Here is a 55,506-nt window from a genome sequence, read left to right as displayed (position 1 = left end):
AGGCTGGCAGCAAAAGCTGACCCAACAATTTGGGCGAGAAGGACGGCAAGGTCAGCGGCGGCAGGCTTTGCGGCACCTCGCCCACAATCTTGACGCCCTTATCGGCCAGTCCCAGTCCCCAGACCGCGAACGTTGTGACCACCACGACAGCAACCGGGCCTGTTTTCACAAGCACGCCGGTCAGACCCGCACCAAGACCCAAACGCTGTAACAGAGGTTTCAGCCCCTTTCTGACCCAAAACAGGAATCCCGTGGCCAGAATGCCAATCACTGCGGTGATCCAGTTTGTCTCCGGCAAATGCTCTGCAAGAGAGATCACGAGTTCCAGAAGGTTGTGGCCTTGCGCCTCGATCCCAAGAATATGCTTGAGCTGGCTTGCCGCGATGATCAGGCCAGAGGCGGTGATGAAGCCCGCGATGACCGGGTGCGACAGAAAATTCGCGACAAAACCCAGCCGGAATATGCCCATGGCCAGCAGCATGGCCCCCGACAGACCCGCAAGGGACAGCGCGGCGACGGCATATCCCATGGTGCCCTGTTCAACGATATTGCTCAGCGCCGCTGCGGTCATCAGGGACACGACAGCCACCGGCCCCACAGCCAGCGCCCGGCTTGTGCCAAACACCGTATAAAGGATGATTGGCGCGATCGAGGCATAGAGACCAGCCTCGGCAGGAAGGCCCGCCAGCAGCGCATAGGCCAAAGACTGCGGGATCAACATGATCGTCACGATCACGGCGGCCACAAGGTCGTTTGAAAGGGCAGAACGGTTGTATTCCCGCCCCCATGAAAGGATAGGCACGAGGCGGGTGATTGATTTGGTCATGTTAGGATCTCAGAGAGGTTGGACGTGCCCACGACACCTTCGCGGACACGTCAAATTTGATTAGCTGACGGTGACTTTTTCGGGTTTCACCATCCATTCACGGCCCTTGAGCATGCCCTTCCAGTAAACCGGTGGAAGCATCTTTTCTTTCAGGAACCACGCCGCCCGAGTGGGTTTCGTACCGTCAATGATCGCCGTGGGGAAGCTGGGCAGCAGCGTGCCGCCATAGCCGAATTCGGCCAGAACGATCTTGCCGCGCTCCACGGTCAGCGGACAGGACCCGTAGCCGTTGTACTGCGCAACCGGCGACCCGCCCCGCATATCAGCGACGACATTCTCGGCCACGACGGGTGCCTGAATACGTGCGGCCGCCGTTGTCTTTGCGTTCGGCGCATTCATCACATCCCCCAGTGACCAGATATTGTCGTAGGTCTTGTGGCGCAGCGTTGCCTGATCCACCTCCACCCAACCCGCAGCATCCGCCAAGGGCGACACGCGGATAAAGTTGGGTGCCGTTTGCGGCGGACAGACATGCATCATGTCAAAGTCCATCTCGACCCGCTCAACTGGCGTGTCCGGTTTCGAGACATCGAACCATGCTTTCCTGGCCGGGCCGTCCACCGCGACGAGGTTGTGAAAGAAGTTCAGCTTTGCATCGTACTTTTTGACGTATTCCATCAGGGCTGGCACGTAGTCCTTCACCCCGAACAGGGCACCGCCCGCGTTGTTGAACTGAATATCAATGTTCTTCAGCACGCCCCGCCGGTGCCACGCATCGCCTGACAGATACATCGCTTTTTGCGGCGCGCCTGCGCATTTGATCGGCATCGGTGGCTGGGTAAAGATGGCCCGGCCTCCTTTCATGCCGCTGACCAGTTCCCATGTGTAGGGCGCCAGATCGTAGCGATAGTTTGATGTCACACCGTTCTGGCCAAGGGTTTCGACCAGTCCTTCGACTTTGTGCCAATCCAGCTTGAGACCGGGGCAAACGATGAGCCGCTTGTATTTCACAACACGGCAGCCATCGAGGATCACGGCGTTGTTCTTGGGCTCGAATGCCGCAACCGCGGATTTGACCCAGTGGACACCTTTGGGGATCAGCGATCCCATGGTGCGCGATGTTTCCTGCGGCTCAAAAATGCCGCCGCCCCCCATTGTCCAGCCGGGCTGGTAGTAATGCACGTCAGCCGGATCGATGATCGCAACCTCAAGTCCGGGTTTGCGCGCCTTAAGGCTTGCTGCGACGGCAATGCCGCCTGCCCCTGCGCCCACAATCACAACTTCAAAGCTGGCATCGCCGGTGTCTGTCGGGGTCTTGCCACCGTTCACGATCCGGCGAACGACACCGCCCATGTCATACCCTGCCGCCTTGGTCGCGGCGAGGATATCCGCCGTGCTGCGCTGCCCCGCCTGAGACAGTGACCAAAGCGTGGCCGACCGCGTTCCGGTCCGGCAATAGGCAAGCACCGGCCCCGGCAGTTCCGTCAGTGCCGCGTCAAACGCTCCCGCATCCTCGTCCAAGACTTTCCCGGAAACGATAGGAAGGTAGCTGGTCTCGATGCCAGCTTTCTGGGCTACCTTCGAAATCTCTTCAAAGGTCGGCTGATCTACACCTTCACCATCGGGGCGGTTACAGATGATCGCACGAAAACCCGCATCTTTGATTGCCTTCAGATCGGCAGGCAAAATCTGTTCGCTGACGGAAAGACCGCCTGTGAGCCTTTTGATTTCCATTTCGTTTCCTAAGTCAGATGCCGTTGACAGGTACTTTGAGTACTGGATTTCCATCCGCATCGGTCGGCACTTCCCCTGCCCGCATATTCACCTGCAAAGAAGGAATGATCAGCTTTGGCACGGCAAGTTGCGCATCCCTTTCAGTGCGGAATTTGATGAACTCTTCACGAGTCTTGCCGCCACCGACATGAATGTTGTTCGCTTTCTGCTCGGCCACCGTGGTTTCCCACTGGATGGCGCGACCACCGGGGCCATAGTCGTGGCACATGAAAAGACGCATCTCATCGGGCAGCGACAGAACCTTCTGGATGCTGTCATAGAGTTCCCCCGCGTCCCCGCCGGGGAAGTCCGCCCGCGCGGAACCGCCATCGGGCATAAAGAGAGTATCTCCGGCAAAGGCGGCGTCCCCGATAACATGCACCATGCAAGCCGGAGTGTGACCGGGCGTATACATGGCGAAGGCCTGCATGTTGCCGATCATGTAGGTGTCGCCATCCTTGAACAGCGCGTCGAACTGCGATCCATCGCGCTGGAACTCAGTGCCTTCGTTAAAGATTTTGCCGAAGGTTTCCTGCACGACCATGATCTTTTCGCCGACGCCGATCTTGCCGCCAAGTTCCTTTTGCAGATAGGGCGCCGCGCTCAGGTGATCTGCGTGAACGTGGGTCTCAATGATCCAGTCCAGCGTCAGGCCGCGCTCTTTGATCTCGGCAATCAGCGCATCGGCGTGATCATAGGTGATCCGCCCCGCCGCATAATCAATATCCATGACACTATCGATGATCGCGCAGTGATTGCTGTCTGGATCCTTAACGATGTAGGTGATTGTGTTGGTTGCCTCATCAAAGTGGGCAGACACTTCGGGCTTGATGGACATATCCACGGGATAGTTCATGTGCTTTTCTCCTCGAATACAGAATTCTTGTTCGTTTATTGCGCCTTCCATTGCTCAGAAGGCTTGCCGTCATGACGGACTTGGTGTTCGCGCAAGGCCCTGTGTGAATGTGCAGCGCGGCGATGATGCCAGGATGCGCCACCGCCGTTCTGATCCCTCAGAGCTGTCTGATCATGCGTTGCTACATCTTACATGTCCGGATGCCGAAGATTCGGTAAAGCGGGCAGAACCGCATCGCGGACGTGGCCAGCATAACGATCCCGACGATGATGGACAGGGCGGTTGCCAGACCGGAGTTGAACAAGGCCATCCCGCTGAAAAAGGGGGCGGCCAGCAGCACAATACCCAGCAAAAACCGGAACACACGATCAGCAGTACCAAGATTCGCAGTCATGTCGTTATCTCCTCAAAAGCTGTATTTCCAATAGCGGTTTGTTCAACAGGCTTTGGTGACATTATCACCAATAGGCGAGAATTTCATTCTCCGACGTCAAAACCACGTCGCCGGGATGATCACATTGCAGCCTCCCGCGGGATTTCGAGCGGCACGATGCGCCCTGACCCTTGTTCGACGCGATATACGCGACCGTCAGATCATCGAGCACCGCCATGAAAGCAGCGGTCGCCTCCCCCATCTTTCTCGACAGGACACAGACGCCAATCAAAGGGCAGGTATTTTGTCGGGCTCAAAGCATTCAACCACATCCAACGGACCTGCCGTGATGCGGATGACCTCGCCAACGACGATCTCTTCCGCCGCTCTCGCAGGCCGAAACCCACCTCCACGCCCCCGGACGGTCTCAAGGTAGCCGGCTTTGCCCAACTGATGCACGATCTTCATGATGTGCGGCCGGGACAGATTGTGAATGCGCGCGACATCGTCGATCCGCACAAGGTCGGGCGCCTTGAGCGCAGCAAGCTGCAAAGACCGCATCGCATAGTTTGAGTAACTGGTCAGTCTCATGGCGCATCCTGTTATCGCATCAAAACACATATTTAGGACATTTCTTTTGTAAATGCCGCGCTTAAGACCGGCTTGGTAAAAGTGATATTTCAAATATTGGCGATCATAATAAGCCCGAGAACCGGAGACACCGCGCCAGACTTCACCGCAGAAACAACAACCGGGCCGATCAACTTTCATCACTGGATCGGAGACAGCAGGGCGTTCTTTTTCAGCCACCCGGCAGATTACACGCGGGTTTGCACAACCGAAATGAGCCGCACGGTACAGATTGCTAAGGAATTCGCGACAAGAAACATCAAACCAATTGTCCTGCCCACGAACACAATGGCCGAACACGTCAATTGGATCGAAGACGTAAACGGCTCGCAAGGCACGGATTCGCGATATCCCATCGTCGCGGATGCGGACCTCAAGATCGCAAAACTCTACGAGATGATCGACTCAATCGAGCGCGAAACCACAACGGTCCGTTCGGTCTTTATCATCGATCAGGACAAGAAATCCGTCTCACCATGACCTATCCGACGTGCGTCGGGAACACCTTTGGCGAACCCTGCGCGGCGGACATGGCAGAGCGTGGGATGCAGGCGGTGCACGCGGCAATGATGCGCCGGGCTGGCAACTGAGCACATTTATGCGTCCGCCGTTTCGGAATTAGCGCACCGCCCCTCCCTACCACTTCGAAGCGGTCGCTGATATGCATCGCGGTGCGGGCCGACCCGCAATCAAATGAACGGTGCGACCAAGATGATCTCAATCGACCCTCCAATCGCCGAGAACCCTCCGACGGAGACTGTCGTTTCGCGCATTCGCAGCAATGCCAAGACCCATCCTGACAAGCTGGCTTTGGTCTGTGGAACGCAACGCGTGACGTGGGGCGCATTCGATGAGCGGATGAACAAGGTTGCCAATCTGCTTTTACAGCGTGGGCTGAACAAAGGTGGCAACGTGGCGATCCTGTCGCCAAATTCGATACCTTACGCGGAACTTTTCACAGGCATATTGCGCGCTGGTGGATGTGTGACCCCCCTGTCCTCGATGGCCTCGCCTGATGCGCTGAAAAAGATGCTGACCGACTGCGGCGCCAAAGCGATCTTCGTCGCTGCGCAATATCTTGATCTGATCAATGGCTTCATCACGGACCTTACGATCCAGCGCTTTGCAATCGACTTTGATAACCCTGATTTTGAAGATTTCGAAAGCGCGATGGCTGCGGCAGCATCCACCGATCCGATGATCCCGATTGACATGTCAGACGCCTTCAACCTGATCTATTCTTCAGGCACCACCGGCACGCCCAAGGGCATCCTTCACAATCACTGGATGCGGGCGGCACAGATGGATCGTGTCTCGCCCAATGGCTATGACGACAACGCACGCACTTTGATCTCGACCCCGCTCTATTCGAACACCACTATTGTCGCTTTCATCCCGACCCTGTTCGGCGGCTCGACCGTTCATCTGATGCCCAAATTCGACGCACGGGAATACCTGCAGATCGTGGAGCGTGAACAGATCACCCATACAATGCTGGTGCCCGTGCAATACAAACGCATCATGGATGTACCTGATTTTGACAGCTTCGATCTCAGTTCGATGCGGATCAAATTCTCGACCTCTGCGCCGCTGCGGGCCGATGTAAAGCAAGACGTGCTGGCGCGATTTCCCGGCAAACTGATCGAATACTACGGCCTGACCGAAGGTGGTGGCGTCACGGTGCTGGTCGCTGATGAACACCCGACCAAACTGCATACGGTGGGTCAACTGGCGCCGGGCAACGACATTCGCCTGATCGATCCCGAAGGCAACGAGGTGCCCCAAGGCGAAGTTGGCGAAATATGCGGCCGGGGTCCAACGATGATGGCGGGCTACTTTGGCCGCGATGACCTGACGGCGGAGTACATCTGGCGCGATGCTGGGGGCAAGGTCTACTTCCGTTCCGGTGACATGGGATCCTTTGACGAAGACGGCTTTCTTGTGCTGTCGGACCGCAAGAAGGATATGATCATTTCAGGCGGGCTGAACATCTATGCCAATGATCTGGAACTTGTGCTGCTGGATGATCCGGATGTCACGGACGCTGCTGTGATCGGCATCCCATCAGAGACGTGGGGAGAGACGCCACTGGGTCTGGTCGTGCGGCGCGATGGGGCGACACGCACCGCAGAACAGATCAAAGATCGTGCAAACGCCAAGCTGGGCAAAAGCCAGCGCCTGTCATCTGTGGAAATACGCGACGTGCTGCCCCGCAGCACCATCGGCAAGATTCTGAAAAAGGATCTGCGCGCACCCTACTGGGAAAAGCAAAAGGAGAAGTCGTGAAAGATACGCAAATGAACGGTGCAGAGAGCCTTGTACACACCTTGCTCGCCAATGGCGTTGAGGTCTGCTTTACCAATCCCGGAACATCCGAGATGCATTTCGTCGCAGCCCTAGACCACATCCCCGGCATGCGCTCCGTTCTGGCCCTGCAAGAAGGCGTCGCCACCGGTGCTGCCGATGGGTATTACCGGATGGCAGGAAAGCCCGCCTCTACCCTGCTGCACCTTGGTCCGGGATTGGCCAACGGCCTCTCGAACCTGCACAATGCCAAGAAAGCGGGCTCAGGCATCGTCAACATCATTGGCGAGCACGCCTCTACTCACATCGAACTGGATGCACCGCTGACCTCGGACATCGAAGGTATCGCGCGTCCCGTGTCCCATTGGGTTCGCACGTCAGACACCGCCGGAACCGTTGGCAAAGACGCGGCAGAGGCCGTGCAGGCATCAATGGTGACACCGGGACAGATCGTTTCGCTCATCCTGCCCAGCGACACAGCCTGGAACGATGGTGGCGTGCCGCATGAGGCGCTGGACGCGCCCACGCCCGCTGCCTTTGACAAGGCCGCGCTTGCGCAGGCTGTAGAGGTGCTTGATGGACCGGACTCCCTGTTGTTGCTGGGCGGCGGCGCACTGACCGAAAGCAATCTGGAACTGGCCGGTCAGATCGCTGCCAAGACCGGCTGCAAGCTGTTGTCGGAATGGTCAAATGCACGGCTTGAGCGTGGCGCAGGACGGGTTGTGATCGGCCGTGTGCCCTATCCCATCGACATCGCGTTAAAGGTGCTTGAGCCTTACAAACGTATCGTCCTGATCGGTGCACGCGCGCCCATCGGCTTTTTCGCCTATCCCGGCAAACCAGCTATCCTGACCCGTGATGACGCCGAAATCCTGACGCTTGCTGACGCGGCGGCCGACTTGACCGGCGCGCTTGTCGCGCTGACCGAAGCCACCGGCGCTTCAGACACGCCGCCTGCGCACGTGGCCGAGGCGGGTGTGCCCGAACGTCCCACGGGCCCGCTCGACCTTGACCGGCTGGCGCAAGTTATTGCGCGTGGCATTCCCGAAGATGCAATCGTGGTGGACGAATCCGTGACCACGGGACGGGCGTTCTTTCCCTTTACCAAAGGCGCGCCAAAACACACCTGGCTGAACAACTGCGGCGGCTCCATCGGATACAGCCTGCCTGCGGCCGTGGGGGCGGCGGTCGCCTGCCCGGACCGCAAGGTGCTGACCCTGACCGGCGATGGCTCTGCCATGTACACGGTGCAGGCCCTTTGGACGATGGCACGGGAAAACCTCGATGTGACGATCCTGATCTTTGCCAATCGGAGTTACCAGATCTTGCGGGGCGAGCTGACAAACGTTGGCGTCGGCAATCCCGGCCCGCGGGCCATCGACATGCTGTCGCTTGACCGCCCGGACCTGAAGTGGGTTCACATGGCGCAATCCATGGGCGTAGAAGGCTGCCAAGTCGCGACCTGCGAGGATCTGGAGGCAGCGATGGAGACCGGCTTGGCGTCACCCGGCCCCTACCTTATTCAGGTTGATCTGTGATCCAGTGACCAACATTCAAAACAGGAGAGACCTATGACCATTCGGACAGCAATCATTGGCCTTGGCATCATGGGGCGGCGCATGGCCGAGCATATGGCGCTGCACCCGGCGTTCTCGGTCGATATGATCTGGGATCCAGATCAATCCTCTTGCGCACTGGCGCAGGCGATCGTCCCGAACGCGACCGTTGCTGCAGATGCCGAGGCAGCCATTGCGGCGGTTGATCTTGTGTATCTAGCCTGCCCGCCTGTGCCGCGCAAATCCTATTCGTTGGCCGCAGCAAAAGCGGGCAAAGCCGTCTTTCTGGAAAAGCCATTGGGCGTCGATATCGATGAAAGCCGCGCACTCGTCGCGGCCATCACCGCCTCTGGCGTGCCAGCTGCCGTCAATTTCACACAGGCAGCCGGTGCCGCGCTGACAGAGGTGCAAGCGGCGGCTGAGACAGGAACTCTGGGCGATCTGATGGGGTCTGATATCGTCGTGACCTATGCCAACTGGCCACGTGACTGGCAAAAGGCGGCGGACTGGCTGCGTTATCGAGCCGAAGGCGGCATGACGCGAGAAGTCATTTCGCACTTCCTTTTCTTCTCTGAACGCATTCTGGGACCACTTGAACTTGTCTGGGCGCATGCCGACTACCCCGATCAGCCCGACCTCTGCGAAACCCACGTGGCGGCGCGTCTTTTATCGGCAGCGGGTGCGCCCGTGACGATCATGGGCAGCGTTGGCGGTGCACAGCCCGACCGGCAGGAACTGACGATCAAGGGATCCAAGGCCAGTAGACGAGTTTCTGACTTCTATCGCAATGCGGCGTCAACGGGGGGGCCGTTTGAACAGATTCACGAGGACTACACTGATCCGCGGGCTGTCAGCCTGAAGGCACAATTGGATGATCTTGAGCTGATGATGGAAGGCAAGCCTCACCGGCTTGCCACACTCGAAGAAGCCCTGCGCGTGCAGATCTTGGTCGAAAACATTCTTGACGGATAAACCGGCGGTTAAGCAGCGCGTAGCGCAAGCCTAGCCGTTGAAATTCAGACGCAGCCCCGCCGTGGGCCATCGGGTGTGATAGAGGCACCCGGTGCCCGAGGCCGTGATCCATGCATCGCGCATGTCACCGCCCCCAAAGCAAATGTTGGTGATGTATGGATCACCGGGCACCTCATGAAATGTCACATCTCCTCCGTCCGGCGGAACCACACTGATCCCGCCCCGCATGAGCGTGGCCACGCAGACATGCCCGTCCGCTTGAACCGCTAGGCTATCGAGCAATTGAAAATCCGGTAAGGTCGTCAGCAGGCGACCCGGCATGTTAAAAGGCACCGGCGCGATCTGGCCCGGAGCGACAAGGTCGAAGCTCCACACCCTGCTGGTTCGGGTCTCCGCCACGTGGACAGTCTTGCCGTCAGGCGACAGGCCGATGCCATTCGGCGTGATCATCGGCGCATGCACGCGGCGAATGCTGCTGCCATCCGCCGCCGCGTAATAGAACGCCCCATGGTGCACATACTCTGCTGTCGATTTGCCAAGATCCGTGAAATAGAATCCACCGTCTACGTCGAAGACGATATCGTTTGGCCCCCTAAGCGGTTGCCCGTCGCAGCTGTCATATATCGTTTCAAACGCGCCGGTATCCGGATCGACCCTTTGGATGGACCCGCTGGTATAGTCTTCCGGCGTGCCGATGGGGCGTGTGATGCCGCCCTCTTGGGTCCAGATGAACCCACCATTGTTGCAGACATAGATCATCCCGTCCGGTCCCACGGCAGCCCCATTCGGCCCACCGCCCAATTCTGCGATCACCTCGATCCGCCCGTCAGGACAGACGCGTGACAAGGTCTTGCGCCTGATCTCAACCAGAATGACAGAACCGTCGGCCATGGCGATCGGCCCTTCGGGGAAATCCAGCCCCTCACATACCTTTGTCAATTTCATGAATGATCTTCCTCCCGGTGCTTGCGGTCAGTCTGGCACTGATCGGGGGCGGCGTCAGCCCTCTTGTGAGATGATTGACCCCGCATGCGTCTTGTGGACAATTCTCGTCTTCTGTGGACTTCTGCCCTGCATGACAATGAACGCACGGGAGGACGTCATGGGACGGTTGGACAACAAAGTGGCCTGGGTGACAGGCGCAGGCGGTGGCATCGGAGAGGCGTCAGCCAAGGCCCTTGCGGAAAGCGGCGCGCATGTCGTTCTGTCGGGTCGGCGCGTCGAAGAACTGGAGCGGGTCGCGCAGGACATCAAGAACGCAGGCGGGTCTGCCGAACCTGCCCAGCTTGATGTGGCCGACGCCGAGGCGACGCAAACGATCTGCGATGATGTCATGGCGCGGCACGGACGCATTGACGTCTTCATGGCAAATGCCGGCATCAACGTGCCGAACCGCGCGGTCGGCGCCATCACGCCCGCCGATTTCGCCAAGGTCGTCGATATCAATCTCAATGGTGTCATGAACGGCGTGCTGGCGGTGCTGCCGCAAATGCGCGAACGGGGCGATGGTACTCTGATACTGACCTCATCATGGGCAGGGCGTCATCCCTCGCGGCTGACAGGTCCGGCCTATAGCGCATCCAAACATGCGGTCGTGGCGCTTAGCCATTCCATCAATCAGGAGGAAGGCGTCAACGGCATCCGGTGCACCGCACTGATGCCCGGAGAGGTCGCCACCCCGATCCTGCAGCACCGCCCCAAACCACCCGCGCCCGAAGACATCGCCAAGATGCTAAAGGCCGAGGATCTGGGGTCGGTTGTCCGCTATATCGCGGAGGCCCCACCGCACGTCTGCCTGAACGAAATCCTGATCAGCCCAACGTGGAACCGCAGTTTCGTCGGCGTGGCCGAGGCGGGGGGCATCACCCTATGAGTGTCTGAAACCGGATGCCCCGGTCTTGGACCGGGGTATCCGATGGACTGGTCAGGCGATGCTTCGTTCCAAATCGGCTGCGCGGCCAGCGCGCCAAGCCAGCAAGAACGGAAGGATCGCGACCACCAACCCTGACAGCGTAAGGACTGTATGGTTCAGGCCAGCGACACCGCCGACGGGGGCCGCCACCATCAAACCTGCAAAGAACAGCACGAACCGCATCAACAGGCTGATCATGCTTGAATGCAAGGGCCCCACAAAGCTGACGTAGCCCTGCAAGGCGGACGAGATAAACCAGACACCAACCAATGCGCACAGCAGGACAAAGGCCACCTCGGTCGGTGCGCCCTGCCCGATCAGCGCTGGATTGAGGACAAAGAAGAACGGCACGACATAGATCACGCCGCCCAGCTTCATCGCCTCGAACCCGGTCTTGAAGGCATTTGCACCTGCCATCGACGCGGCCGCAAACGCGCCCAGTGCCACGGGTGGCGTGATAAAGCTGACCATGCCCCAGTACAGGATGAACAGATGCACGGCGAGTTCATTCAACCCCGCCTGCACCAACGCAGGTGCCAGCACGACAGCAAGGAAGATATAGCATGCCGTCACCGTCATCCCCATGCCAAAGATGAACGATGTGACGGCCCCCATGATCAACAGCATCGGCATGGAATTCCCGGCCATATGAACCAGTTCATTTGCCAGCGGTCCGGTCAGACCGGTCGCCTGAAAGGCGCCCACGATCATGCCGATACCGAGCAATACCGCGACCAGTTCAGACAGGGTCCGTCCAACGGACACGATGATGTTCAGGAACCCGTCCCAAGACACCCGGTCACCTTTGCGGAACTGGTTGACCACCAACAGCAGGGCCACCGCGTAGAAGGGTGCGGTTGTCTCCCAACGGAACGCCACCATGAGATAAATCAGCAGAGCGAAAACCGCGATATAAAGCCAGCCCTCCTTGAGGGTTTGCACCACGGCAGGACGATCCGCGCGCGCCAAGCCTTTCAGCCCGCGCCGCGCCGAATAGGCGTCGATCTGCACGAAGAGACCGAAGAAATACAGCAGCGACGGGATCGCAGCGGCGAGCATGATCTCAACATACGGACGGCTGAGCCAGGATGCGATGACAAATGCAGTCGCCCCCATGATCGGCGGCATCAACACGCCCCCGGTCGACGCACAGGCCTCGGTCGCGGCCGCGTAGCGGGCGGAAAAGCCGGTCTTTTTCATCGCAGGAATGGACACCGACCCGGTGGTCAGCACGTTCGAGATAACCGATCCCGACATCGATCCCATGAAGCCCGACGCAAAAATCGACACCTTGGCCGCGCCGCCACGGTAGCCGCCGACCAGCGCCATGGCGAGATTGTTAAAGAACTTGCCGCCACCCGTGAATTGCAGCACGGCCCCGAACAGGATGAAGCCGATCACCAGATTGCCGAAAGCGCGCATCGGGATGCCAAATGACGCCTCAGAGGAAATCATGAAATAGGGGATCACGTCTGTGAAGGGCTGAGTGAAGCCGTTCAGCGGATCTGGCACATGTTCCGCGAAGGTCGGGTAGAGCGAGAAGAGCAGCACGATGCCGAACAGGACCAGCCCCCCTGCACGCCGTGTCCCTTCGAGGATCAAAAGATAATAAACAATCGACGCCCAGATAGCCCGATCAGGCGCGGCGTATTCCCATCCGCTATCGAGGCTTTCACCAGCAGTGGCGACAAAGAAAGCGGATATCGCAACAGTCGCTGCCGCTAAAATCCAGTCGTACCACGGCACTTTCGGGGACGGCGGCCCCCATGCGCGGAACGTGACAAACGTTAGGCTGAGGAAAAGACCGGCCAATACGTAGAGGTACATCCCTTCCAAAAAGGAATATCCCCCAATTCGCAGATTGAAGAGCTGGTTGATCGCGATACTGATTGCGGCCAGCGTAAACAGGATGATCATCCAGCGCGCTGCACCGGAAAAGGTCAGTCGCTCCGCCTGACGCTCAGCTTCGAGCGCGGAGCCACCGCGGTCTTGGGTGCCGGTTTTCTCTGTCATTGTGCTCTCGATCGGTTGGCCCGGCCCATGCCGGACAAAAGGGGTCAGACGGGCCAAAAGGCCCGCCTGTCTCACAGCTTAACCTTACCGGATCAGAAAACGACGTCGAAACCGCCTGCTTCAAGCGCTTCACGGCGCTTCGCATCCCAGGCTTCTTCCCAGTTGTCCGGGCCTTCGGTTTTCAGCTCTTCCCATGCTTTCATCAGGGCCGCCTGACGGGCGATCAGATTGTCGTTATGCGCCTGCGCTTCATCGGTCCATACGCCCGCTTCCTGATAGTAGCGGATCGCACCTTCGTGGTACGGCGCCACCCACTGGAAGTTCTGCTTGTCCAGTGCCCAACCGCCGATGCCCGGCGCATTACCGTCATAGCCGTCGAAATACACATGCATGGCCTTTGTCATGTTGTAGGTCAGGTCCGCGTCCTGCGATGCGTAGGTCATCAGCACCGGATAGGCATAACCTGCCGTTGGCGTTCCATCCGTGCCATCAATCGTGGCTCCAACAACTGCCGTCATTGGCGAGAAGAACGGCGCGATATCCTGCATCCGCTTCAGACCTTCGGCATTGTTCGGATCAATCGGAGGCCAATACACCCCCCGTGGCCCCGAAGCCGCCTCGTAGGCACGGCCAGAGTTGGTGGAGGCAAATGCCGCATCCACGCTGCCGTCGATCATACCTGCCCAGCTGTCACCAAAGCCGCCGAACTCAACGATCTCAACATCGTCCCATGTCAATCCGCCGTAGGCGAGATAGGCTTCGTTATTGACGTTCAGCGCGGGCGCGCCTTTGACATAGGCAACACGCATGCCCTTGAGATCCGAATATTCGAACCCTTCACATCCGGGCTTGCCTGCTTTTTCACAGGCCTCTGCGGCCACCGCCAGCGACAGCCCCACCGCGCCCCCATTGTTAGCGGCAAGCACGCGCACGGGCTGCGGCCCCCAGTTTTCTGCACCGAACTGGAACACACCCTCTTGCGCCATGAACGAACCGCCCACACCGTTTGCCGAAAACTGTACCTTGCCCTGACGCAGCGGCTCTGTGCGGGCGATGTCGTTCTTGCCCGGCAGAACCCGCAGGTTGACACCGTTCGCTTCCTGAAGCGCCGCGCCGATGGCAACGGACTGGTTATATCCGGCCGAACCGGTGCCGTAGGCCGTCCAGGTCAGCTGTGATGGCAGATCGACTTCCTGAGCCAGAAGCGGCCCCGAAGCAAGGCAAAGAGCTGCCGCCAATGAAGTAATACGCATTAAAAATTCCTCCCAAGTTGTACATCGGGCCTGCCGGAACGACTGACCCAAGTTTCTTAGCAATGTGATCGCTGCAAGGCATGGCCAAGCCTATTTCGCCAAGCGTTTCGATCAAATTGCGAACCGTGATACACGCGCAGAGCCTGACGTAGGACATTCCGGGATGCAAGATGCCAATTGTAAAAAAAAGAAACGCCGTTCCGCATAGCGAAACAATAGATCTGTCCACTTCGCCTTTCAGCCGTCACACTCGCATGCCAAGATGGATCTGCCAGAGGTGCACAGACATCAAAAGCGCACTGGCACAGAAAAGATCGGGAGAGACAGGATGGCAGATTCCACCGTCGCAGACTTTGACCAACGCCTAGGCCGCGCCGCGCTGGAGAAAAGAGCGGCACAGGGTGCCGCGGCATTAACCACGCTTGGTGCAGGACCAGATGTGCCGGTGGCAGTCATCATGCGCAACGACCTGACGCAGCTTGAGGTGATGCGTGCCGCAGCACGTGCCGGAACAGTGATCGTTGCGCTGAACTGGCATGCTGCCGCCGACGAAGTTGCGGCGATATGTGATGACAGCGGCGCGCGCTTTGTGATTATCCACAATGACCTGATCGCACCGCTGCGACCGGCATTGAAGGACCGGGTGATCATCGCGGTCACACCCGGCCCCGCTTTGTGCAAGGCTTATGAGATTGATGACGCGGAAGCGGCAGTGGGCGGCGAGGCGAAGGACTGGCGCACGCTTGTCGATGCACAGCCCCCGCAAACAGATCGCGAAATGATGCGCCCGCTAATGCGCTACACCTCAGGCTCAACAGGAATGCCAAAGGGCGTGCGCCGCGCTCCCACCGGTCCGCGCAAGGATTTTGAGGAAGTCTTGCGCCGGGTTGGCAAAGAGATGATGCGCTTTGAACCGGGGTCCCGCTACTTCACAGCCGCACCGATCTATCACTCTGCCCCTTCTACGCTGACAAGCGCGGCACTGGTATCCGAAGGTGTCTCAACCATCATCGCGCCGAAATTTGAGCCGGAAACCTTTCTTGCCACCATCGAGGCTGAGAAGATAACCCATATCTATCTCGTCCCCACGATGATGAGCCGGATGCTGAAGCTGCCCGAAGACGTCAAAGCGCGGTATGATCTGTCGTCCGTACAATTCTGCGTCTCGACCGGCTCGCCCTGGCCGCATGATCTGAAAGTCGCGATGATCGACTGGTGGGGCCCTGTATTCTGGGAAAGCTACGGCGCGACCGAGATTGGCTTCATGACCATGGTGTCGTCAGCGGAGGCATTGGCCAAACCCGGCACCGCAGGACGGATGCAGATGGGCGGCACCGTGATGATCCTCGGCGCAGAGGGCAATGAACTCCCTCCTGGCCAAGTCGGTGAAATCCACGCCAGAATGGATGTCTTTGGCGGGTTTGATTATTCGAATGATCCCGAAAGCAGGGCAGCGGCAGAAAAACACGGCCATTTTTCCGTAGGCGATCTTGGGTGGCTGGATGAGGACGGCTTCTTGTTCATCACCGACCGCAAGAAGGACATGATCATCTCTGGCGGTGCGAACATTTTTCCGGCCGAGGTTGAGGCCGTGCTCATGCGCGCGCCCTTCATTCGGGACGTAGCGGTATTTGGCGCACCGCACCCCGAATTTGGCGAACAGGTCGTCGCAGCGGTAGAGCCGTTCGAGGATTGGACACCTGACGCAGATGAAGTGATGGAATTTCTCGAGGGCAGGCTGGCCCGCTTCAAACAGCCCCGCATCATAGATTTCCACGATGCCCTGCCTCGCGAAGACAGCGGCAAGATTTTCAAACCAAGGCTGCGTGCGCCCTATTGGGAAGGCTCAGGACGCAAGATTTGAGCACGGGTCGAGCCTTGCCATTGCTCAACCAACGGGTCCAGCACTCGATGCGTTTGCACGCCTGCTTTGCCGTTCCCGGAAAGCGATGAACAGGCCAGATGAAAAAATCACTGCCGCACCGATCCATGTAAAAATATCCGGAATCTCAGCGAAGAACCAAGCGCCAATAATGGCTGTCCAGATCAACTTCAGAAAATCAAATGGCATCAGTGCCGTTGGATCAGTTTCCTTCAAAGCCTGGCTCAAGGACATTTGCGCAATCGAACCGAACAGTCCGATCAAAACAAGCCAGCCCAACGTCTGCATCCCGAAGGGCTCCCACACCCAGAGCGCGGGAAAGATTGAGAAGACACCAAGGAAAATGCCCATATAGGCGACAATGGTCAGGCTTGCCTCTGTCCGCGACAAGATCTTGATGATCACCATCGCCACAGCCCAAAGTGCCGCCGACCCGGTGACCAACAACGCGCCGGCATCAAGCGCAACCATACCTGGCCGCAGAATGATCAGCATGCCGATGAAGCCAAATAAGATCGCCAGCCAACGATAAATGCGAAATCGCTCACCCAAAAAGAGCACGGCAAGCACAGCCATGAATATCGGAGCGGTAAAGCTGAGTGCGGTCACCTTGGCGAGCGGCGATATCGAGAGCGCGGTAAAGAACATCAGCATCGCCACGATGTTGATCACGCCGCGCAAAGCGTGCAACCCGATCCGTTGTGTCCGCAGAACCGCAAAGCGAGAGCGCATCAGGAGCGGCAGCAAAAAGGCGAGGCCAAAGAGATTGCGAAAGAAGGCGATCTGAAAGGGCGGCAGTGCTTCGGAGGCGAACCGCACCAGTCCGTGCATGACGGAAAACGCCACCGTCGAGATGCACATAAGGATAATGCCGCGCAAAGCAGGTGTCTGACGGCCTACCAATCCGCTGAACTCTTCAAAGTGTGAGGTCAGCGTCTTCATCATACCTCGGCTTGGTTGGGTTTATGCACCCAACGTATTCGTCCGGTTACCCCTTCTGATAAGCCATGATCGACCAGCTGCGCAATTGCCCATGCCCCGCGCGTGCTAGCGGGCGGCCGAGTTTCTCCTCGCGATGCATCAGACTGCCGGTGGCCCAGGTCTATCAGCGGATCTTCGCGCGAAGATTTGGATCGCGCCAAAGCGTCCCCATTTTCGTAAGGAACAAAGGAGTATCCGATATGAGATCGTCAATCATCCTACCGGCGGCGTTGGCAACGCTGGCCCTGATCACATCACCGGCAATCGCGGGGAACGGAAAGGGCAAGGCAAAAGGCTTGAAACACGCAAGCCCTTCTTACACAGCGCCTTGCCCTCCCGGTCTGGCGAAAATGAACCCGCCGTGCATTCCTCCGGGTCAGGCCAAGAAACGTTACCCCAATTACACCGCAAAGTATGCTGTTGGTGACCGGATTTACGGGGACTACCGCATCATCCGCGATCCGGAGCGCTATCGGCTGCGGTCAGGGTATCTTTACTACCTCGCGGGCCAGGAAGTCTTTCGTATCAGCCCCGAGACTGGCCGCGTTCTTGCGTTCATGGGGCTGGCGGACGCCCTGCTGAAGTAGTCTTAGGCGTATCTCAAAGACTGCCTGGGAAGGTAACGCCCCCTCGGCAGTCAAGCGTTGAGCCCTTTGCGCTGCGTTGATTGGCAATATCAGGCTGATCTTGCCTGTTTTGCACTCACCCCGTTTCGCCGCTCAGACCGGGCGACCTTTCATCGTCAGGGACAGCTGGTCACGGCCTCCAATGAAAGGCTAGACTGGATAGCTGTTGGTTTCCACTGACGGTCCGTTGTCCCGACACGCGTGTCGCAGATTAAACCGGATACGCCTCGCATTGAGGGCGTTGGCCAAAGCGGTCACCCTTTGACCAAGGGCTTTGCCCCACACCCGGCCCGCCCCCAAAGCTTAGAGAAAAGAGCTGTCCTCATTCATCGGATCACCGGCGGGATCTTCGGGCAGGTTTTCAGGCTCAGGCATCTCTGGTGTGACTGGATCCTGTTTCGGATCGACCGGCTGAGGGCTTTCCTGCGGCGACGGCTGTGGTTGGGGATCGTCCGGCATTGGCACCTCGGACGGCGGGTCACCCGCAGTGAGTGAAAGGTCCTTTGACGTCATAATACTACTCTCTTCTGGTAGATGGCCGATTGAGCCTTGAAGGTATGGATGGTCTGCGGATATCTGGGTTTAGAACCGGAATGGCAACGTGGGCGATGCCTTTAACCTAATGGTTTCATCCATATTTCCGCCAGTCGGTTGCGGGCGATAAATCAGTCCAACTCTTCGCATGTCCTTCTGCGCCGATATCATCCTCCCTGTCCAGATCCTGCGTTTTCACTTGAATGCTCCAGACATCGCAGAGCTTGTGGACAGATTGCACTGGAATATTGAATTGAGCTGCAATTTCCTCCTCCGTCAGGCCAAGCGCCACAAGGGCATCCAGACGAGTCTTTGGCGCAGCACCTAACGCCTGCATGTGCTCCACCACGGACGGGGACAGATGCATACGGCGCGACACCTCGGTGGCTTTGCCAACCGCGTTGCCGGATGTGATCTTGCTTAATTCGGCGTGCCGACATTTGGTCATGGTACATAGCTCCTTGGTCAAACGGGGGAGGTCCATCGCAGTCCCACTTTGACCACCCCACCCGGCCTGACATTGACGCATATCAAAGGGTGATCTCGCTCGGCGGAAAAATGCTGCTGCGCCCGGCCTTACCTTTTTCGGATCGCGCATTGCCGTCTGGTTCGGAATTGATCTTGATCATGCAGCGATGGTGCGGCCCACCGTAAGATCGAACCAGCCGGGCTCTGACCATGCCTGCGCCGAATTCGGTTGGGTACCAAGACGCACCTTTTACATCTGCAAATGTTCAGGCGGCCTTGGGCATTCGAACACGCAAATCGGTTTTTGAACTGGGTCAAGGACCTGCAACCTGACGAGAGTAACTTTACAGATATGGACAACACAGACACAAGATTCGCAGACCGGGTAGATGCAGGGCAGCAATTGGCGGCGCGCCTTGCCGACATGAACCTTGATCGGCCGATTATCTTCGCGCTCCCGCGCGGCGGCGTTCCTGTGGCGGCAGAAATCGCTGAGCGGCTCAAAGCGCCCCTCGATCTTATTCTGGTGCGCAAGATCGGTGCGCCAAACAATCCTGAACTGGCCCTAGGCGCAATTGCGGAAGGCGGTGATCAGGAGGTCATCATCAATGAGGACGTCTGGATGATGACCCGGACCGAACCGGTGTATTTCAACGAAGCAAAAGCGGCGCAGGAGGAAGAACTCGTCCGCCGTCAGGAACGCTATCTGGGCGACCGCGCTCGGCTTGATCCAAAGGACCGCACGGTGGTTGTCGTTGACGATGGGGTGGCGACCGGCGCGACCATGAAGGCCGCGTTAACAGCGCTCAATAAAAGGGGTGCGCGGCGAGTGATCGTGGCCCTGCCCGTCGGACCCGAAGATACGCTGCACGGGTTGTCCGACATGGCGGATGATATTGTCTGCCTGCGTCGGATGGTTCAGTTCCATGGCGTCGGGGAATTCTATCGGGATTTCCACCAGTTGTCTGACGATGAAACTGTTGCCTTGCTGAACCGCCAGGACGCATCCAGTTAAGCGACGGTTTTTTCCGATCTAGCCTCGAAAATTGGCAAATTATCGCTGGGACCATCAATTTCTTAATCTCCCCGCCCACACAATTGATCCGCCTCAATCCCACAGCCTTTTCAGGAACTAGCCTTTAAGCAGTACTACATTGATTTCGCAGGAGAGACACGATGGAAGACGTTGAAAGACTACTCAAAGGCTCGGTTGAAGAACTCGATAAACTGCTGAATGCCAAGAATGTTCTGGGCGATCCGATAGAACGGGAGGGCGCGACGGTAATCCCCATTGTCAGCTACGGCTTTGGCTTTGGCGCAGGCGGCAATACCGCGTCCAAGACCGGCTCATCCGCCGGAACCGGCGCTGGCGGCGGCATCAAACCCTTGGGCGCGATCATATTTGACGGCGAAGGGGCGCGGGTTGAATCCGTCAAAGGCACCCTGACCAACATGACCGAGATCATCGCGGAAACGGCAACTGCGGTTGCGGACAAGGTGTCGTCCTCAAAGGCCAAGCCGAAAGCGTAACGAACGATGTCCTTGCTCTTTGCAATCCTGCTTTGGGCCTTGGTGATCATTCTGGCAGGTTTCATTGCGCTGATCGTGACGCCCGTTCACTTTGAGGTGCGGCTGGCTGCGGCCCCTCAGGTATCGGTGCGATGTGACATGCGGGCTTTGGGAGGATGGGCGCCACCCGTGACGGTGTTCAACACTGAAAAACCCAAAGCTCCCGCGCCAAAGGCACCGAAGACCCGCCAGGCAGAACAGCGCAGATGGGCAAAGCCATCCGTCACAGTTCAGCCCAAGCGCGTGATAAAAGCGGCAGTGCGGTTGGTCCGCGACGTTTTGCGCCGGATCCATTTCGCCCGGCTTGAGGTCGATTTTGATTTCGGCCTCGCCGACCCCGCGGATACCGGTCAGGTTGCCGGGATCATGATGGCTTTCGAACACGGGCTTCCGCCTTCGGACCGTATATTGATCACGGCGCGCCCCAATTTTCATGGGGCCTGCTTTGAAGGGAACATCATGGCCGCGATCCGGTTGACGGCGGGGGCCTTCATCCTGCCGGGCGTCCGCTTTGCCTGGCAAGCATTCGGGCCGGCAAGATGAGCATAACATTGGAAAATGAAAGGAAATTCGGCGGCATCACCGTTGCGGCGTTGGTCGATACAGATGTTACCGCGCTTGCCTTTGGTTCAGGCGGGGTCGTCACGGGGCACAAGTACCCCGTCGCTTTCTTGTTTCGGAAGAACGGGACAACTTGGGCCTGCCGCCTGGATGGAACCGCGCTTTCACAACACGAAGTACACCTCTTGTGTCCGGATGCCTGGGAACGGTTTGGGCAAGGCGGATAGCATATACAGCACCCACCTGCTTATGCATCAAAGGTGCTGCCGCACAAATCCTTCGATATCCGAAGCCGGTCTCGCACCCGACAGCCGCCCGATCTCCCGACCGCCCGCATAAAGGATCAGCAAGGGTATGCCACGGATTTGAAGACGCTGAGAGATCACGGGAAACTGCTCTGTGTCGATCTTGGCAAACCGGGCCTTGCCATGCAGCGCCTGTGCCGCTTTTGCAAACTCAGGGGCCATCATCTTGCACGGTCCGCACCACGGCGCCCAATAATCAACGATCAGCAGAAGATCATCGTTGCGCGTTGCCTTGTCGTGACTTTGCAAATTCAATTCGGTGACATCTCCGCGCATCAGGGAAGTCTTGCACTTGGCGCACTTCGGGCCTGAATCCAGCTTGGCAATTGGCACCCGGTTGACCTGCCCGCAGGACAGGCAAGTCAGTTTGACAGCGTCTTGCATGGCATCACTCCTTCTGAACGCGGCATCTCTGAGACGTAAACCCTACCGGCGCGCACCGAAGGGGTCTTGACAACGATCAATTACAGTTGGCGAACTTGGTTTACTTTTCAGAGACAATAACCGAAATCAAAGGTCGCTGCATATGGTTGCTCACCAGCGCTACACGCCCAATCCTATGGCCGAGAACCTGTTTATCGCCGATACACTCGGGGCCGTCGCGGACCTGCTTGAAAAGCAGGATGCATCGACGTTCCGGGTGCGTGCGTATCGTGAGGCATCCACCTATGTCGCGACCATGGCCCAGACGGTTCGAGAAATCTACCAGACCAGCGGCAGACGCGGGTTGGAGGATCTGCCCACCATCGGGGTCTCCATCGCTGCCGCCATTGCCGAATTGCTTGATAGCGGCAGTCTGGGGTTACTGGACCGTCTGCGCGGATCGGCGGACCCAGAAAAGCTGTTCCTGACCGTGCCGATGATCGGTCCATCCCTTGCCCGCCGGATACATGAGACGTTGCACATCGACACACTGGAAGCTTTGGAGGCCGCCGCCGTGGACGGAAGGCTGGCGACGGTCGACGGCATTGGCCCGCGCCGGGCCGAGAGCATCCGCCATTCGCTGAATGAAATGCTCAGACGTCGCCGGCCTCGTGTCCCCCAAGAAGACGTGACTGCCCCCCCGATAGGGGATGTCCTTGCCGTGGATCAGGAATACAGGGCCAACGTCGACACGCTTCCCACGATCCGCCCGCGACGCTTTAATGAGGGCGGACAAAACCGCATCCCTATCTTGCATACCGAACGTGGCGATTGCCGTTTCACGGCGCTCTTTTCCAATACGGCGACGGCACATAGATACGCCAAGACACGGGACTGGGTTGTGATCTATTATGATCGTGACAATGAACCAGAAGGGCAATGTACCGTGGTGACGGAACACGCCGGGCGGTTGAACGGCTACCGGGTTGTCAGGGGACTAGAAAAGGAATGCTCGGATTTTTATGGACTTTAGGAGGCAGGAGTTTTGACAATTGCACGGCGATTGGCGCTTGCGTGGGCAGGAGCCCTGATGCTGCTGACGATCCTGGTCGCCCCCATCGGAGCGGCTGCGGCTGATTTCCAGACGCGGCTAGACCGGGCAGGCATCCCGTATCTTGTACCTCAGGACGGCAAGGCCATTCTGGTCAACATTCCCGCCTTTGAACTGATCGCCTTTGAGGACGGTCGCCCTGTGCTGCGCAGTCGCGTCATTGTTGGCACACCCTGGAACCGTACACCGCGACTTCAGACTTTCGTCTCAGCGGTACGGTTCAGACCAACCTGGCGCCCCACCCCGTCGATGATAGCCAGCGGGGAACACCGGGACCGCATCTGGCCACCCGGCGAAAGAAATCCGCTGGGTCTGGCTGCTGTTCGGCTGGCGCCCGGCCTGCTGGTCTATTTGCACGATACCAATCACCGAGAGCTTTTTGCCGAAGAAAACCGGGCTCTGTCGCACGGCTGTGTGCGGGTTGAGCAATGGCAGGCGCTAGTTTCATTCGTGCTCGACATGGATCTGGCCGATGTCAACAGGCTGGCCAACGGCAGACGCACCTTCGATTCCCCCGCGCCGCCAATCCCCGTCGAACTGGGTTATTACACGCGCTTTGTCGATGAACTTGGCCGGGTTGTTGCATACCCTGACATATACCGCCTTGGGGCGAGCTCTGACCTGCCGACAGGGCAGACCGTCGACGACACCGCAAGCTGCGAAGTTGCGTCAGCAGTAGATTGAAGCATCGCTGCCCTGTGACCTACCGTTCCGCGAAACCGGTTCCGCAATCGGAAACAGTCAAATCTCCGCAACGCCGACCATGTAGTTTTCGCCATAGGCTTTGGCGCATCTGGGACAGGTTGTATAGAAAAAGTAGACCCGCTTGGCCGTTTTGCCCATCGCAGTCGCTGCCACTCCCATATCGTGGGCAAGGTCTCTGACACGTCGGTACGGCCCCTCGAAAACCCGTGTGAAATAGTCTCCTGACAGCGTTGTCATCTCTTCTCCTTCAACCTCGTTTTCTACGGCAAAGAAGTGTTCGGCCTCCCACGGAGAAATATCTCTGCTGAGCACAATCTCGGTAGCCGGATCAGCTGCCCCCGCATCCTCGATATGCTCCTGTACCCGTGTAAAGACTTTACCCATATTCCACGGGACGTGCATTGCGCTGCGCGTCGTGGCGCGCACGAAAGGCTTGTTCTCAAAATGCAGATGCTGGTTGTCCCAGCCGTGCGGATTGAAGCGTGGGCAACAGCCTGTGGGATTTTCGCTTACATCGTAGTGCGGGAATGAATTGGTCTTCATGGTGCCGCCTCCTTTCCGGTGCAGTTGACGTGGGCATTCTACGCTGCCCGTTTGCACACCCGTTGACATCAATCAAACTGCACCTCGGAATTCCTGCGAGAATTGACTAACATCAATGCTAAACAAGCAGCTGCACGCCAGAGTGCGTCTGACCTCAGACCCAGATCGGAGCCTTCTGCCTTGGCGCATCAGTCCACCTCCAAACGTGCCCTCCCAACCGGCCTTGCCCCGGAAAAGCTTCGCCCTGAATGCGACCCCAAAGATCTCGGGTTCGAGACCACGGACGCGCTCTCTCACCGTCAGACCTTTGTCGGACAGGACCGGGCGGTCGATGCTATCAAGCTGTCGGCCACTATCGCGCAGAAAGACTTCAATCTTTATGTATTGGGGACTGTGGGTACCGGGCGTCATACGGCCGTCACCCGGCTTTTGTCCAAGACAGCGTCGGACCGCCCCACCCCTTGTGATTGGGTCTACGTCAATAATTTCGATGCCCCCCATAAACCCAATGCGATGAAACTGCCGTCCGGCATGGCCAGCGTACTGAGATCATCCATGCAGGGTCTGGTGGATGATCTGGCAAATGAAATCCCTGCCCTGTTCGAATCCGAGGAATACCAAACCCAAAGACGCGCCATCGAGGCCGAATTCGGACAGAAGCATGAAGAGCCCATCGCCGCTTTTGCGGAGCGGGTTCAGGATGAAAACGTCGCCCTCATGCGCACACCGATGGGTTTCATGCTGGCAGCTTTGGTGGACGGCAAACCGATTGATCCAAAGGCCTATGAGGCGCTGAGCCCTGAGCAGAAAGAGGAGATCGACAGCAAAATCTCACGGCTGCAAGAGGAACTGGCGTCAGTTCTCAAACTGGGTCCGCAACTGGAAAAGGACCACCGCAAGCAGATCGAAGAACTACACGCCGCCATGGCCGAACGGGTCGTGTCCCTGCGCGTGGGCGAAGTCGTCGCCAGATTTGCCGAGATCACCGACATAGCCGCTTACCTCGAAGAGGTTCGCAAGGACATGATCTCGAACGCGGAACTGTTTCTGATCTCACAGATGGAGACCAACAACGGCCCCTTCCCCGAAGCGATCCGCAAATATCACCGTGACCCCCATTTCGACCGCTATGCGGTCAACATCATGGTATCGCATGAAGACGTGAAAGAGGCCGCCGCGCCGGTGATCACCGAAGACCTGCCATCGCTCGCCCATCTGACAGGCCGGATCGAACACATCTCTGAGATGGGCACGCTTGCCACGAACTTCACCCTCATCAAGCCGGGGGCGCTGCACCGGGCAAATGGCGGGTATCTGGTCCTCGACGCCCACCGGGTGCTGACAGAGCCTTTTGCATGGGACGCGCTTAAACGTTGCCTGCAAAGCCAGTCTATCACCATCACCTCCTTGGCTGAGCGCCTCAGCCTTGCCTCGACCATCACGCTTGAGCCTGACCCGATCCCGCTCGATACGCGGGTTGTGCTGATCGGCGATCGGCGCCTGCACATGCTGCTGACCTTGCTTGACCCGGAATTTGGCGAATTGTTCAAGGTGCAGGCCGATTTTGAAGATGATCTGTCCCGTTCGGCCAAAAACACACGCGCGCTGGCACAGGTCATCGCCTCTTATGCCGCAAAGGAAGGTTTGTACCCCCTGACGGCCGCAGCGGTTGCAGGATTGCTCGATCACGCGGTGCGTCTGGCAAATGATGCCAAGAAGTATTCGCTGCAACTGGGGGCTCTGACGGATGTCATGCGCGAGGCACATCACTATGCCGGGCAAAAACACCGCGATCTGATTACCGTTCAGGACATCAAGAAAGCGGTCCAGCAAGCAGACCGGCGCGCGTCTCGTGTCAAGGACCGACTACAAGAAGCGACGACCCGCAACACTATCCTGATCGATACCGCAGGAGAGGCGGTTGGGCAGCTCAACGGACTGTCGGTCATCGGTATGGGCACATACTCTTTCGGCCGCCCGTCCCGGATTACGGCCACTGTGCGCATGGGATCCGGCAAGCTGGTGGATATCGAACGCGAGGTCGAGCTGGGCGGCCCCCTGCACTCCAAAGGTGTGCTGATCCTTGGGTCTTATCTGGCCTCTCATTACGCGCTGGATGTGCCGATGTCGCTGCATGCCAGCCTTGTGTTCGAACAAAGCTATGGTGGCGTTGACGGCGACAGCGCCTCCTCGACCGAACTTTACGCATTGCTTTCGGCGCTGTCAGGCGTACCGATCCGGCAAGGCATCGCCGTCACCGGCTCGGTCAATCAGAACGGTGAGGTTCAGGCCATCGGCGGGGTTAACGAAAAGATCGAGGGGTTCTTCGATCTTTGCAAGGCGCGGCGGCTGACCGGGGAACAGGGCGTGTTGATACCGGCATCAAACGTCGATCACCTGATGCTGCGTGAAGACGTCGTTGAAGCGGCGCGGCAGGGGAAATTCAGGATCATGCCCGTGAAAAGCATTGATGAAGGCATAGAGATTCTGACCGGTCACCCAGTCGGCAAACGCAGCCGCAGCGGCACTTTTCCAGCGGGCAGCATCAACGCGTTGGTGGAAAATCGCCTGCGCGACTTTGCCGAAGCACGCCGCCGCTTTGGCGCAGACTCCGAGAATGGTGGACAAAAGGAAGAGCGCCCATGACCGCGCCGGAGGATCAGGGCACCGGTATCCTTATTGGGGCAAGTTCCTTTGTCGATGCGTCAGAGGCGCTGCGCCTGATCGGTCGGTTGATGACGGATCTGCGGCCCCGCCTTGGCGGAATACTGGTGGAGGACGCCGAAACGACCGCAGTCTGCGCTCTGCCGAACCAGCGTGTCGTGACCGCCAGCGGCACCTTGGCGCTGGCCCCCACATTGTCGCAAATGCGCACACTTATGGAGGCAGACGCACGCGCGTTCCGTCAGTCTCTGGCGCGAATTGCCGAGGGTGTCGGCGCCCCCTGGACATTTGAGCGCGAGATGGGCGACCTGATCCAGCAAGGTCTGCGCACCGCCTTATCCTGGGATATCTTGGTACTGGCGCACCGCAGCATCAACGCTGTCTCTGGGAAAGTCGTCTTCTTCACCGCACCATCCTCCCCCCCCTCTCGCTCTGATGACCTATCCCAGGCACTGGCAGGAACGCTCTCGGCGGAACGGATGGTTTTTACCATTGATCCGTCCCTTGATGATGAGCCGGATCGGGAGACGGGCAACACAAGACGTTTCCAGAATCTTGGGCAGGCCCTGAAGGGCCTTGGCCGGGTCAACGCGCAGGCAGTGGTCATAGATTTGTCCAGCGGCCCGATCGAGCACGCCCAGGACTTGCGACGCCTTATCGACGCGGCGCGCTGTCCTGTATTTGTCTTGGGCATGTCCGGCGCGAACCGTGTCCTTGCCCACAGCACCCAGATCCCGCCCTCGCCCCAAAGCGAGCCGGGCCAGCAATGACCGTCGAAGCAAACGCAGATCAGCAACCAGGCGGTGCCGCACCGACCCTGCGGCGCGCAATTTCGCTGCCGCTTTTGGTATTGTACGGCTTAGGCGTCACCATCGGGGCCGGCATCTATGTTCTGGTCGGCGCCACGGCGGCGAGTGCCGGGATTTATGCCCCCTCTGCCTTCCTGCTTGCTGCCTTTGTCATGCTGTTCAGTGCATGCAGCTTTGCCGAACTGTCCGGGAGATTTCCCAAAAGCGCAGGCGAAGCTGTCTATGTAGAGGCAGGATTTCACTGGCCTATCCTGACGGTGATCACCGGTAGCCTGCTGCTTCTTGCCACGATCATCTCTTCATCTGCCATCGCTTTGGGCAGTGCGGGCTACATTGCCTTTCTCGTACCGCTACCACTTTGGACCATCATCCTGTTTGTTGTCCTGCTGACCTTTACCCTGGCGGCATGGGGCATTGTCGAATCCGTTGCATTTGCCGCCGTACTGACGCTGATGGAAATCCTCGGCCTTGTGGTTGTCGTCATCGCCGGCGTTTGGCTCCGTCCCGATATCATTTTCAATCTGTCTGACGTGCTTCCCCCGCCGACTGACGGCATGGCATTGACCGGTGTCTTTTTGGCAAGCCTGACGGCCTTTTTCGCCTTTATCGGTTTCGATGGCATGGTCAATATCGTCGAAGAAACTGAGAACCCAAGCCGCAACATGCCGTTGGGGATTTTTTTGACGCTGCTGATTGCAGCGCTGCTCTATTTCGGCGTGGCAGCTGTCGCCGTTCAGATCTTGCCGCTGGACGAGCTTGCCAAATCAGCCGCCCCCATCAGCCTGCTGTTTGAGCGTCTCACGGGGTTTTCGCCACTGACAATCACTCTTGTCGCGATTGGTGCCACGCTGAACGGTGTTGTCATCCAGACGATTCTGGCGTCTCGGGTGCTTTACGGGATGGCCGATGTGGGGCGTCTGCCCAAGGGGCTGGCAAAGCTGAACGCACGCACGCGGACACCTGTGCTGGCAACAGCTCTGGTTTCTGCCATAACGCTGGTATTCGCCCTGTTCTTTCCCATCGGCATTCTGGCCGAGCGCACGACACAGGTCGTCCTTGTCGTCTTTGTCCTGATAAACCTTGCGTTGATCCGTATCAAATGGCGCAGCGATCCGGCCCCCGACGGTATTTTTACAGTACCCTTGGTCGTGCCATTGATCGGTTTTCTCACCTGTCTGGGCATGCTGATCGGCCCACTGTTGCTGGGACTGTTGTAATAAGAGGCTGCAAACCAACCCACCCCCGGATGTGACCCCAGCTACCATCAATACCTAGAATCCGCTGACAGACCTACGACACGCGGCCTTGGTCAGCCGTTCTTACGGCTGCGCAGATACTGCCGGGTTTTTCGCTCTTCCAGATTGCTGCCGTCAATCAGGTAGGCCAAAGCGTGAAAAGCCAGCGCAAAGGCCCAAGCCGCCACAGTCCAGAATGACCAGTTCAGGCTTCGATTCCCGATCAGGTCAATCGCGACAAAGAACACGCTGATGATCACGAAAGCACCTGTGTGCCAAAGCAATCCGGCAAGGTACTGAGCCCGCCTGCGTGCCAGTGCCTGATCTGGGTCGTCCATGTTTTCGGACATGTGTCGCTTCCTTCGGTAGTCCGGCTAGAACGTCTTTCTCACTTCGGGCCGGTGACCATCGGACAGGACGGGTCCGCCGCCCATTCCTGAAGCGACGCGGTGTAGACGGCGATATCGCCGTAGCCAAGCCGCGCCATGACAAAGGCGTTGAGCGATGCCAGAATGCCGCCGCCGCAATAGGTGATGGCGCGCTGATCAGGGATGCCTTGAAACATCTCGCGCAGTTCAGCTTCCGGGCGAAACCTGCCATCAGCATCCAGCAAATCGGGCCCCGGTAGATTAATAGCCCCCGGAATATGTCCCGGCCGCGCATAGATCGTGGTCTCACCCGCGAAAAACGGTTGCGGCAAGGTATCAATCAACGTGACATCAGGCGTCTCAAGTGCCGCCTTGACCTCGGCCTTTTCAGCAATCAGTCGCGACTGGAGCTTTGGCGTAAGGTTGCGCAGCGGATGGACGGGCGCATCGGTTGAGACCGCCCTGCCTTCCGCCTTCCAGAGTGACAGCCCGCCATCCAGCAAAGCTGCCTGATTGAACCCAACCCACCTTAGCATCCACCACACGCGCGCGGCCCATGCGCCATAGGAATTGTCGTAAAGTACGACGCGTGTATCATCTCCGACGCCAAGCCTTCCCATCGCATCACAGAACGCGGTCGGGCTGGGCGGCGCAAATTCAACGGCACTTGCCGTGTCCGACAAGTCTGCTTTGAGGTCCGCGAAACCTGCCGTTGGGATGTGACCCTTCAGGTAGTCTGCGCGCCCGCTGATATTACGCATCGAAGTGTCATCCGCCTCTGTCCGGACAGAGCAGTCAAGCACTACCAGATCAGGCTCAGACAGGTGGCGCGCAAGCCAGTCAGTTGAAACAAGAGTATCCATAGCCACATAACCTTACGACATCCGAGGTCGCGGATATTGAGAGAGATCAACCGCGACGGGCAGAACCGCCCAGGCTAAAAAGCCTTGCCTCAACTCTGGTGCTGCGCCTTTACGTAGGCCATCACGTCCGCGCGTACCGACATTTCTCCACGGTCGCGGGCTGCGTTGATGATCTCTCGCACCTCTTCCAGATTGCATCGCCGCAGCAGGCTTTTCACCGGTCCGATAGAGGCCGGGCGCATGGAAAGGTTGCGAAAACCGATGGCTGCAAAACACAGCGCTTCAACCGGGCGACCCGCATCCTCACCACAGAACGACAGATGTGTGGTGGTGTCTTCGCATCGCTGAACAATCCCTTGCAGAAAAGTCAGGAAGCTCACATTCAGAGTGTCATAGCGCCGCCGCACCCGCTCGTTCTCGCGGTCTGCTGCAAAGAAGAACTGCTTGAGGTCATTGCCGCCAATCGACAGAAATTCGACCTCTTCAAAGAATTTTTTCGGTGCAAAAGCAAGGCTTGGTGTTTCAAGCATCGCACCCACCTCAACCTTTTCGGGCAACACATGACCCAGTTTTTGCTCACGGGCGAGCGTCTTGTCCACCTCAAGACGTGCTGCGCGGAATTCCTCGAACTGAGCCACGAAGGGGAACATCACCGTCAGCGGCCGACCATTGGCCGCCCGGATCAGCGCCTGTAACTGCATCCGCATGATGCCGGGCTTGTCCAATCCCACCCGGATCGCACGCCAGCCCAGCGCCGGGTTCGGCTCATCATTGGGCTTCATGTAGGGCAGCACTTTGTCGGATCCGATATCAAGCGTGCGGAACACCACCCGCTTGCCCCCCGCCGCGTCTAACACGCGCGCGTAAAGCGCCGACAACTCAGACCGTTTTGGCATCTGGTTGCGTACGAGGAATTGCAGCTCGGTGCGGAACAGCCCCACGCCTTCGGCACCCGAACTGCCAAGCGAAGGCAGATCGGCCATCAGTCCCGCGTTCATGTTCAGCGAAATCAAGGTGCCGCATTTCGCCTGCGCTGGCAAATCAAGGATCGAGGCATAACGCACTTGCGCGGCGGCATGCATCGCGATCTTTTCGCGGAAGGCCGAGGCCACCATGTCATCCGGCCGCAAATGCACGATGCCCTGTTCACCGTCGACCATGATGTGATCACCGTTCAACGCTTCATTGGTGATGCGGTTTGAATGGACCACCAGCGGGATCGCCAGTGCGCGTGCCACGATCGCCGCATGTGACCCGACCGAACCACCTTCCAATACGATCCCCTTAAGGCTGCGGCCATATTCCAACAGCTCTGCAGGGCCGATGTTCTTGGCCACCAGAATGGGATCAGCAGGCATCTCAGCGCCCGTGTCGTTCCCTTGGCCGGTCAGGATGCGCAGCAGACGGTTGGACAGGTCGTCAAGATCGCTCAGTCGGTCCCGAAGATAGGCATCAGTCGACTGGCTCATCCGGGCACGGGCCAGCGACTGCTCTTTCTCCACAGCAGCCTCGGCGGACAGGCCACTCTTGATGTCCTCGCACATGCGCCGCATCCAGCCCTTGGAATTGGCGAACATACGGTAGGTCTCGATCACCTGCTGCTGGTCCTTGTCGCCTTGCGCCATGTTCAGCATCTGATCGACACTTACGCGCAATTGCTCAACCGCCTCGGTCAGCCTCTCTTCCTCGCGAACGGGGTCATCGGCAATGGGGTTTGAAACCACAACGCGCGGCTCATGCAGCCACACATGTCCTTCGGCAACACCCTCCTGCCCTACGGTGCCGCGCATCAGCACAGGTTGTGAATGACGCGCCGACATGGCTGCGCCTTCACCGACAAAGGCCCCCAATTCTGCCATCTCTGCCAGCACCATCGCCACCACTTCCAGCGCATAGATTTCATCGGCGGAAAATTCGCGGGCACTTTTCGACTGCACGACAAGTACGCCCAGCGTTTCTCCCAGCCGCTGGATGGGCACACCCAGAAAGCTGGAGTAAATCTCTTCACCCGTTTCCGGCATATAACGGAAACCGGGTGCCTGTGGCGCGTCTGGTGTGTTGACGACACTGCGCCGTTTGGCGACGCGACCAACAAGGCCCTCGCCCATTTTCATCCGTGTCTGGTGTACCGCTTCGGGGTTCAGACCCTCTGTCGCACAAAGCTCAAGCGTGTCCTCATCGCGAAACAGATAAATGGAGCACACTTCGCAGCCCATGGAGGACGCGATCAGGTGCGTGATCTCGTTCAGCCGTTCCTGCCCCGGATCATCCCCGGCCATCGCATCGCGGAGCCTGCCCAACAGCTTGCGGCTCTCTGTTTCTGTCCGTTCAGCCATTCTGGCCTGTCCCCTTGTGAACCGCTTTCAGCTTAGACCACACAGAGTGTAAAAGCGAAACGACAGATTGGCGTCTGGCAACAACAATTACAGGTTGAAAGTCATTCGCTCAAAATCAGGGCATACCACCTTGGCTTGCAGCTTTTTCACAGGACGTCTTTGCGACTGACCAACCAATGACCATATCCAACTAAACGGATGTCACCCCGACCCTATTCAAGGAGCGCTCCTAATGCCCTTCGTGTTCATCTTCGTGGTCTCTATCGTCGCCACTTACTGGACGTTCAAAGATGCAAAATCACGCGGCATGAACGCGCAGGGATGGGCATTGGTTATCCTGCTCACATCCATGCTGGGCTTGCCAATCTACCTCGTGGTCCGAAGACCAAAGACGACCTCAGCCTAACTAAGCTGCCTTGTCCAACTCGAACGCGTCATGCAGAGCCTGCACGGCCAGTTCCATGTATTTGCGGTCGATCAGGACCGAGATCTTGATCTCGGATGTGGTGATGACCTGAATGTTGATGCCCTCGTCCGACAGAACCTTGAACATCTTTGCCGCCACGCCCGTGTGGCTGCGCATCCCGATGCCAACGACGGACACCTTCGCCACATCTGTATCCGCCAGCATTTCGGTAAAGTTGATCACGCCACCATCTTTGGCCTCAGCCATCGCCTTTTCCGCACGCTTGACCTGATCGACAGGGCAGGACCACGTCATATCGGTGCGCCCTTCTTCCGAGATGTTCTGAACGATCATGTCCACGTTCACGCCCGCATCTGACAACGCGGTGAAAATCGTCGCCGCGATGCCCGGACGGTCCGCGACCGACACCAGCGTCATCTTGGCTTCTTCGCGGCTGAACGCCACGCCTGCAACCACATTGCTTTCCATGATTTCCTCCTCATCGCACACGAGCGTTCCGGCATCGTCCGATTGTTCTTCAAAACTCGACAGCACGCGCAGCTTGACCTTGTAGCGCATGGCCAACTCAACGGAACGTGTCTGCAAGACCTTCGCACCAAGCGAGGCCAGCTCCAGCATCTCTTCAAAGGCGATCTTGTCGAGCTTGCGTGCTTTCGCCTCTACCCGTGGATCAGTGGTATAGACCCCGTCAACATCCGTATAGATATCACAACGCTCCGCGTCGAAAGCGGCGGCAAAGGCCACGGCGGTCGTATCCGACCCGCCCCGTCCCAATGTCGTGATCCGGCCCTCAGGGCTGACGCCCTGAAAACCAGCCACCACGGCAACCTTCATGCCCTCGGCAAACTTGGCCGTGATGTTTTCGGACGGAATTTCCTCGATCCGGGCTGCCGAATGCGCACTGGTGGTTTTGACCGGCACCTGCCAGCCCTGCCAGGACCGCGCCGGCACGTCCATTTCCTGCAGGGTCAACGCCATCAGACCTGCGGTGACATTCTCACCCGATGACACGACCGCATCATATTCGCGCGCGTCATACATGGGAGAGGTCTCATTGACCCAGCCCACCAATTCGTTCGTCTTGCCCGACATGGCCGACACGATGACGATCACGTCATAGCCTTTGGCCACCTCAACACCCACGCGCTTGGCTGCACGGCGGATCCGGTCAAGCGTGGCCACCGAAGTGCCACCGAATTTCATCACAAGAACTGGCATATTCACGCGCCCTCTTTTGTCACGCGCCCTTTACGCGCAACCCGTGCCAAGGGCAAGCATGCACCTCTTTTTGGCCGTGAATCCTTTGACGTGTGAGACGGAAGCTCACCAGAATAAGGCGTCCGATCTAATAGATGGCCCTAAAGTGCCCTTAGAACGGATGCGCGCGCCCATCCCAGGTCTCGAAACAGCCCGTCGTCTCAAGGCTCAGCGCATCAAACCGCGCGACAAGCCCCGCAACCGCTTCATCGGTGGTGATATCCGCGGCCCCGCCGCCCATGTCGGTCTGCACCCAGCCGGGATGATAGATCCCAACGGCAATGCCTTCGGATTTCAGATCGGTGGCTAGATTGCGCCCCAGATTGAGCGCCGCCGCCTTGGACGCGCGGTAAATATAGCTGCCGCCGGGCGCCGTCGTGTCCGACCCCATCTGCGATGAGATGATGGCAATCTTCGAAGAGCCCGCCCGGCGCAAATGCGGCAGCAGGGCCTGAATACTCAGGAAGACGCCAGTCACATTCGTCGCAAAGGTCTGCGCCCAAAGATCGGCACCATAGCCAGTAGCCAGATCATTGCCCTTATCCAGATAGACGCCAGCATTGCACACCAGCAGATCAATCGCCGTCTCGCCCAACGCCTCCGCCATCTCGCGATGGCTCGCCGGGTGGGTCACATCAAGCTGGATTTGCGCCGCAACGGATCGTCCCGTGCCGATCACCTCCTGCCCCATCTCGCGGTATTTCTCGGCAAGGCCCGCGCCAATGCCACGGGTGGCCCCGGTGATCAAAACAGTCATATCGACACTTTCTTTGGTCAGGTCAGCTTCTGTTTGGGCCGAAACGGCAACGGCATCAAGGGCACACCGTCTTCAATCAGTTCCTTGGCCTGATCCAGCCGCGCTTCACCGTATATCGAACGTTCTGGCTTTTCGCCCAGATGCATCGCGCGGGCTTCCGAGGCGAACTTGTCGCCGACGTAGTCAGAGTTGCTCTCAACTTGCTCCCGTAGGGCGCTCAGTGCTTTTTGAATATCGTCCGTCGGGTTCTGCAGCATGGGGGTGGTCGGCGCCACATCATCTGTTGCTGTCTTGACGCGCGGCGCCATCAGCGCCTTGGACACGTCCGCGCTGCCGCAAATTCCACAGGACAAATGACCCGCCCGTTCCAACGCATCATAGGCAGCGGCGGACTGGAACCAGCTTTCGGTGTGGTGCCCTTGATCACATTTCAGCGTGTACTGGATCATCTATGCAAGTTCTGGTGATTGACATGACTGTATCACAGATGGGCTTCAAACTGTCCAAGGTCAAGAACGCAGCCGTTTGCCCCGAGGCTCGAAGTTCAGGATCAGGCGCGCCAAATCGGGTTGCTCAACCAGCCGTGCGGCCTTTTTGCGCGACACCCAGCGCCTGCGCCTTTGCCCGCTTTCGGGAAACTTCTTGGCCAATGATTTCACCAGCACGGGATACAGCATGGCAACACACGGCAAGTCATCCATGGCCCCGACGCTCTTGGCGTAGGAATAGACGCCAAGGCAGTTTTCATCGGCTTTCCCGGTGACCCCCGCCTCTTCCCATGCCTCCCGCGCGGCAGAGGCGGCAGGGGTCTTGCCTTCCATCGGCCACCCCTTGGGAACGATCCAACGCTTCGCCCCGCGCGAGGTAATCAACAGCACTTGCACCTTGCCCCGCCGCACGCGGTAGCACAGGGCAGCAAACTGTGTGCGCACATCGCCTTTTCGGGCACCGTTCAGGGAAAGGGGAGGCTGCTTGACCATGGACCGCTTGTAAACAGGGCTTTTGGCGGCACCATGGCCCGCAGTCCTGCCAAGCGCAAGCATATGAGCCACACCATTGCGCTTGTGCGGCTCAGGTGCATCGCTAATAGTGCCGCCAATGACACGGATTGCCGCATTTTTGATCTGGTTTCTGAGCTGCCTGCCCTTGGCCGCGACGGCCAAGGAGCGCGTGACGGTCTTTGCCGCAGCCAGCCTGCGCGGCGCTCTGGAAGAGATCGCCCAAGCCTATCCCGGCGACGTGAGCCTGTCCTTCGGAGGTTCTGGCACCATCGCGCGCCAGATTGCGGCGGGGGCACCTGCGGATGTGGTGGTCCTGGCCAACACGCTCTGGATGGACTGGCTTGTCGAACAGGGCACGCACATCATCGGAGCGCCGCAGCCGGTTGCCGCAAACACGCTCGTCCTCATCGGCCCAAAGGACGCAGAACCGCTGGCCGAATTGAATGACCTACCCGCCCGGCTTGCAACGGGCCGCCTTGCCATCGGTCACCGCGACGCGGTGCCTGCAGGTACCTATGCGCGCCAGTGGCTTGAGGCCTCCGGGCTGTGGAATGAGGTCAAAGACCGCCTTGCCGAGACGGACAACGTCCGCGCCGCACTGGCCTTTGTTGCACGGGGCGCGGTCCCCCTTGGGATCGTCTATGCCTCCGACGCGGTTGCTGAACCTGCCGTGAAAGTGCTTTGGCACGCCCCTGCATCGGATCACGACACCATCGCATACCCGGCGGCTGCCCTCACACCTTTGGGCAAGACATTCCTGCACGCGCTCACAAGCCCGCAAGCAGGTCTCATCTTTGCCGCACACGGCTTTCAAGCGGTGATCCAATGACGTCGGACGCCGCAGCATGGGAGGCCCTGCGCCTGTCGCTTTGGGTCGCGTGCTGGGCGACGGTCCTTGCCGTGCCACTGGCGCTCTGGATCGCATGGATTCTGGCGCGGCGTGACTTCTGGGGCAAAAGCCTGCTCAGCGCGCTGGTCCATTTGCCGCTGGTCCTGCCTCCGGTGGTCACCGGGTACCTGCTGTTGATGGGATTTGGCCGCAACGCACCGTTGGGCCGGGCGTTGGACAGCATCGGGATCACGCTCGCCTTTCACTGGAGCGGGGCGGTGTTGGCCGCAATCATCATGGGGTTCCCCCTTATGGTGCGCGCCATGCGCCTTGCCATCGAAGCCGTAGACCCAAAGCTGGAGGAAGCCGCCGCCACCCTTGGTGCGCCACGCATTGCTATTTTCGGACGGGTCACCCTGCCCCTCATTGCTCCCGGTATCCTTGCCGGGGCGGTGATGGGCTTTGCCAAGGCGATGGGCGAATTCGGGGCCACTATTACCTTTGTCGCCAACATCCCCGGCCAGACGCAAACCCTGCCCAGCGCGATCTGGGCGGCATTGCAGATACCGGGCGGAGAGAATCAGGCCATCGCGATGGTGATGATGGCCAGCGTCGTCGCCATAGGCGCAGTGCTGATTTCAGAGGCACTGGCCCGCCGCGTGGCCGCGAGGATTGCGGGCGCATGACGCTGTCGGCGCATATTCGCCACCGGTTTGGCGCTTTCGATCTTGATGTAGCCTTTGACGCGGGGCCAGGCATCACAGCCCTGTTTGGCCAGTCCGGGGCGGGCAAAACGACCATTATCAATGCGGTCGCGGGCCTTTTTGCGCCCGACGCAGGCCATGTCACCCTGAATGGTGATCCCCTTTTTGACAGCACGGCCAAAGCCTTCGTTGTGCCTGCTGCACGGCGCTTTGGCTATGTGTTTCAGGATGCCCGGCTGTTTCCGCACCTCAATGTACGCGAGAACCTGACATTCGGCACGCGCTATGCCCCTGCCTCGGCAAAAGGCGCCAGCCTTGACGATGTGACCGATCTTCTGGGCCTATCTGCGCTGCTCAACCGCATGCCCGCCACCCTGTCGGGCGGTGAAAAGCAACGTGCCGCAATTGGCCGCGCCTTGCTTGCCAAGCCGCAAATGCTGTTGATGGATGAGCCCCTTGCCAGCCTTGATGGCCCGCGCAAACAGGAAATACTTCCCTACCTCGAACGCCTGCGCGACGGACCTCTGGGCCTGCCGATCCTTTATGTCAGCCACGCCGTCGACGAAATCGCCCGACTGGCCGATACGCTTGTGCTACTCAAGGACGGCAGGGTGCAGGCCCATGGCCCCCTGTATGACGTGATGGCAGACCCGGGAGCGGTTCCCCTTTTGGGAGTGCGCGAGGCGGGAGCCGTTATCGAGGCCGAAGTGTTGTCCCATGCCACGGATGGGCTGACACATCTGCGCAGCAGTGGCGGCGATCTGCACCTGCCGGGTGTTCAGGCCCAACCCGGTACAAAGGTACGCCTGCGGGTGCTGGCGCAGGATGTGATGCTTTCGGTGAACAAGCCCGAAGGGCTGTCGGCATTAAATGTGATGCCTGTTACTATTCAGGATGTGCATCAGGGCGACGGACCGGGTGCCGCCATCGCGCTGCGCGCAGGCGACGACCGCCTGTTGGCACGTATCACGCGACGGGCGGTGGCGGAGCTTGGCTTGACCACCGATATGCGCTGCTATGCGATCCTAAAAGCTACCAGCGTGGCACCGGGCAGCATTGGGCGCTAGGCGTCAGCCCTTGAGGATGGGCCGCCCCATCTTCTCGCCCAATTGCACCAGCAACTCGCGATGCGAGACATCGGCGTCAATCGCCAGCTTGCGCAGACCAAAGTGCACATGCGCCATGTCCTGATAATAGCTGGTGTAGGCGTAATTCGTCGCCGCCCCTGCAACAGCCCCCAAAACCGGCACCGCTTGTGCGGCAAGCTTCTGACCCAGCACCACAGCCAATCTGGGCGCAATCTTGTGAATTACCGCCTGCATGGCCTTGCCTGATAACGCCACGCGGGCAGACAGAAATCCAAGGTCTGTACCATCATCACCCGACAAAGGCCCCGCAGCAGAAAAAACCTGCACACAGTCGAACTGAACATTTTCCGCATCCGGATCAAACCCATGCTCAACCGCGACACCCTGAATGACCCGCAACAGCAACGTCGTCGTCACGGGCAATTCCGCCAGCGCCGTGGGCAGACCGCCTGCGCCGCCTGCCGCGCCCATCGCCGTTGTCACCGCCTGATTGAGCCAGCTTTTCTGGTCCGGCACGACGGCGCGGCTTGAGTGCGCCGCCCGCATCGCCTGGTTAAGGGCGGCAACAGTCGCCTTCTCAAGATTGCCGCGCACCCCTTGGGGCAGCTGGTCGATGAGATTCTCTGCAGACCCGCCGATCACGTTGAGAACGGAAATACCGATACCGCCTGCCCCTTTGTAGCGCCGTGCCAGCGCGTCCAACTGCGCATCGACGTCGATCTTGGCGGGCAATGTGGTCTCAATATCCATCAGGCGCGTCCTTTCGTTGCCCCCAATGTGGGGGGATGCGGAACCAAGTTCAATCCACCCAGCGCCGAACCTCGCCTTTGACCCCATCCCACGCACCGGGTCTCAGGGCCCGCCCCAGCACCCGCTCAGGGTTGGTCGGTGGTGGCATGATGACGCCCTCCAGACGCTCAAAACCAAAACGATTGTAATAGGGCGCGTCACCCACCAGCATCACCCGGTCCCATCCCAATGGCCCCGCATGGCGCAGGCTTTCCTCGATCAACGCGCGTCCCAGCCCTTCGCCCTGCCGTGTCGGGTGAACCGCCACCGGCCCCAGCAGCAATGCATCGAACGCACCGATCCGTACCGGCCAATACCGAATAGCCCCGGCAAGGATCCCGTCGGAATCCCGTGCGACATGGCTCAGCCCTTCAACCGGGGGGATGCCATCGCGCAGACGATAGGACGACAACGCCTCGCGTCCGGGCGCAAAACAGGTGTCATAAAGCGCCTCGACCTCCCAGTAGTCTGCGGGTTCTTCGGGGGTCAGATGGTACAAAGGCCGTTGCTTTCTGGTTTGCGGTGGCATCCGCCCTATCATGGGGGTAGCCATGGGTGCAAATTAACAAAGGACCTCAGATGTTTTATCGTCCCTCCGAAGGCCACGGCCTGCCACATAACCCCTTCAACGCCATCGTGACACCCCGGCCCATCGGCTGGATCTCGACCCGCGATGTGGCAGGTCATGACAATCTGGCACCTTATTCCTTCTTCAACGGGGTGGCCTATGTGCCGCCACAGGTCATGTTTTCCTCAACCGGTATCAAAGAAGACGTGGATGGCACCAAGGACAGCGTGGCCAATATCCGCGAGACGGGCGTGTTCTGCGCCAACATCGTAGAGTACGCCGCGCGTGACGCGATGAATGCCTCCTCGGCCACCCTGCCCCATGATGCGGACGAATTTGCACACGCCGGTGTCGAGAAAGCCGAATGCGATACGATCAACTGCGCCCGCGTGGCAAATGCGCCCGCCAGCCTTGAATGCCGCATGACACAGATCGTCAAGATCGAGGGAGAGGCAAACTATGTCGTCTTTGGCGAGGTGATCGGCGTGCACCTGCGCGATGACTGCATGGTGGACGGACGGTTTGACGTCACACGCTACGAACCGCTGTCACGGCTGGGCTATCGCGATTACACGCGGGTGCGTGAAGTGTTCGAGATGACGCGTCCGGATGATTGATCGCGACGTAAAAAGGTGAACGGAATCATCGCTCAAAGCGCGCCGGATTAATCAGATCAGAAGTGCTTGAAATCGTGCGGACACTGGAATTGCCAGCAGACAATTCCAGTGTCCGGCGTGTTTAGTGCCCGCCCAGCACTCCGGTACGGACCTGGTAATTGACCGCCAGCTCGTAGTCGGGATCATCGTCACTATCCACCATCAGATGGCCTGCCTTTTGCAGCAACCGGTGGCAATCGCGGCTCAGATGGCGCAGCTCAAGCCGCTTGCCTGCAGCCTCGTATTTGCCCGCTATTGCCTCAATCGCCTGCAGGGCCGACTGATCCACCACCCGGCTGTCAGCGAAATCCACGACCACGCGGGACGGATCGTTGGCCACGTCGAAAAGCTCTGTAAAACCATCTGACGACCCAAAGAACAACGGGCCTTGTACCTGATAGACCTTGGCCCCTTCCGGCGTCTCATAGGTCTTGGCGTGGATGCGGCGCGCGTTGTTCCACGCATAGGCCAGCGCCGACACAATCACCCCAACCACCACCGCCACGGCAAGGTCTTCGTAGACCGTGACCACGGTCACCAGCAGGATCACGAAGGCGTCCGTCAGCGGCACCTTGCGCAGGATGGTCAGCGAATTCCACGCGAAGGTGCCGATCACGACCATGAACATCACGCCCACAAGTGCTGCCAGCGGGATCTGTTCAATCACCGGCGCACCGACAAGGATGAACAGCAGCAGGAACACCGCCGCTGCAATGCCCGCAACCCGCGTGCGCCCGCCAGATTTGACGTTGATCATCGACTGGCCGATCATCGCACAGCCGCCCATGCCGCCAAAGAACCCCGTCACGGTGTTGGCGACACCCTGCGCCACGCATTCCTGGCTTGCCCCGCCACGGGTGTTGGTCATGTCGCCCACAAGGTTCAACGTCAGCAACGATTCAATCAGGCCAATGGCGGCAAGGATCACGGCGTAGGGCAGGATAATCCAAAGGGTTTCCAGCGTTAAAGGTGCCAGCGCCGTCCCATAGAGGCCAAGTCCCTCGCCAAAGGGGATATGCGGCATCGGCAGCCCACCCTCGATCGAGGCCAGATCACCGACCCGAGGAACGTCCATCCCGGTAAAAATAACAAGCGCAGCGACGATCCCGATGCCCGCAAGCGGGGCGGGAATAAACTTGGTGATGCGCGGCATCACCCAGATGATCGCCATCGTCGCACCGACCAGCGCCAGCATCAGGTACAGAGGCGTGCCGGACAGCCATTCGCCGCCGCCCATGCCATGCCCCGTGTCGACCATCGTGCCGGGCACTTTGAATTGGCTCAACTGCGCCAGGAAAATCACGATTGCCAAGCCGTTCACAAAGCCCAGCATCACCGGATGCGGCACCAGTCGGATGAACTTGCCCCATTGCATGACGCCTGCGAAGACTTGCAACAAACCCATCAGAATGACGGTTGCAAAGAGGTATTCAACGCCGTGCTGTGATACCAGTGCCACCATGACCACTGCCAATGCCCCGGTTGCGCCAGAGATCATACCCGGACGCCCGCCAATCAGCGCAGTGATCAGACCGACCAGAAACGCCGCATAAAGGCCCACCAGCGGATGCACACCCGCAACAAAGGCAAAAGCCACCGCCTCGGGCACAAGCGCCAAAGCGACGGTCAGGCCCGAAAGAAGCTCGATCCGCAAACGGCCAATCGAAAACCCATCCTCCGGCATCCAGCGCAGGTCCGTGACCTCAAGGTTCTTTGCAAAGCTGTGGAATGGGGAACGTGCCATCGTAAGTCCGGTCCTTTCTCGGGAGGCGGCAGCGGGGGGGCCCCTTGCCTGCGCGTCCCCTACCAAGGGTGTTCTTGGATGGAAAGGGCGCAGACCGTGCAAATTGACTGCGACGTCACGGCGCGGGCGGCGGTTTTCAATCCTCGCCGTGATGCGGACCGGCGCCGATATCCTTATCGATAAGGAAAAGCACGATCACCCAATTCGCCATGGTGCGGACCAACAGCACGCCAAAGGACATCATCGCCGCAAAGGCAAGCGGCCCAGCGAAAGTCCAGATAGAAAAGAGCGTTGCTGCGGCAATGACCAGTCCTGCAGCCTCAAGCATCACCGCTTCTTTGAGGTGCTTGGTCTGCCGCACCCACGTCCCTTGCACACTGTCCAGAATTCCTGGCGCATGAGTGGCACCGAAAGACAAGACCGCAGCATGGGCAAGATAATAGAGGATAAAGAGCTTCGCCACCGTGACAGCCGTTCCATACACCGCCAGCATCCCCAGACCTGCAAAAACACCGGCGAGCAAAACAAGGCCAATACGAGGACTTCGCAAGAAAGACTTCAGAAATCGATCCGACAAGATGTTCTTGGTAATCGAAAGGGTCATCTGCACCGCCAAAGCCAGTGCCAGCGGATCAATCGCACGCCCCCACAGAACCGGGGTTGCCTCGGATGCGGCCAAATAGGTTGCGAACGAGAGCGTGGCCCATGCCAAGGCCTCGGGAGCCAATGGCGGGACAAATCGGAATGTGGACCAGATGTTCATTCACAAGGCCTGCTGCCTATTTAAGTCAATAATGGGCAAAAATCGGGGCTTTTCTTGGCGCTTCCCCCAAGGCAGAGTGCGCGCGACACCCAGAAAAGAGGCCCCCATGACATCTACGAAAATCGCCGTGATTGGCGGCTCAGGAATTTATGAGATCGACGGGCTTGAGGACGCCAACTGGACCACGGTGGAAACCCCTTGGGGCACGCCCTCCGATGCGATCCTGACAGGCACGCTGGACGGGGTTGAGATGGCGTTTCTGCCACGCCACGGGCGCGGCCATGTCCACAGTCCGACAACGGTCCCATATCGTGCCAACATTGATGCACTCAAGCGGCTGTGTTGTAGGGATGTGATCAGCGTATCCGCCTGTGGCTCGTTCCGCGAGGAGATGGCGCCGGGCGATTTCGTGATTGTGGATCAGTTCATTGACCGTACCTTTGCCCGTGAAAAGTCTTTCTTTGGCACAGGCTGTGTGGCCCACGTCAGCGTGGCCCACCCCACCTGTCCGCGTCTGGGCGATGCCTGCGAAACTGCAGCCCGCGACGCAGGGATCAATGTGCACCGTGGCGGCACCTACCTTGCCATGGAAGGGCCGCAGTTCTCGACCCTCGCGGAATCCAGGATGTACCGGGAAAGCTGGGGCGCAGATGTGATCGGCATGACCAACATGCCCGAGGCGAAACTCGCCCGCGAGGCCGAGCTTTGCTATGCCTCCGTCGCCATGATCACCGACTACGACAGCTGGCACCCCGATCACGGCGAAGTGGACGTCAGCCAGATCATCGCGACGCTGATGGGCAACGCCGACAAGGGCCGCGACCTTGTCGCGCGTCTGCCCAAACTCCTTGGCGCAGAGCGTGCGCCCTGCCCCCACGGCTGTGACCGAGCGCTGGAATATGCTATCCTGACCCAGCCCGAGGCCCGCGATCCGGCGCTGATGGCCAAACTTGACGCTGTGGCCGGGCGGATGCTTTCCGCCTGATCCAGGACCCCGGATGCTCTTGCATTGCAAGGCGCAAGCTGTCTTTGCTGGGCAAAATCCAAGGAGTGTATCATGCCCCTCGATCTCTGGCTTGCCTTCGTGGCGGCCTCTACGGCCCTGCTGCTGATCCCCGGTCCCACCGTTCTGCTGGTTCTCAGCTACGCGCTCAGCAAGGGGCGATCGGTTGCTGTCGCCTCTGCCGCCGGTGTCGCGCTCGGGGATCTCGTTGCCATGAGCGCATCGCTTGCCGGTCTCGGGGCACTCGTGCTGACATCCGCGACCTTGTTCACCGCACTCAAATGGTTGGGGGCAGCTTATCTGATCTGGCTTGGCGTCAAATTGATCCGCTCTGCCCCGTCGGGCGGTCTGAGCGTGCCGGAAAGCGGCAGCGTGACGGCCCGTCACGTCTTTGGCCACGCCGCTGCCGTGACGGCGCTCAACCCCAAATCCATCGCGTTCTTCATCGCCTTCGTGCCGCAGTTCATTACGCCCGCCGCACCACTGCTGCCACAATTCGCGATCCTCGTGGCAACATTCGTGGGACTTGCCGCCATCAACGCCTTCGCCTATGCGCTTCTGGCTGACCGGTTGCGCCGCGTGATCTCGCGACCTTCCGTCATCACATGGATCACCCGCGCGGGCGGCGGCGCGTTGATTACCATGGGAATCCTCACCACCAGCCTGCGCCGGAGTGTGCCATGAAAAAGATCGAAGACTACATCCGCACCATCGTCGATTTTCCGCACGAGGGGATCATGTTCCGCGATGTGACCACCCTTTTCGCCGATGCCCGCGGGTTTCGGATGGCGATTGACCAGATGCTGCATCCTTATGCCGGCCTCGAGATCGACAAGGTCGTAGGGCTTGAGGCACGCGGCTTTATCCTCGGCGGGGCCATCGCGCATCAGCTTTCAGTGGGTTTCGTCCCGATCCGTAAAAAGGGAAAGTTGCCCGGCACGACGATCAGCCAGGACTACAAACTTGAATACGGCGAGGCGATTGTCGAAATTCACGACGACGCAATCCAGCCGGGCGAGAAAATTCTCGTGGTCGATGACCTGCTGGCAACTGGCGGCACGGCAGAGGCCGGGATCAAGCTGATTGAGCGGCTGGGAGGCGAGATCGTGTCCTGCGCCTTCATCATCGACCTGCCGGATCTGGGCGGCCGGAAAAAGCTGGAAGGCATGGGCATGGACGTGCACGCGCTTTGTGCATTTGACGGATTGTAACGCGCACTAGGTATCTGGGGGCCGACACCAAGGAACCCCGGATGACACAAGACAGCACCACACCCGTTCTCGACCGCGCCCTCGACCGGCTCGATCTGGCAGATGATGCACGCAAAATGCTGCGCACCCCGCACAAGCGGATAGAGATGTCTGTTCCGATCCGGCGGGATGACGGGACACTTGCGGTCTTTCCGGCCTGGCGCGTGCAATACAACAACGTGCTTGGCCCGACCAAGGGCGGCGTCCGCTTTCACCCCGGCGTGAACCTTGGGGAAACGACCGAACTGGCACGCTGGATGACGATCAAATGCGCGTTGATGGACCTGCCCTTTGGCGGCGGCAAGGGCGGTGTGCAGGTCGAACCCAAGGAATTGTCACGCCAAGAGCTGGAGCGGCTGGCACGGTCCTATATCCGCGAGTTGCACGATCTCATGGGGCCGGACACGGACATTCCCGCGCCCGATGTGAACACAAACCCGCGCGTGATGGGGTGGATGGCAGATGAATATGACCAGATCGCCCGCGCCAAAGCGCCTGCCGCGATCACGGGCAAACCCCTGCCGCTGGGCGGGTCGGAAGGGCGTGTTGAAGCGACAGGTCAGGCCGCGCTCTACGTGCTTGAGGAATGGGCCAAGCGGCAGGAACGGGATCCGCAGGACGTGACGGTCGCCGTTCAGGGCTTTGGCAACGCGGGGGCGCATTTTGCGATGCTTGCGCACGAGGCTGGCTTTCGCATCGTCGCCGTGTCCGACTCGCGCGGGGCGATCCATGCGGAAGAGGGGCTCGACCCTGCCCCGATCCATCAGGAGAAAGAGAAAGGCAAAGGGCTCGACAAGGTCTATAGCGACACCTCAGTTGTCGATGCGGATGGTCACGAGGAACTTGATCCCGACGCCCTGCTCGCATTGGAGGTTGATGTGCTGGCGCTTGCCGCGCTGCAGGACGCCGTGACCGAGGAAAACGTCGGTGACGTCAAGGCAAAGGTCATTCTTGAGATTGCCAACGGCCCGGTCAGTCCCGACGCAGATGACACGCTTTTCGACAAGGGTGTGACCGTGCTGCCCGACGTGCTGGTCAATGCAGGGGGTGTGACGGTCAGTTATTTCGAGTGGGTGCAGGGCCGTACCGGCGACCGCTGGACCGAAGAACAAGTGAGCACCCGCCTCAAATCCCGTTTTGACCGGGTCGCCCCGGCCTGTTTCGAGCGGGCGGAGAAAGACGGGACATCCATACGTCAGGCCGCCTATGCGCTGGCGGTGGAGCGCATCTCAGAGGCCATCGAGAGCCGCGGAGATTCGTGTTATTTCAAAGGCTAAGCGCCGCAATCAGGCTTCTCGCAACACGGCGCCGGGGTTCATGATCCCCTTGGGATCAAGTGCCGCCTTGATCGCCCGCATGGCGGACAGTTTCGCCGGATCGCCATAGCGTTCCAGATCGTCCACCTTGGTGCGTCCGATGCCGTGTTCAGCGCTGATGGAGCCGCCCATTTGATCCACAAGATCATGCACCGCCCGTTTGATGGCGTGGCGGGCGTTCTCGTGATCCGAACGAGACTTCCCGGGCATCGGGAAGACGTTGTAATGCAGATTTCCGTCGCCGACGTGGCCAAAACAATTGATGCGGAACGCGCCGATGTCTGCAATGGCCGCGTTTCCCTGAGCGATGAAATCCGGCAAAGCCCCCAGCGGGATGGAAATATCGTGGCTTGAGATAGAACCGATGCGGCGGTTCGCCTCTGGCAGCATCTCTCTGATATACCAGAACTCGTTTGCCTGCTGTTGGTTCTGCGCGACCAGACCGTCCTGCACCAGCCCCGCCTCCATTGCCGCTTCGAACAGCTTTTCAAGGCTGGTTGCCGGGTCCAGATCCGCGCTGAGGCCCACGTCGATCAGGACCGTCCATTCTGGCGGTGTTTCAAACGGCTGGCGCACATCGGGCAAGGCTTCGGTCAGGAATTCAAAGCCCTGTCGATGCATCAATTCGAAAGCGCTGACCATTTCACCCAGTTGTGACCGGGCAAGGGACAAAAGATCAAGTGCGGCGCGTGGGTTTTCGACGGCCAACAGCGCCGTTCCCCGCCTTGGCGGTTTGGCAAACAGCTTGAGCGCGGCGGCGGTGATCACGCCAAGGGTGCCTTCCGCGCCGATCAGCAGGTGGCGCAGGTCATAGCCGGTGTTGTTCTTGCGCAAACGCGTCAGGCCGTTCCAGATTTGCCCATCCGGCAAAACTGCCTCCAGCCCCAGACACAGGTCGCGTGCATTGCCATAGCGCAGCACGCCGGTGCCGCCCGCATTCGTTGCAAGGTTGCCGCCGATCCGTGCCGTGCCTTCGGCTGCAAGCGACAGCGGAAACAGGCGGTCCACCGCATCGGCGGCAGCCTGCACATCGGCAAGGATGACACCCGCCTCGACCACGATGACATTCTCGTCCGGATAGACGTCGCGGACCTTGTTCATTCGTTCCAGCGACAGGATGAGACGCGCGGGCCCGTCTTGCGCGATTTGTCCGCCGACAAGTCCTGTACCGCCGCCGTAGGGGACAACGCCCACGCCCGCCTCGCCTGCCTCACGGATCAGTGTCGCCACCTCCCCGGTGTTGCGTGGCAAGGCCAGCAGCGCGGATTGCCCGGCATAACGGCCCCGCGGCTCTTCGAGATAGCGCGGCTCGACCGGGCGAAAGACGTCATCGGGCAGGACCGCAGAGAGGCGGTCACGAAAGGCGGTGTCGGCAGGGTTCAGTGTCATGCTTCTTTGATCTGTTGGAAAGCAGGGGGATGCAAGATGCTATCTCGGTACCTTCAAATATGCGGGGCGCAGAACCATGATCGTGGGGCGTGCCGGTAGCCGGTCAAGCGAGACGGTCAGCGACGGGCCATCAACCTCAACAATCGAAAACTCGTCGCGCATTCCGTCGAGGAAGTCTTCCAGCGCGAATTCTGAGAACCAGTGCATCGGGATAACGATGGAAGACTTCAGGCGTTTGAGCACCGAAATCATCGTGGGCTGATCCAGCGTATAGCCGCCATCAACCGGCGCCATCACCACATCCAACCGTCCAAGGGCTGCATATTGTGCGGGATCAGGTGCGTGATGAAGGTGGCCCAGATGACCCACGCAGAGCCCCGCCATTTCAAACACGAAGATCGAATTTCCTTTTGTCTCGATCCCGGAAAAGGCTGACCGGATATCGGTCGACACATTGCGAACCAGCACCTCGCCCAGATCCAGGTGATGTTCGATCCCTTCGCCGAATTCGCCCCACCCCGGCAGCGGATGCGGGATGGCCGGATCGGGAAAGGCCGTCCAGTGGCTGTCGTGTGCATGGTTCATCGTGACGACATCGGGGATGAACGGGAGGGTTCCGGTGAACCCAGTATAATCCGTCACGATATTGAGGCCGCGGTGGCTGCGGATCAGGAAGGACGCGTGGGCGATGTAATGAAGATGCACGTTTTCGGCGGCGACCTCCGGCAGGCTGGCCTTGTGCAGGTATTCAATTCCCGGCGTGGTCCCGGCCAGGGCGATGCAGTGGCTGGGGGTGCGATCCTGCGCCCATGCGATGCCGGGCAGGATAAGGGACAGGACAAGAATGAGACGGATCATCAGCAGTACCTCCTGTCCAAAAACCTAGCACAGGTTTCCAAAAGGTCATGGCATCTATCGTCGCAGCAAATTGGGGGTTGGCAAACCAGCCCAATCAGGCGTCATGTGGGACAAAATATGGGGAGTCGTAGAATGCTACAGGAACGCGCATGGGTACCGGACGCCTGCGAAGATCGCGTGCAGGATATCGCGCGCCGGACCGCAGGACAGGGCAGCGCAGATATCGCGGCGCGGATCGACGCGCTGGCCGCCAAGAACAAGGACATTCATGAGCGGGAGTGTTTCAATCTGAACCCCGCCACCAACGTCATGTCCCCCCGTGCCGAGGCGATCCTGTCGAGCGGCATCGGTACACGGCCCTCGCTTGGCTATCCCGGCGACAAGTACGAGATGGGGCTGGAAGCCATCGAGGAAATCGAGGTGATCGCGGCAGAGCTTTGCGCGCAGGTTTTTGACGCGCAATTCGCGGAAGTGCGGGTGCCATCGGGGGCGCTAGCCAATCTTTTCGGCTTTATGGCGACCTGCCAGCCGGGCGATACGATCATCGCGCCGCCCGCATCTATCGGCGGTCACGTGACCCATCACAGCGCCGGATGTGCAGGGCTTTTCGGCCTCAAGACAGTGCCTGCCCCGGTGAACGCGGATGGCTACACCATCGATACCGAAGCGCTGCGACAGTTGGCTGTCGAGGTGAAACCCAAGCTGATTACGGTCGGTGCCTCGCTGAACCTGTTTGAACATCCTGTCGCGGAGGTCCGTGCGATTGCGGATGAGGTCGGTGCGAAGGTGCTGTTCGATGCGGCCCATCAATGCGGTATCATCGCGGGCCGCGCATGGCGCGATCCGCTGGCCGACGGTGCGCATCTGATGACGATGAGCACCTACAAGAGCCTTGGCGGTCCGACGGGCGGATTGATTGTCAGCAATGACGCCGAGATCGTTGAACGGCTCGATGCCATCGCATTTCCTGGCATGACCGCAAACTTCGACGCGGCGAAAACTGCTGCATTGGCGCTAACGATGCTGGATTGGATCGACTACGGCGCAGACTACGCAGCCCAGATGATCGCCGTGGCACAGGCGCTGGCACAGGCATTGCAGGGTCACGGCCTGCCTGTGTTTGCCGCTAACCGGGGTTTCACCAATTCACATCAGTTCGCCATCGAAGCCGCCTCCTTTGGCGGTGGTCAGGCCGCTTCCAAAGCATTGCGCAAGGCTGGTTTTCTGGCGTGTGGCATTGGTTTGCCCTTGGCCGCGGTGCCCGGTGACATGAACGGGCTGCGCATTGGCACGCCGGAACTGGTGCGCTGGGGCGTCGGCGTTGCCGATGTTGCGGGAATCGCTGACCTTATTGCCCGGGCGCTGCACAGCGACGCGCCCCAAGACCTTGCGGCTGAAACGCGTGCCATGAGATCAACGTTTGATACGCTTCATTTCGTGGGCTCATAACCAGACTGCGAAAAGCGTTCTTCTTCAGTTCATTAGCGTCCTGAGGCCATCGCCTGCCTCGCGACTGACGGTCCCGATGAAATGCTCTGCCGTTGACAGCGTCGTGTCTACGGCTAGGCTTTTGCTCATGCCAGCCTTTCGGGCGCAGCCAATGGCATAGGGACAGCATTGAACCAAAACGCTCGGAGACCCTATGCAAGTAGTTAATCGCACCACAAAAAACGTTGCCCGCCGTGTTATTCGCCTCTGTCCGAACAGGATACCTGAGTTCATCAATCAAAGCCGGTCGGACCGTAACCTGTCCAAAACCATTGTCGAGCTGAACCGCCAGATGCTGCAAGGTCCGATGCGCGAACGGGAAACGGCCAAAGAGGCGCTCGTGCGGCTGGGGTTTGTTGTCCGGGACTTTTGAAGCGTTGCAAGCGCGGCAAAGCGATGGGCGTTGACCAGCGACGGATTTATCCGGCGTCGGTTTTGCCCCGGCGGTCACTGCGCAGCGCCGCATAAAGAACATGGGTCCGCCAGCGTCCGTCAATTTGCAGATAGCTCTGCGCGACACCTTCGTATTTGAAACCTGTCTTTTCCAACAAGCCACGTGACGCCTGATTTTCCGGCAGACAGGCGGCCTCAATCCGGCTCAGGTCATTTCGGGTGAACGCCTGATGCACGACCGCATGGATCGCCTCGCGCATGTAGCCCTCGCGGATGAAAGGTTCTCCGGTCCAATACCCAAGCGTTCCCGATTGCGCGGGCCCCCTGCGGATATTGTCGAGAGTGATCGCACCCAACAATGCGTCGTCCTCGCGTCGGATCAGGAACAGCGGCAGCGCGGTTCCGGCGCTGACAGATCGTTGCGCCCAGTAGACACGGTTTGTGAACGCTTTGCGCGTCAGATGGTCATCAGCCCACGCGGGTTCCCACTTGGTCAGAAAGGCGCGGCTTTTTACCCTGAGGGACGTCCAGGCACGAAAATCGGAATGGATCGGGGGGCGCAGGGTCATGCGCTCCGTCTCAATCCGCAACTTTCGTCTGAGCAGCATCATCAGGCGGCGCGGCGCTCCTGCAAGTTCACAAGGCCAGGAGCGTCCTCGACCGGACCATAAAGCGCAAGGGCGGCAGGAGCGGCCTCGGCCATGCGTTGCGCCAGATCGCGTACATCGCCGGTGGTGACCGCATCGATCTTTTCAATGGTTTCCGAGAGCGGCGGGACGCGGTCCCAGATCTGAACCAGCCGGGCCAGACGCTCTGCCCGGTTTGACGGGCTTTCAAGGCCCATCAGCAAACCGGCTTTCATCTGGGCCCGCGCACGGGCAACCTCGGCGGGAGACATATCGGAGGCGGCGCGCTTCATCTCGTCGATGGTGATGGTCGCCAGTTCCGGCAGTTGCTCGGCCGAGGTGCCTGCGTAAATCGTCGTCATGCCGGTATCCGCATAGGCGCCCGCCTGTGCAAAGATCGTATAGCACAGGCCGCGGTTCTCGCGGATTTCCTGAAACAGGCGCGAGGACATTCCGCCGCCAAGCGCGGAGGCATAGATCTGTGCCACGTATATATCATCAGCCCGGTAACCCGGAGATTCGAACCCCAGCGCGAAATGCGCCTGTTCAAGCGATTTGATCTGCCGGGTCTCACCGCCCTGAAACCGGGCGGTTTGCATCTGGAACGGCGCCTTCGGGGTCATGTCACCGAAAAGCTGCTCGGCCAGTTTCACGATCTCGTCGTGGTTCACAGCGCCCGCTGCGGCGAGGATCATCTGCTCTGGTCCGTAGTGATCGGCGATGAAGCTTTGCAGGTCATCGCGGCTGAAGGAAGACACCCGTTCGGACGGGCCAAGGATGGTGCGGCCCAGCGGCTGATCTGGATAGGCCTGCTCCTGCAACCAGTCAAAGATCACGTCATCGGGGGTATCCAGCGCCTGCCCGATTTCCTGCAGGATCACACCGCGCTCGACCTCGATTTCGTTGGGATCAAGGATCGGGTTGCGCAGGATGTCGGCAATCACATCGAGCCCAAGTGCGACGTCATTCTCAAGCACTCGTACGTAATAGGCTGTGACCTCGCGCGAGGTATAGGCATTGATATAGCCGCCCACGTCTTCGATGGCTTCGGCGATTTGCAGCGATGTGCGGCGCTTGGTTCCCTTGAACGCCATGTGTTCAAGGAAATGCGCGATGCCGTTCTGTTGGGGCGTTTCGTGCCGCCCTCCGGCAGAAACCCAAACGCCGATTGAGGCGGAGGCGAGACCGGGCATGCTTTCGGTGACAATGCGAAAGCCGTTGGACAGGCGGTGTTCTTGCAAGCTCATGCGCCAAGTGCCTTATTAATGTGGGCCTTGAGCGCCTCAAGGTCGTTGGTCACGCGGGTCAGACGTTCGGGGCGGTCGAACAGATCGGCCATGCGCGGGGGCAGGTCTGGCCTGACACCTGTTGCCGCCTCTACCGCGTCGGGGAATTTGGCGGGGTGGGCCGTGGCAAGGGTGATCATCGGTGTTGCCTCTTCACGCTGTTCATCGGCCACTTTGACCCCCACCGCAGAGTGTGGGCACAAAAGCTCGCCGGTGTGCTTGAGTGCTTGCGTGATCATGGCGGAGGTCTCCTCCTCAGAGGCGCGGCCGGACTTGTAGGTATCCTGAAGCGCTTGCATCGCGCCCTGGCTGACGTCGAAACCGCCTTGGGATAATTCGTTCATCAGTTGTGCCACTGCCTTGCCGTCGCGATCGTAGGCATCAAAGAGCGCGCGTTCGAAATTTGAGCTGACCTGGATGTCCATCGACGGGCTGATCGAGGGATGCACAGTGCCCTTGTGATATCCCTGCCCCTTCAGGCACCGGTCCAGAATGTCATTCTGGTTGGTCGCGATCACCAGATCCTTGATCGGCAAGCCCATCCGCTTGGCGATGTAGCCCGCGAAGATATCTCCGAAATTGCCAGTCGGGACGGTAAAGCTGACCTCCCGCCCAGGAGCGCCGAGGGACGTCGCAGCGGAGAAATAATAGACCACCTGCGCCAGTACCCTGCCCCAGTTGATCGAATTGACACCCGCCAGCTTGACGCTGTCGCGGAACTCAAAGTCATTGAACATGTCTTTCAGCCGCGCCTGGCAATCGTCAAAGTCGCCGTATACGGCGAGTGCATGCACATTGGATTCCGTCGGCGTTGTCATCTGGCGGCGCTGGACTTCGCTTACCCGTCCGTGTGGATAGAGAATAAAGACATCCACGTTATCAAGGCCGCGGAACGCCTCTATCGCGGCAGAGCCGGTATCACCGGAGGTTGCCCCGACGATGGTCACACGCTCGCCTTTGCGGCCAAGGGCTTTTTGAAACATCTGGCCAATGATCTGCATCGCGAAGTCTTTGAAGGCCAGCGTAGGGCCGTGGAACAATTCCAGCAGGAAATGGTTCGGCGCAAGCTGTACCAGTGGTGCGCGGGCGTCATGGCCGAAGGTGGCATAGGCCGCTGCAATCAGCTCTCGGAATTCCGCATCGGTGAAGGTGTCCCCGATAAAGGGGCGCATGACGGTAAAGGCCACGTCCTCATAGGACTGCCCTGACATGGCGGCGATTTGATCCGCGCTCAGCGTCGGAATTTCTTCGGGCACGTATAGCCCGCCGTCTCGGGCAAGCCCGGTCAGCATGGTGTCTTCAAAGTTCAGAGCGGGCGCCGTGCCACGGGTCGAGATGTAGCGCATTTCAGATCAGCTTTCGGCAGATTGGCCGCGGCGGCGGCGCAGGAAGAAAAGGAACGACATGGCCAGCCAGATGGCGGCCAGTGAAAACCAGGTGATCGCGTATTGCAGGTGATCGTTGGGGATGCGGCTGGTGTCTACGGGCAAAGGCGTCACGGCCCCGTCATCCGCCGACAGATCACGCGCGACGATCAGTATAGGGCGGGTTTGAAGCGCCTCTGCCAATGCAGGCACGTCGCGGGCAAACCAGATGTTGTTTTCCAGATCTGGCGCAGGTGTAAAGCTGTCGGTCTCCTGCGGCCATTGCAGGTTGCCGGTTACCGAAACGAGCTCTTCGGTCACAATGGCAAGATCAGCGTCTATGGGGACAAAACCCCTGTCGATCAGGATACGCTCCTGATCGGTTTCCATTCCGGTGATCAGGCGGTAGCCCGCCCCGATTGTCTTTTGCGACACCAGCACACGCTTGGTCTCGCCCACAAATCGACCTGAGACAGAGACTGGCAGGTAGGCATCTGCCTCTGGGTCTGGATTCTGCGGAAGGACGACAGGAGCCGCGACGATGCGCGCCTCAATATCGGCGATCACGCCTTGTTTCCAGGCGAGGCGCTGCATTTGCCAGATGCCAAGTGACACCAGAATGGCAGCACCACCAAGGCCAATGATAATCAGGAAAAGCGCGCGGCTCATGAAGCGATCTCAGCGTCAAAGAAAAAGCGCGCGAAACAGGTTCCGCGCGCTTTGTCTTGTCTGTGATTGGGGCGTCGGATGCAACCCCGCTTTGGTCTTAGGACGGAATGCCCCAGACGTAGACGGCAAAGAAGAGGAACAGCCAGACCACGTCAACGAAGTGCCAGTACCATGCAGCCGCTTCGAAACCGACGTGCTTTTCCGGGGTGAAGTCACCGCGCATTGCCCGGATCAGGCAAATTGTAAGGAAAATTGTACCGATGATCACGTGCATGCCGTGAAAACCTGTCGCCATGAAGAAGGCAGAGAAGAACGCATCGCCACCGAACACCCAGTCATGGTGCAGGATCAGCTCTGCATATTCGTAGGCCTGAAGGGCGGTAAACGCGATGCCGAGGATGATCGAGATAGCCAGACCGTTGATAAGGTCTCTGCGGTTGTTTTCATGCACAAGCGCGTGGTGAGCCCATGTTACGGCACAGCCAGACAGGAGCAGGATCAGTGTGTTGATCAACGGCAGATGAAATGCATCGACGGGGTCGAAGACCGGCGGGACATATTCGGACCCCGCGTATTCGTTCATCGGGTACATCGCCTGTTTGAAGAAGGTCCAGAACCACGCGACGAAGAACATTACCTCGGACATGATGAACAGGATGAAGCCATAGCGCAGGCCGATACGCACGACCCCGGTGTGATCGCCGACGCGGCTTTCCACGACGACATCGCGCCACCAGCCGAACATGACGTACAGAACGGCCACAAAGCCGCCCCAGAACAGGAACGGTGTGATGCCGTGCATCCAGAGCACGGCGCCAAGCAACATGGCAAAGCCTGCCACAGCGCCCAACAACGGCCAGGATGAGGGGCTTAGGATGTGATAATCGTGA

The 55,506-nt window shown here is 59.2% G+C and carries 59 protein-coding genes (2 of these 59 running past the window's edge); 27 read left to right on the top strand and 32 right to left on the bottom strand.

Features of this window, described 5'->3' with window-relative positions:
• The 6 genes from GV827_RS13200 to GV827_RS13180 form a co-directional block, all read right to left on the bottom strand.
• Window positions 1-826: the 5' portion of a SulP family inorganic anion transporter gene (locus tag GV827_RS13200; protein ID WP_164354267.1), read on the bottom strand. Its footprint begins 899 nt before the window's first position; the window shows 826 of its 1,725 coding nt (coding positions 1-826); its start codon is at window positions 824-826; its stop codon lies off the left edge, out of view.
• 60 nt (window positions 827-886) lie between these two features.
• The gene (locus GV827_RS13195) at window positions 887-2,560 is read right to left on the bottom strand and encodes a bifunctional protein tyrosine phosphatase family protein/NAD(P)/FAD-dependent oxidoreductase (RefSeq protein ID WP_164354266.1); all 1,674 of its coding nucleotides are present in this window, start codon (window positions 2,558-2,560) and stop codon (window positions 887-889) included.
• Window positions 2,561-2,573: 13 nt separating this feature from the next.
• Window positions 2,574-3,455 carry an MBL fold metallo-hydrolase gene (locus tag GV827_RS13190; RefSeq protein ID WP_164354265.1) on the bottom strand — a complete coding sequence of 294 codons (882 nt, stop codon included), beginning with the start codon at window positions 3,453-3,455 and terminating at the stop codon, window positions 2,574-2,576.
• A gap of 181 nt (window positions 3,456-3,636) precedes the next feature.
• Entirely contained in the window at window positions 3,637-3,849 is a 213-nt protein-coding gene (locus GV827_RS13185; protein ID WP_164354264.1) for a YgaP family membrane protein, read from the bottom strand.
• A 64-nt stretch (window positions 3,850-3,913) separates the two neighbouring features.
• Window positions 3,914-4,090, bottom strand: a complete 177-nt coding sequence (locus GV827_RS23615; protein ID WP_235930356.1) for a hypothetical protein — start codon at window positions 4,088-4,090, stop codon at window positions 3,914-3,916.
• Between the two features lie 26 nt (window positions 4,091-4,116).
• Complete coding sequence (locus tag GV827_RS13180; protein ID WP_235930355.1) at window positions 4,117-4,419, bottom strand: RrF2 family transcriptional regulator; 303 nt, start codon at window positions 4,417-4,419, stop codon at window positions 4,117-4,119.
• Between the two features lie 96 nt (window positions 4,420-4,515).
• Here GV827_RS13180 and GV827_RS13175 point away from each other — a divergent pair, with 96 nt between their 5' ends.
• From GV827_RS13175 to GV827_RS13160, 4 genes are all read left to right on the top strand, one after another.
• Window positions 4,516-4,938: a redoxin domain-containing protein gene (locus GV827_RS13175; RefSeq protein WP_204325873.1), complete on the top strand. Its 423-nt coding sequence runs from the start codon at window positions 4,516-4,518 to the stop codon at window positions 4,936-4,938.
• 213 nt (window positions 4,939-5,151) lie between these two features.
• A complete protein-coding gene (locus GV827_RS13170; protein WP_235930354.1) occupies window positions 5,152-6,744 on the top strand; it encodes a class I adenylate-forming enzyme family protein in 1,593 nt (530 codons plus the stop codon).
• Between the two features lie 11 nt (window positions 6,745-6,755).
• Complete coding sequence (locus GV827_RS13165; protein WP_164354312.1) at window positions 6,756-8,300, top strand: acetolactate synthase large subunit; 1,545 nt, start codon at window positions 6,756-6,758, stop codon at window positions 8,298-8,300.
• A 33-nt stretch (window positions 8,301-8,333) separates the two neighbouring features.
• Window positions 8,334-9,290 carry a Gfo/Idh/MocA family protein gene (locus tag GV827_RS13160; RefSeq protein ID WP_164354263.1) on the top strand — a complete coding sequence of 319 codons (957 nt, stop codon included), beginning with the start codon at window positions 8,334-8,336 and terminating at the stop codon, window positions 9,288-9,290.
• Between the two features lie 30 nt (window positions 9,291-9,320).
• On the opposite strand, the gene GV827_RS13155 is transcribed toward GV827_RS13160, so the two are convergent.
• Entirely contained in the window at window positions 9,321-10,235 is a 915-nt protein-coding gene (locus tag GV827_RS13155; protein ID WP_164354262.1) for an SMP-30/gluconolactonase/LRE family protein, read from the bottom strand.
• 130 nt (window positions 10,236-10,365) lie between these two features.
• Between GV827_RS13155 and GV827_RS13150 the strand changes: the two genes are divergently transcribed.
• On the top strand, window positions 10,366-11,163 hold the full coding sequence (locus GV827_RS13150) for an SDR family oxidoreductase (RefSeq protein ID WP_235930353.1): 798 nt from the start codon (window positions 10,366-10,368) through the stop codon (window positions 11,161-11,163).
• Window positions 11,164-11,214: 51 nt separating this feature from the next.
• Here GV827_RS13150 and GV827_RS13145 read toward each other — a convergent pair whose 3' ends face one another.
• Complete coding sequence (locus GV827_RS13145) at window positions 11,215-13,215, bottom strand: TRAP transporter permease (RefSeq protein ID WP_164354261.1); 2,001 nt, start codon at window positions 13,213-13,215, stop codon at window positions 11,215-11,217.
• 92 nt (window positions 13,216-13,307) lie between these two features.
• A complete protein-coding gene (locus GV827_RS13140) occupies window positions 13,308-14,468 on the bottom strand; it encodes a TAXI family TRAP transporter solute-binding subunit (RefSeq protein ID WP_164354260.1) in 1,161 nt (386 codons plus the stop codon).
• Window positions 14,469-14,796: 328 nt separating this feature from the next.
• On the opposite strand from GV827_RS13140, the gene GV827_RS13135 reads away from it, so the two are divergent.
• Entirely contained in the window at window positions 14,797-16,332 is a 1,536-nt protein-coding gene (locus GV827_RS13135) for an AMP-binding protein (protein WP_164354259.1), read from the top strand.
• Window positions 16,333-16,356: 24 nt separating this feature from the next.
• On the opposite strand, the gene GV827_RS13130 is transcribed toward GV827_RS13135, so the two are convergent.
• The gene (locus GV827_RS13130) at window positions 16,357-17,292 is read right to left on the bottom strand and encodes a DMT family transporter (RefSeq protein WP_164354258.1); all 936 of its coding nucleotides are present in this window, start codon (window positions 17,290-17,292) and stop codon (window positions 16,357-16,359) included.
• A 239-nt stretch (window positions 17,293-17,531) separates the two neighbouring features.
• Here GV827_RS13130 and GV827_RS13125 point away from each other — a divergent pair, with 239 nt between their 5' ends.
• Window positions 17,532-17,918 (top strand): hypothetical protein, encoded by a 387-nt coding sequence (locus GV827_RS13125; protein ID WP_235930352.1) that lies wholly within the window; start codon window positions 17,532-17,534, stop codon window positions 17,916-17,918.
• A 342-nt stretch (window positions 17,919-18,260) separates the two neighbouring features.
• On the opposite strand, the gene GV827_RS13120 is transcribed toward GV827_RS13125, so the two are convergent.
• A complete protein-coding gene (locus tag GV827_RS13120; protein ID WP_164354257.1) occupies window positions 18,261-18,470 on the bottom strand; it encodes a hypothetical protein in 210 nt (69 codons plus the stop codon).
• Between the two features lie 115 nt (window positions 18,471-18,585).
• Window positions 18,586-19,089: a hypothetical protein gene (locus tag GV827_RS13115; RefSeq protein WP_164354256.1), complete on the bottom strand. Its 504-nt coding sequence runs from the start codon at window positions 19,087-19,089 to the stop codon at window positions 18,586-18,588.
• A 222-nt stretch (window positions 19,090-19,311) separates the two neighbouring features.
• On the opposite strand from GV827_RS13115, the gene GV827_RS13110 reads away from it, so the two are divergent.
• The 4 genes from GV827_RS13110 (at window position 19,312) to GV827_RS13095 (ending at window position 21,316) form a co-directional block, all read left to right on the top strand.
• Entirely contained in the window at window positions 19,312-19,974 is a 663-nt protein-coding gene (locus GV827_RS13110) for a phosphoribosyltransferase (protein WP_164354255.1), read from the top strand.
• 161 nt (window positions 19,975-20,135) lie between these two features.
• Window positions 20,136-20,489, top strand: a complete 354-nt coding sequence (locus tag GV827_RS13105) for a GerW family sporulation protein (protein WP_164354254.1) — start codon at window positions 20,136-20,138, stop codon at window positions 20,487-20,489.
• Window positions 20,490-20,495: 6 nt separating this feature from the next.
• On the top strand, window positions 20,496-21,071 hold the full coding sequence (locus GV827_RS13100; protein WP_164354253.1) for a DUF2953 domain-containing protein: 576 nt from the start codon (window positions 20,496-20,498) through the stop codon (window positions 21,069-21,071).
• Window positions 21,068-21,316 carry a hypothetical protein gene (locus GV827_RS13095; RefSeq protein ID WP_164354252.1) on the top strand — a complete coding sequence of 83 codons (249 nt, stop codon included), beginning with the start codon at window positions 21,068-21,070 and terminating at the stop codon, window positions 21,314-21,316. The genes GV827_RS13100 and GV827_RS13095 overlap by 4 nt, the downstream gene beginning before the upstream one ends.
• 27 nt (window positions 21,317-21,343) lie before the next feature.
• On the opposite strand, the gene GV827_RS13090 is transcribed toward GV827_RS13095, so the two are convergent.
• Window positions 21,344-21,778: a thioredoxin family protein gene (locus GV827_RS13090; protein ID WP_164354251.1), complete on the bottom strand. Its 435-nt coding sequence runs from the start codon at window positions 21,776-21,778 to the stop codon at window positions 21,344-21,346.
• Between the two features lie 142 nt (window positions 21,779-21,920).
• Here GV827_RS13090 and GV827_RS13085 point away from each other — a divergent pair, with 142 nt between their 5' ends.
• Together GV827_RS13085 and GV827_RS13080 are read left to right on the top strand one after the other, a co-directional pair.
• Window positions 21,921-22,790 (top strand): helix-hairpin-helix domain-containing protein, encoded by an 870-nt coding sequence (locus tag GV827_RS13085; protein WP_204325872.1) that lies wholly within the window; start codon window positions 21,921-21,923, stop codon window positions 22,788-22,790.
• A 57-nt stretch (window positions 22,791-22,847) separates the two neighbouring features.
• The gene (locus tag GV827_RS13080) at window positions 22,848-23,552 is read left to right on the top strand and encodes a L,D-transpeptidase family protein (protein ID WP_164354250.1); all 705 of its coding nucleotides are present in this window, start codon (window positions 22,848-22,850) and stop codon (window positions 23,550-23,552) included.
• Window positions 23,553-23,609: 57 nt separating this feature from the next.
• Here GV827_RS13080 and GV827_RS13075 read toward each other — a convergent pair whose 3' ends face one another.
• On the bottom strand, window positions 23,610-24,116 hold the full coding sequence (locus GV827_RS13075) for a hydrolase (protein ID WP_164354249.1): 507 nt from the start codon (window positions 24,114-24,116) through the stop codon (window positions 23,610-23,612).
• A 180-nt stretch (window positions 24,117-24,296) separates the two neighbouring features.
• Between GV827_RS13075 and GV827_RS13070 the strand changes: the two genes are divergently transcribed.
• Genes GV827_RS13070 through GV827_RS13060 form a run of 3 tightly spaced genes read left to right on the top strand, consistent with a single transcriptional unit; the run spans window position 24,297 to window position 28,806 of the window.
• Window positions 24,297-26,762: a Lon protease family protein gene (locus GV827_RS13070; protein WP_164354248.1), complete on the top strand. Its 2,466-nt coding sequence runs from the start codon at window positions 24,297-24,299 to the stop codon at window positions 26,760-26,762.
• Window positions 26,759-27,550, top strand: a complete 792-nt coding sequence (locus GV827_RS13065; protein WP_164354247.1) for a hypothetical protein — start codon at window positions 26,759-26,761, stop codon at window positions 27,548-27,550. The genes GV827_RS13070 and GV827_RS13065 overlap by 4 nt, the downstream gene beginning before the upstream one ends.
• Window positions 27,547-28,806, top strand: a complete 1,260-nt coding sequence (locus tag GV827_RS13060; RefSeq protein WP_164354246.1) for an APC family permease — start codon at window positions 27,547-27,549, stop codon at window positions 28,804-28,806. Before GV827_RS13065 ends, GV827_RS13060 begins: the two co-directional genes overlap by 4 nt.
• A 92-nt stretch (window positions 28,807-28,898) precedes the next feature.
• Here the strand turns inward: GV827_RS13060 and GV827_RS13055 are convergent, their stop codons facing one another.
• The 3 genes from GV827_RS13055 to ptsP all read right to left on the bottom strand — a co-directional run bounded on the left by GV827_RS13055 (window position 28,899) and on the right by ptsP (window position 32,391).
• Complete coding sequence (locus GV827_RS13055; RefSeq protein ID WP_164354245.1) at window positions 28,899-29,174, bottom strand: 2TM domain-containing protein; 276 nt, start codon at window positions 29,172-29,174, stop codon at window positions 28,899-28,901.
• 38 nt (window positions 29,175-29,212) lie between these two features.
• Window positions 29,213-30,055: a sulfurtransferase gene (locus GV827_RS13050; protein ID WP_164354244.1), complete on the bottom strand. Its 843-nt coding sequence runs from the start codon at window positions 30,053-30,055 to the stop codon at window positions 29,213-29,215.
• 89 nt (window positions 30,056-30,144) lie between these two features.
• On the bottom strand, window positions 30,145-32,391 hold the full coding sequence (gene ptsP / locus GV827_RS13045; RefSeq protein ID WP_164354243.1) for a phosphoenolpyruvate--protein phosphotransferase: 2,247 nt from the start codon (window positions 32,389-32,391) through the stop codon (window positions 30,145-30,147).
• Window positions 32,392-32,623: 232 nt separating this feature from the next.
• On the opposite strand from ptsP, the gene GV827_RS13040 reads away from it, so the two are divergent.
• Window positions 32,624-32,797, top strand: coding sequence for a PLDc N-terminal domain-containing protein (locus GV827_RS13040; protein WP_164354242.1), 174 nt, complete (start codon window positions 32,624-32,626; stop codon window positions 32,795-32,797).
• On the opposite strand, the gene GV827_RS13035 is transcribed toward GV827_RS13040, so the two are convergent.
• The 4 genes from GV827_RS13035 to GV827_RS13020 form a co-directional block, all read right to left on the bottom strand.
• Entirely contained in the window at window positions 32,798-34,036 is a 1,239-nt protein-coding gene (locus GV827_RS13035; protein WP_164354241.1) for an aspartate kinase, read from the bottom strand.
• 151 nt (window positions 34,037-34,187) lie between these two features.
• On the bottom strand, window positions 34,188-34,832 hold the full coding sequence (locus GV827_RS13030; RefSeq protein WP_164354240.1) for an SDR family oxidoreductase: 645 nt from the start codon (window positions 34,830-34,832) through the stop codon (window positions 34,188-34,190).
• 17 nt (window positions 34,833-34,849) lie between these two features.
• Window positions 34,850-35,281 (bottom strand): DUF1178 family protein, encoded by a 432-nt coding sequence (locus tag GV827_RS13025; RefSeq protein ID WP_164354239.1) that lies wholly within the window; start codon window positions 35,279-35,281, stop codon window positions 34,850-34,852.
• Between the two features lie 60 nt (window positions 35,282-35,341).
• Window positions 35,342-35,812, bottom strand: coding sequence for an NUDIX hydrolase (locus tag GV827_RS13020; RefSeq protein ID WP_164354238.1), 471 nt, complete (start codon window positions 35,810-35,812; stop codon window positions 35,342-35,344).
• A 118-nt stretch (window positions 35,813-35,930) separates the two neighbouring features.
• On the opposite strand from GV827_RS13020, the gene modA reads away from it, so the two are divergent.
• Genes modA through modC form a run of 3 tightly spaced genes read left to right on the top strand, consistent with a single transcriptional unit; the run spans window position 35,931 to window position 38,433 of the window.
• The gene (gene modA / locus GV827_RS13015) at window positions 35,931-36,662 is read left to right on the top strand and encodes a molybdate ABC transporter substrate-binding protein (RefSeq protein WP_164354237.1); all 732 of its coding nucleotides are present in this window, start codon (window positions 35,931-35,933) and stop codon (window positions 36,660-36,662) included.
• Window positions 36,659-37,348, top strand: a complete 690-nt coding sequence (modB, locus tag GV827_RS13010) for a molybdate ABC transporter permease subunit (protein ID WP_164354236.1) — start codon at window positions 36,659-36,661, stop codon at window positions 37,346-37,348. The genes modA and modB overlap by 4 nt, the downstream gene beginning before the upstream one ends.
• Entirely contained in the window at window positions 37,345-38,433 is a 1,089-nt protein-coding gene (gene modC / locus GV827_RS13005; RefSeq protein ID WP_164354235.1) for a molybdenum ABC transporter ATP-binding protein, read from the top strand. The genes modB and modC overlap by 4 nt, the downstream gene beginning before the upstream one ends.
• Before the next feature lie 3 nt (window positions 38,434-38,436).
• Here modC and GV827_RS13000 read toward each other — a convergent pair whose 3' ends face one another.
• Together GV827_RS13000 and GV827_RS12995 are read right to left on the bottom strand one after the other, a co-directional pair.
• Window positions 38,437-39,204, bottom strand: coding sequence for an EcsC family protein (locus tag GV827_RS13000; protein WP_164354234.1), 768 nt, complete (start codon window positions 39,202-39,204; stop codon window positions 38,437-38,439).
• A 49-nt stretch (window positions 39,205-39,253) separates the two neighbouring features.
• On the bottom strand, window positions 39,254-39,772 hold the full coding sequence (locus tag GV827_RS12995; protein WP_204325871.1) for a GNAT family N-acetyltransferase: 519 nt from the start codon (window positions 39,770-39,772) through the stop codon (window positions 39,254-39,256).
• Window positions 39,773-39,822: 50 nt separating this feature from the next.
• Here GV827_RS12995 and GV827_RS12990 point away from each other — a divergent pair, with 50 nt between their 5' ends.
• A complete protein-coding gene (locus tag GV827_RS12990) occupies window positions 39,823-40,428 on the top strand; it encodes a flavin reductase family protein (protein ID WP_164354233.1) in 606 nt (201 codons plus the stop codon).
• Window positions 40,429-40,549: 121 nt separating this feature from the next.
• Here the strand turns inward: GV827_RS12990 and GV827_RS12985 are convergent, their stop codons facing one another.
• Together GV827_RS12985 and GV827_RS12980 are read right to left on the bottom strand one after the other, a co-directional pair.
• On the bottom strand, window positions 40,550-42,211 hold the full coding sequence (locus tag GV827_RS12985; RefSeq protein WP_164354232.1) for a SulP family inorganic anion transporter: 1,662 nt from the start codon (window positions 42,209-42,211) through the stop codon (window positions 40,550-40,552).
• A 136-nt stretch (window positions 42,212-42,347) separates the two neighbouring features.
• A complete protein-coding gene (locus tag GV827_RS12980; RefSeq protein ID WP_164354231.1) occupies window positions 42,348-42,974 on the bottom strand; it encodes a hypothetical protein in 627 nt (208 codons plus the stop codon).
• A gap of 106 nt (window positions 42,975-43,080) precedes the next feature.
• Between GV827_RS12980 and GV827_RS12975 the strand changes: the two genes are divergently transcribed.
• From GV827_RS12975 to GV827_RS12960, 4 genes are all read left to right on the top strand, one after another.
• Window positions 43,081-43,959, top strand: a complete 879-nt coding sequence (locus GV827_RS12975) for an S-methyl-5'-thioadenosine phosphorylase (RefSeq protein WP_164354230.1) — start codon at window positions 43,081-43,083, stop codon at window positions 43,957-43,959.
• Window positions 43,960-44,031: 72 nt separating this feature from the next.
• Complete coding sequence (locus tag GV827_RS12970; RefSeq protein WP_164354229.1) at window positions 44,032-44,661, top strand: LysE family translocator; 630 nt, start codon at window positions 44,032-44,034, stop codon at window positions 44,659-44,661.
• On the top strand, window positions 44,658-45,188 hold the full coding sequence (locus tag GV827_RS12965; RefSeq protein WP_164354228.1) for an adenine phosphoribosyltransferase: 531 nt from the start codon (window positions 44,658-44,660) through the stop codon (window positions 45,186-45,188). Before GV827_RS12970 ends, GV827_RS12965 begins: the two co-directional genes overlap by 4 nt.
• Before the next feature lie 41 nt (window positions 45,189-45,229).
• Window positions 45,230-46,504, top strand: coding sequence for a Glu/Leu/Phe/Val family dehydrogenase (locus tag GV827_RS12960; RefSeq protein ID WP_164354227.1), 1,275 nt, complete (start codon window positions 45,230-45,232; stop codon window positions 46,502-46,504).
• Window positions 46,505-46,513: 9 nt separating this feature from the next.
• Here the strand turns inward: GV827_RS12960 and GV827_RS12955 are convergent, their stop codons facing one another.
• Both GV827_RS12955 and GV827_RS12950 read right to left on the bottom strand, forming a co-directional pair.
• Window positions 46,514-47,932: an FAD-binding oxidoreductase gene (locus GV827_RS12955; protein ID WP_164354226.1), complete on the bottom strand. Its 1,419-nt coding sequence runs from the start codon at window positions 47,930-47,932 to the stop codon at window positions 46,514-46,516.
• Window positions 47,933-47,971: 39 nt separating this feature from the next.
• Complete coding sequence (locus GV827_RS12950; RefSeq protein WP_164354225.1) at window positions 47,972-48,790, bottom strand: MBL fold metallo-hydrolase; 819 nt, start codon at window positions 48,788-48,790, stop codon at window positions 47,972-47,974.
• Between the two features lie 132 nt (window positions 48,791-48,922).
• On the opposite strand from GV827_RS12950, the gene GV827_RS12945 reads away from it, so the two are divergent.
• On the top strand, window positions 48,923-50,239 hold the full coding sequence (locus tag GV827_RS12945) for a serine hydroxymethyltransferase (protein ID WP_164354224.1): 1,317 nt from the start codon (window positions 48,923-48,925) through the stop codon (window positions 50,237-50,239).
• Between the two features lie 193 nt (window positions 50,240-50,432).
• Window positions 50,433-50,651: a hypothetical protein gene (locus tag GV827_RS12940; protein ID WP_164354223.1), complete on the top strand. Its 219-nt coding sequence runs from the start codon at window positions 50,433-50,435 to the stop codon at window positions 50,649-50,651.
• Window positions 50,652-50,697: 46 nt separating this feature from the next.
• Here GV827_RS12940 and GV827_RS12935 read toward each other — a convergent pair whose 3' ends face one another.
• The 5 genes from GV827_RS12935 to GV827_RS12915 form a co-directional block, all read right to left on the bottom strand.
• Window positions 50,698-51,282, bottom strand: a complete 585-nt coding sequence (locus GV827_RS12935) for a GNAT family N-acetyltransferase (protein ID WP_164354222.1) — start codon at window positions 51,280-51,282, stop codon at window positions 50,698-50,700.
• Window positions 51,282-52,544: a M16 family metallopeptidase gene (locus GV827_RS12930; protein ID WP_164354221.1), complete on the bottom strand. Its 1,263-nt coding sequence runs from the start codon at window positions 52,542-52,544 to the stop codon at window positions 51,282-51,284. Before GV827_RS12930 ends, GV827_RS12935 begins: the two co-directional genes overlap by 1 nt.
• A complete protein-coding gene (thrC, locus tag GV827_RS12925) occupies window positions 52,541-53,929 on the bottom strand; it encodes a threonine synthase (protein ID WP_164354220.1) in 1,389 nt (462 codons plus the stop codon). Before thrC ends, GV827_RS12930 begins: the two co-directional genes overlap by 4 nt.
• Before the next feature lie 6 nt (window positions 53,930-53,935).
• Window positions 53,936-54,616, bottom strand: coding sequence for an SURF1 family protein (locus GV827_RS12920; protein ID WP_164354219.1), 681 nt, complete (start codon window positions 54,614-54,616; stop codon window positions 53,936-53,938).
• A 97-nt stretch (window positions 54,617-54,713) separates the two neighbouring features.
• Window positions 54,714-55,506, bottom strand: the 3' portion of a protein-coding gene (locus tag GV827_RS12915; protein WP_164354218.1) for a cytochrome c oxidase subunit 3. 17 nt of this gene lie beyond the right edge of the window; 793 of the gene's 810 nt are visible here — the last part of the coding sequence; the start codon falls outside the window, past its right edge — the gene reads right to left on this strand; the stop codon is at window positions 54,714-54,716.

This window comes from Sulfitobacter sediminilitoris, assembly GCF_010667575.1.
Taxonomy (GTDB): Bacteria; Pseudomonadota; Alphaproteobacteria; order Rhodobacterales; family Rhodobacteraceae; genus Sulfitobacter; species Sulfitobacter sediminilitoris.
This window is presented reverse-complemented; position numbering and strand designations above follow the sequence as displayed.

Excerpts from the sequence above, each read along its gene's own strand:
- GV827_RS13110 (WP_164354255.1), top strand. The coding sequence starts at position 19,312 with ATGGACAACACAGACACAAGATTCGCAGACCGGGTAGATGCAGGGCAG.
- GV827_RS13190 (WP_164354265.1), bottom strand. The coding sequence starts at position 3,455 with ATGAACTATCCCGTGGATATGTCCATCAAGCCCGAAGTGTCTGCCCAC.
- GV827_RS13180 (WP_235930355.1), bottom strand. The coding sequence starts at position 4,419 with ATGAGACTGACCAGTTACTCAAACTATGCGATGCGGTCTTTGCAGCTT.
- GV827_RS13185 (WP_164354264.1), bottom strand. The coding sequence starts at position 3,849 with ATGACTGCGAATCTTGGTACTGCTGATCGTGTGTTCCGGTTTTTGCTG.
- GV827_RS13195 (WP_164354266.1), bottom strand. The coding sequence starts at position 2,560 with ATGGAAATCAAAAGGCTCACAGGCGGTCTTTCCGTCAGCGAACAGATT.
- GV827_RS13025 (WP_164354239.1), bottom strand. The coding sequence starts at position 35,281 with ATGATCCAGTACACGCTGAAATGTGATCAAGGGCACCACACCGAAAGC.
- GV827_RS12990 (WP_164354233.1), top strand. The coding sequence starts at position 39,823 with ATGTTTTATCGTCCCTCCGAAGGCCACGGCCTGCCACATAACCCCTTC.
- GV827_RS13105 (WP_164354254.1), top strand. The coding sequence starts at position 20,136 with ATGGAAGACGTTGAAAGACTACTCAAAGGCTCGGTTGAAGAACTCGAT.
- GV827_RS12985 (WP_164354232.1), bottom strand. The coding sequence starts at position 42,211 with ATGGCACGTTCCCCATTCCACAGCTTTGCAAAGAACCTTGAGGTCACG.
- GV827_RS13040 (WP_164354242.1), top strand. The coding sequence starts at position 32,624 with ATGCCCTTCGTGTTCATCTTCGTGGTCTCTATCGTCGCCACTTACTGG.
- GV827_RS13125 (WP_235930352.1), top strand. The coding sequence starts at position 17,532 with ATGAGATCGTCAATCATCCTACCGGCGGCGTTGGCAACGCTGGCCCTG.
- GV827_RS13085 (WP_204325872.1), top strand. The coding sequence starts at position 21,921 with ATGGTTGCTCACCAGCGCTACACGCCCAATCCTATGGCCGAGAACCTG.
- GV827_RS12970 (WP_164354229.1), top strand. The coding sequence starts at position 44,032 with ATGCCCCTCGATCTCTGGCTTGCCTTCGTGGCGGCCTCTACGGCCCTG.
- GV827_RS12950 (WP_164354225.1), bottom strand. The coding sequence starts at position 48,790 with ATGATCCGTCTCATTCTTGTCCTGTCCCTTATCCTGCCCGGCATCGCA.
- GV827_RS12995 (WP_204325871.1), bottom strand. The coding sequence starts at position 39,772 with ATGCCACCGCAAACCAGAAAGCAACGGCCTTTGTACCATCTGACCCCC.
- GV827_RS12965 (WP_164354228.1), top strand. The coding sequence starts at position 44,658 with ATGAAAAAGATCGAAGACTACATCCGCACCATCGTCGATTTTCCGCAC.
- GV827_RS12955 (WP_164354226.1), bottom strand. The coding sequence starts at position 47,932 with ATGACACTGAACCCTGCCGACACCGCCTTTCGTGACCGCCTCTCTGCG.
- GV827_RS13120 (WP_164354257.1), bottom strand. The coding sequence starts at position 18,470 with ATGACGTCAAAGGACCTTTCACTCACTGCGGGTGACCCGCCGTCCGAG.
- GV827_RS23615 (WP_235930356.1), bottom strand. The coding sequence starts at position 4,090 with ATGGGGGAGGCGACCGCTGCTTTCATGGCGGTGCTCGATGATCTGACG.
- GV827_RS13115 (WP_164354256.1), bottom strand. The coding sequence starts at position 19,089 with ATGCGCGATCCGAAAAAGGTAAGGCCGGGCGCAGCAGCATTTTTCCGC.
- GV827_RS13050 (WP_164354244.1), bottom strand. The coding sequence starts at position 30,055 with ATGGATACTCTTGTTTCAACTGACTGGCTTGCGCGCCACCTGTCTGAG.
- GV827_RS12980 (WP_164354231.1), bottom strand. The coding sequence starts at position 42,974 with ATGAACATCTGGTCCACATTCCGATTTGTCCCGCCATTGGCTCCCGAG.
- GV827_RS12975 (WP_164354230.1), top strand. The coding sequence starts at position 43,081 with ATGACATCTACGAAAATCGCCGTGATTGGCGGCTCAGGAATTTATGAG.
- GV827_RS13075 (WP_164354249.1), bottom strand. The coding sequence starts at position 24,116 with ATGAAGACCAATTCATTCCCGCACTACGATGTAAGCGAAAATCCCACA.
- modC (WP_164354235.1), top strand. The coding sequence starts at position 37,345 with ATGACGCTGTCGGCGCATATTCGCCACCGGTTTGGCGCTTTCGATCTT.
- GV827_RS13080 (WP_164354250.1), top strand. The coding sequence starts at position 22,848 with ATGCTGCTGACGATCCTGGTCGCCCCCATCGGAGCGGCTGCGGCTGAT.
- GV827_RS13095 (WP_164354252.1), top strand. The coding sequence starts at position 21,068 with ATGAGCATAACATTGGAAAATGAAAGGAAATTCGGCGGCATCACCGTT.
- GV827_RS13055 (WP_164354245.1), bottom strand. The coding sequence starts at position 29,174 with ATGTCCGAAAACATGGACGACCCAGATCAGGCACTGGCACGCAGGCGG.
- GV827_RS13145 (WP_164354261.1), bottom strand. The coding sequence starts at position 13,215 with ATGACAGAGAAAACCGGCACCCAAGACCGCGGTGGCTCCGCGCTCGAA.
- modB (WP_164354236.1), top strand. The coding sequence starts at position 36,659 with ATGACGTCGGACGCCGCAGCATGGGAGGCCCTGCGCCTGTCGCTTTGG.
- GV827_RS13000 (WP_164354234.1), bottom strand. The coding sequence starts at position 39,204 with ATGGATATTGAGACCACATTGCCCGCCAAGATCGACGTCGATGCGCAG.
- modA (WP_164354237.1), top strand. The coding sequence starts at position 35,931 with ATGACACGGATTGCCGCATTTTTGATCTGGTTTCTGAGCTGCCTGCCC.
- GV827_RS13150 (WP_235930353.1), top strand. The coding sequence starts at position 10,366 with ATGACAATGAACGCACGGGAGGACGTCATGGGACGGTTGGACAACAAA.
- GV827_RS12960 (WP_164354227.1), top strand. The coding sequence starts at position 45,230 with ATGACACAAGACAGCACCACACCCGTTCTCGACCGCGCCCTCGACCGG.
- GV827_RS13100 (WP_164354253.1), top strand. The coding sequence starts at position 20,496 with ATGTCCTTGCTCTTTGCAATCCTGCTTTGGGCCTTGGTGATCATTCTG.
- GV827_RS13155 (WP_164354262.1), bottom strand. The coding sequence starts at position 10,235 with ATGAAATTGACAAAGGTATGTGAGGGGCTGGATTTCCCCGAAGGGCCG.
- GV827_RS12920 (WP_164354219.1), bottom strand. The coding sequence starts at position 54,616 with ATGAGCCGCGCGCTTTTCCTGATTATCATTGGCCTTGGTGGTGCTGCC.
- GV827_RS13140 (WP_164354260.1), bottom strand. The coding sequence starts at position 14,468 with ATGCGTATTACTTCATTGGCGGCAGCTCTTTGCCTTGCTTCGGGGCCG.
- ptsP (WP_164354243.1), bottom strand. The coding sequence starts at position 32,391 with ATGGCTGAACGGACAGAAACAGAGAGCCGCAAGCTGTTGGGCAGGCTC.
- GV827_RS13160 (WP_164354263.1), top strand. The coding sequence starts at position 8,334 with ATGACCATTCGGACAGCAATCATTGGCCTTGGCATCATGGGGCGGCGC.
- thrC (WP_164354220.1), bottom strand. The coding sequence starts at position 53,929 with ATGCGCTACATCTCGACCCGTGGCACGGCGCCCGCTCTGAACTTTGAA.
- GV827_RS12940 (WP_164354223.1), top strand. The coding sequence starts at position 50,433 with ATGCAAGTAGTTAATCGCACCACAAAAAACGTTGCCCGCCGTGTTATT.
- GV827_RS13130 (WP_164354258.1), bottom strand. The coding sequence starts at position 17,292 with ATGAAGACGCTGACCTCACACTTTGAAGAGTTCAGCGGATTGGTAGGC.
- GV827_RS13090 (WP_164354251.1), bottom strand. The coding sequence starts at position 21,778 with ATGCAAGACGCTGTCAAACTGACTTGCCTGTCCTGCGGGCAGGTCAAC.
- GV827_RS13065 (WP_164354247.1), top strand. The coding sequence starts at position 26,759 with ATGACCGCGCCGGAGGATCAGGGCACCGGTATCCTTATTGGGGCAAGT.
- GV827_RS12945 (WP_164354224.1), top strand. The coding sequence starts at position 48,923 with ATGCTACAGGAACGCGCATGGGTACCGGACGCCTGCGAAGATCGCGTG.
- GV827_RS13135 (WP_164354259.1), top strand. The coding sequence starts at position 14,797 with ATGGCAGATTCCACCGTCGCAGACTTTGACCAACGCCTAGGCCGCGCC.
- GV827_RS13170 (WP_235930354.1), top strand. The coding sequence starts at position 5,152 with ATGAACGGTGCGACCAAGATGATCTCAATCGACCCTCCAATCGCCGAG.
- GV827_RS13030 (WP_164354240.1), bottom strand. The coding sequence starts at position 34,832 with ATGACTGTTTTGATCACCGGGGCCACCCGTGGCATTGGCGCGGGCCTT.
- GV827_RS13020 (WP_164354238.1), bottom strand. The coding sequence starts at position 35,812 with ATGGTCAAGCAGCCTCCCCTTTCCCTGAACGGTGCCCGAAAAGGCGAT.
- GV827_RS12935 (WP_164354222.1), bottom strand. The coding sequence starts at position 51,282 with ATGATGCTGCTCAGACGAAAGTTGCGGATTGAGACGGAGCGCATGACC.
- GV827_RS13165 (WP_164354312.1), top strand. The coding sequence starts at position 6,756 with ATGAACGGTGCAGAGAGCCTTGTACACACCTTGCTCGCCAATGGCGTT.
- GV827_RS13035 (WP_164354241.1), bottom strand. The coding sequence starts at position 34,036 with ATGCCAGTTCTTGTGATGAAATTCGGTGGCACTTCGGTGGCCACGCTT.
- GV827_RS12930 (WP_164354221.1), bottom strand. The coding sequence starts at position 52,544 with ATGAGCTTGCAAGAACACCGCCTGTCCAACGGCTTTCGCATTGTCACC.
- GV827_RS13060 (WP_164354246.1), top strand. The coding sequence starts at position 27,547 with ATGACCGTCGAAGCAAACGCAGATCAGCAACCAGGCGGTGCCGCACCG.